The organism is Pseudomonas sp. 3MA1 (genome assembly GCF_029237275.1).
In the GTDB taxonomy this organism is placed as follows: Bacteria; Pseudomonadota; Gammaproteobacteria; order Pseudomonadales; family Pseudomonadaceae; genus Aquipseudomonas; species Aquipseudomonas fluorescens_AP.
This window is the reverse complement of sequence record NZ_JAACFX010000016.1, coordinates 55862-111423: the sequence shown is the minus strand read 5'-3', so window position 1 is coordinate 111423 and position 55562 is coordinate 55862. Positions and strand designations below refer to the sequence as shown.

At 64.7% G+C, this 55562-nt stretch carries 51 protein-coding genes and 1 pseudogene (2 of these 52 running past the window's edge); 19 read left to right on the top strand and 33 right to left on the bottom strand.

Translation table 11 applies throughout. The annotated features are described in order from the left end of the window. A protein-coding gene (locus GWQ44_RS28855; protein ID WP_275928894.1) for an acetylornithine transaminase crosses the window boundary here: on the bottom strand, window positions 1-393 show its start. Its footprint begins 783 nt before the window's first position; the window shows 393 of its 1176 coding nt (coding positions 1-393); the start codon lies at window positions 391-393; its stop codon lies beyond the left edge, outside the window. 101 nt (window positions 394-494) lie between these two features. On the opposite strand from GWQ44_RS28855, the gene GWQ44_RS28850 reads away from it, so the two are divergent. Beyond that, window positions 495-1442 (top strand): LysR family transcriptional regulator, encoded by a 948-nt coding sequence (locus tag GWQ44_RS28850; RefSeq protein ID WP_199012292.1) that lies wholly within the window; start codon window positions 495-497, stop codon window positions 1440-1442. Here the strand turns inward: GWQ44_RS28850 and GWQ44_RS28845 are convergent. Genes GWQ44_RS28845 through GWQ44_RS28835 form a run of 3 tightly spaced genes read right to left on the bottom strand, consistent with a single transcriptional unit; the run spans window position 1394 to window position 3163 of the window. Then, window positions 1394-1900 (bottom strand): NUDIX hydrolase, encoded by a 507-nt coding sequence (locus GWQ44_RS28845; protein WP_275928893.1) that lies wholly within the window; start codon window positions 1898-1900, stop codon window positions 1394-1396. The two genes, GWQ44_RS28850 and GWQ44_RS28845, sit on opposite strands and share 49 nt — an antisense overlap. 8 nt (window positions 1901-1908) lie before the next feature. After that, complete coding sequence (locus tag GWQ44_RS28840; protein ID WP_016962670.1) at window positions 1909-2616, bottom strand: NUDIX hydrolase; 708 nt, start codon at window positions 2614-2616, stop codon at window positions 1909-1911. Between the two features lies 1 nt (window position 2617). Further along, the gene (locus tag GWQ44_RS28835; protein ID WP_179596795.1) at window positions 2618-3163 is read right to left on the bottom strand and encodes an adenylyltransferase/cytidyltransferase family protein; all 546 of its coding nucleotides are present in this window, start codon (window positions 3161-3163) and stop codon (window positions 2618-2620) included. Between the two features lie 181 nt (window positions 3164-3344). Here GWQ44_RS28835 and GWQ44_RS28830 point away from each other — a divergent pair, with 181 nt between their 5' ends. Genes GWQ44_RS28830 through nadE form a run of 3 tightly spaced genes read left to right on the top strand, consistent with a single transcriptional unit; the run spans window position 3345 to window position 6111 of the window. After that, window positions 3345-3992: a nicotinamidase gene (locus tag GWQ44_RS28830; protein ID WP_103740028.1), complete on the top strand. Its 648-nt coding sequence runs from the start codon at window positions 3345-3347 to the stop codon at window positions 3990-3992. 9 nt (window positions 3993-4001) lie between these two features. After that, complete coding sequence (gene pncB, locus GWQ44_RS28825; RefSeq protein WP_275928892.1) at window positions 4002-5231, top strand: nicotinate phosphoribosyltransferase; 1230 nt, start codon at window positions 4002-4004, stop codon at window positions 5229-5231. A gap of 1 nt (window position 5232) precedes the next feature. Then, window positions 5233-6111 (top strand): ammonia-dependent NAD(+) synthetase, encoded by an 879-nt coding sequence (gene nadE, locus GWQ44_RS28820; protein WP_275928891.1) that lies wholly within the window; start codon window positions 5233-5235, stop codon window positions 6109-6111. A 113-nt stretch (window positions 6112-6224) separates the two neighbouring features. On the opposite strand, the gene GWQ44_RS28815 is transcribed toward nadE, so the two are convergent. From GWQ44_RS28815 to GWQ44_RS28770, 10 genes are all read right to left on the bottom strand, one after another. Continuing rightward, window positions 6225-6671, bottom strand: coding sequence for a hypothetical protein (locus GWQ44_RS28815; RefSeq protein ID WP_275928890.1), 447 nt, complete (start codon window positions 6669-6671; stop codon window positions 6225-6227). Beyond that, window positions 6668-7054, bottom strand: coding sequence for a GFA family protein (locus GWQ44_RS28810; RefSeq protein WP_275928889.1), 387 nt, complete (start codon window positions 7052-7054; stop codon window positions 6668-6670). Before GWQ44_RS28810 ends, GWQ44_RS28815 begins: the two co-directional genes overlap by 4 nt. Further along, window positions 7054-7575, bottom strand: coding sequence for a lipoprotein (locus tag GWQ44_RS28805; RefSeq protein ID WP_047303749.1), 522 nt, complete (start codon window positions 7573-7575; stop codon window positions 7054-7056). The genes GWQ44_RS28810 and GWQ44_RS28805 overlap by 1 nt, the downstream gene beginning before the upstream one ends. After that, window positions 7572-8093 carry a hypothetical protein gene (locus GWQ44_RS28800; protein ID WP_275928888.1) on the bottom strand — a complete coding sequence of 174 codons (522 nt, stop codon included), beginning with the start codon at window positions 8091-8093 and terminating at the stop codon, window positions 7572-7574. Before GWQ44_RS28800 ends, GWQ44_RS28805 begins: the two co-directional genes overlap by 4 nt. Then, window positions 8090-8755, bottom strand: a complete 666-nt coding sequence (locus tag GWQ44_RS28795) for a hypothetical protein (protein ID WP_016962679.1) — start codon at window positions 8753-8755, stop codon at window positions 8090-8092. The genes GWQ44_RS28800 and GWQ44_RS28795 overlap by 4 nt, the downstream gene beginning before the upstream one ends. A 168-nt stretch (window positions 8756-8923) precedes the next feature. Further along, window positions 8924-10237, bottom strand: coding sequence for an FAD-binding oxidoreductase (locus GWQ44_RS28790; protein WP_275928887.1), 1314 nt, complete (start codon window positions 10235-10237; stop codon window positions 8924-8926). Between the two features lie 123 nt (window positions 10238-10360). Further along, a complete protein-coding gene (locus GWQ44_RS28785) occupies window positions 10361-11725 on the bottom strand; it encodes a glutamine synthetase family protein (protein ID WP_047303756.1) in 1365 nt (454 codons plus the stop codon). Between the two features lie 633 nt (window positions 11726-12358). Then, on the bottom strand, window positions 12359-13018 hold the full coding sequence (locus GWQ44_RS28780; protein ID WP_047303757.1) for an isoprenylcysteine carboxylmethyltransferase family protein: 660 nt from the start codon (window positions 13016-13018) through the stop codon (window positions 12359-12361). 173 nt (window positions 13019-13191) lie between these two features. Next, window positions 13192-16920 carry a calcium-binding protein gene (locus GWQ44_RS28775; RefSeq protein WP_275928886.1) on the bottom strand — a complete coding sequence of 1243 codons (3729 nt, stop codon included), beginning with the start codon at window positions 16918-16920 and terminating at the stop codon, window positions 13192-13194. A 145-nt stretch (window positions 16921-17065) separates the two neighbouring features. Continuing rightward, complete coding sequence (locus GWQ44_RS28770; RefSeq protein WP_253166775.1) at window positions 17066-17962, bottom strand: LysR family transcriptional regulator; 897 nt, start codon at window positions 17960-17962, stop codon at window positions 17066-17068. 161 nt (window positions 17963-18123) lie between these two features. On the opposite strand from GWQ44_RS28770, the gene GWQ44_RS28765 reads away from it, so the two are divergent. From GWQ44_RS28765 to GWQ44_RS28750, 4 genes are all read left to right on the top strand, one after another. After that, the gene (locus GWQ44_RS28765; protein ID WP_016968700.1) at window positions 18124-18765 is read left to right on the top strand and encodes a hydrolase; all 642 of its coding nucleotides are present in this window, start codon (window positions 18124-18126) and stop codon (window positions 18763-18765) included. A 108-nt stretch (window positions 18766-18873) separates the two neighbouring features. Further along, the gene (locus GWQ44_RS28760) at window positions 18874-19701 is read left to right on the top strand and encodes an alpha/beta hydrolase (protein ID WP_047303767.1); all 828 of its coding nucleotides are present in this window, start codon (window positions 18874-18876) and stop codon (window positions 19699-19701) included. Window positions 19702-19773: 72 nt separating this feature from the next. Further along, window positions 19774-20352, top strand: a complete 579-nt coding sequence (locus GWQ44_RS28755; RefSeq protein ID WP_016968702.1) for an antibiotic biosynthesis monooxygenase — start codon at window positions 19774-19776, stop codon at window positions 20350-20352. Window positions 20353-20382: 30 nt separating this feature from the next. After that, window positions 20383-22233, top strand: a complete 1851-nt coding sequence (locus tag GWQ44_RS28750) for an amidohydrolase (RefSeq protein WP_275928885.1) — start codon at window positions 20383-20385, stop codon at window positions 22231-22233. 157 nt (window positions 22234-22390) lie between these two features. On the opposite strand, the gene GWQ44_RS28745 is transcribed toward GWQ44_RS28750, so the two are convergent. Next, window positions 22391-22720 (bottom strand): hypothetical protein, encoded by a 330-nt coding sequence (locus GWQ44_RS28745; protein ID WP_041117563.1) that lies wholly within the window; start codon window positions 22718-22720, stop codon window positions 22391-22393. Between the two features lie 569 nt (window positions 22721-23289). Between GWQ44_RS28745 and GWQ44_RS28740 the strand changes: the two genes are divergently transcribed. Beyond that, the gene (locus GWQ44_RS28740; protein WP_275928884.1) at window positions 23290-25650 is read left to right on the top strand and encodes a DNA polymerase II; all 2361 of its coding nucleotides are present in this window, start codon (window positions 23290-23292) and stop codon (window positions 25648-25650) included. A 6-nt stretch (window positions 25651-25656) separates the two neighbouring features. On the opposite strand, the gene GWQ44_RS28735 is transcribed toward GWQ44_RS28740, so the two are convergent. Both GWQ44_RS28735 and GWQ44_RS28730 read right to left on the bottom strand, forming a co-directional pair. After that, complete coding sequence (locus GWQ44_RS28735) at window positions 25657-25986, bottom strand: DHCW motif cupin fold protein (RefSeq protein ID WP_103742040.1); 330 nt, start codon at window positions 25984-25986, stop codon at window positions 25657-25659. Window positions 25987-26027: 41 nt separating this feature from the next. Then, window positions 26028-26324 (bottom strand): hypothetical protein, encoded by a 297-nt coding sequence (locus tag GWQ44_RS28730; RefSeq protein WP_016968706.1) that lies wholly within the window; start codon window positions 26322-26324, stop codon window positions 26028-26030. Window positions 26325-26604: 280 nt separating this feature from the next. Here GWQ44_RS28730 and GWQ44_RS28725 point away from each other — a divergent pair, with 280 nt between their 5' ends. Next, window positions 26605-28044, top strand: a complete 1440-nt coding sequence (locus GWQ44_RS28725) for a serralysin family metalloprotease (RefSeq protein WP_275928883.1) — start codon at window positions 26605-26607, stop codon at window positions 28042-28044. Window positions 28045-28160: 116 nt separating this feature from the next. After that, window positions 28161-28796 carry an SUKH-3 domain-containing protein gene (locus tag GWQ44_RS28720; RefSeq protein WP_103742042.1) on the top strand — a complete coding sequence of 212 codons (636 nt, stop codon included), beginning with the start codon at window positions 28161-28163 and terminating at the stop codon, window positions 28794-28796. 154 nt (window positions 28797-28950) lie between these two features. Here the strand turns inward: GWQ44_RS28720 and GWQ44_RS28715 are convergent, their stop codons facing one another. The 3 genes from GWQ44_RS28715 to GWQ44_RS28705 form a co-directional block, all read right to left on the bottom strand. Next, the gene (locus tag GWQ44_RS28715) at window positions 28951-29700 is read right to left on the bottom strand and encodes a hypothetical protein (protein WP_275928882.1); all 750 of its coding nucleotides are present in this window, start codon (window positions 29698-29700) and stop codon (window positions 28951-28953) included. 130 nt (window positions 29701-29830) lie between these two features. Then, window positions 29831-31453, bottom strand: a complete 1623-nt coding sequence (locus GWQ44_RS28710; protein ID WP_275928881.1) for an MFS transporter — start codon at window positions 31451-31453, stop codon at window positions 29831-29833. 216 nt (window positions 31454-31669) lie between these two features. Next, window positions 31670-33316: a GMC family oxidoreductase N-terminal domain-containing protein gene (locus GWQ44_RS28705; RefSeq protein ID WP_275928880.1), complete on the bottom strand. Its 1647-nt coding sequence runs from the start codon at window positions 33314-33316 to the stop codon at window positions 31670-31672. A gap of 133 nt (window positions 33317-33449) precedes the next feature. Between GWQ44_RS28705 and GWQ44_RS28700 the strand changes: the two genes are divergently transcribed. Continuing rightward, window positions 33450-34355, top strand: coding sequence for a LysR family transcriptional regulator (locus GWQ44_RS28700; RefSeq protein WP_275928879.1), 906 nt, complete (start codon window positions 33450-33452; stop codon window positions 34353-34355). A gap of 6 nt (window positions 34356-34361) precedes the next feature. Here GWQ44_RS28700 and GWQ44_RS28695 read toward each other — a convergent pair whose 3' ends face one another. Continuing rightward, window positions 34362-35297 carry a phytanoyl-CoA dioxygenase family protein gene (locus GWQ44_RS28695; RefSeq protein ID WP_275928878.1) on the bottom strand — a complete coding sequence of 312 codons (936 nt, stop codon included), beginning with the start codon at window positions 35295-35297 and terminating at the stop codon, window positions 34362-34364. Window positions 35298-35489: 192 nt separating this feature from the next. Next, complete coding sequence (locus GWQ44_RS28690; protein ID WP_275928877.1) at window positions 35490-36992, bottom strand: MFS transporter; 1503 nt, start codon at window positions 36990-36992, stop codon at window positions 35490-35492. A 155-nt stretch (window positions 36993-37147) separates the two neighbouring features. On the opposite strand from GWQ44_RS28690, the gene GWQ44_RS28685 reads away from it, so the two are divergent. Further along, the gene (locus GWQ44_RS28685) at window positions 37148-37780 is read left to right on the top strand and encodes a TetR/AcrR family transcriptional regulator (protein ID WP_275928876.1); all 633 of its coding nucleotides are present in this window, start codon (window positions 37148-37150) and stop codon (window positions 37778-37780) included. A 31-nt stretch (window positions 37781-37811) separates the two neighbouring features. Continuing rightward, the gene (locus GWQ44_RS28680) at window positions 37812-38186 is read left to right on the top strand and encodes a hypothetical protein (RefSeq protein ID WP_275928875.1); all 375 of its coding nucleotides are present in this window, start codon (window positions 37812-37814) and stop codon (window positions 38184-38186) included. 28 nt (window positions 38187-38214) lie between these two features. On the opposite strand, the gene GWQ44_RS28675 is transcribed toward GWQ44_RS28680, so the two are convergent. From GWQ44_RS28675 to GWQ44_RS28645, 7 genes and pseudogenes are all read right to left on the bottom strand, one after another. Continuing rightward, the gene (locus GWQ44_RS28675) at window positions 38215-39627 is read right to left on the bottom strand and encodes an ATP-binding protein (protein ID WP_275928874.1); all 1413 of its coding nucleotides are present in this window, start codon (window positions 39625-39627) and stop codon (window positions 38215-38217) included. Further along, window positions 39624-40286 carry a response regulator gene (locus tag GWQ44_RS28670; protein WP_179596739.1) on the bottom strand — a complete coding sequence of 221 codons (663 nt, stop codon included), beginning with the start codon at window positions 40284-40286 and terminating at the stop codon, window positions 39624-39626. The genes GWQ44_RS28675 and GWQ44_RS28670 overlap by 4 nt, the downstream gene beginning before the upstream one ends. Window positions 40287-40308: 22 nt before the next feature. Next, window positions 40309-40626, bottom strand: a pseudogene (locus GWQ44_RS28665) (tetratricopeptide repeat protein); the annotation flags it as partial. 51 nt (window positions 40627-40677) lie between these two features. Beyond that, window positions 40678-41487 carry an SDR family oxidoreductase gene (locus GWQ44_RS28660; protein ID WP_103742051.1) on the bottom strand — a complete coding sequence of 270 codons (810 nt, stop codon included), beginning with the start codon at window positions 41485-41487 and terminating at the stop codon, window positions 40678-40680. Beyond that, window positions 41474-42148 carry an iron-containing redox enzyme family protein gene (locus GWQ44_RS28655; protein ID WP_275928873.1) on the bottom strand — a complete coding sequence of 225 codons (675 nt, stop codon included), beginning with the start codon at window positions 42146-42148 and terminating at the stop codon, window positions 41474-41476. Before GWQ44_RS28655 ends, GWQ44_RS28660 begins: the two co-directional genes overlap by 14 nt. After that, a complete protein-coding gene (locus GWQ44_RS28650) occupies window positions 42145-43626 on the bottom strand; it encodes an AMP-binding protein (protein ID WP_275928872.1) in 1482 nt (493 codons plus the stop codon). Before GWQ44_RS28650 ends, GWQ44_RS28655 begins: the two co-directional genes overlap by 4 nt. Next, window positions 43616-44293, bottom strand: a complete 678-nt coding sequence (locus GWQ44_RS28645) for a thermostable hemolysin (RefSeq protein WP_275928871.1) — start codon at window positions 44291-44293, stop codon at window positions 43616-43618. The genes GWQ44_RS28650 and GWQ44_RS28645 overlap by 11 nt, the downstream gene beginning before the upstream one ends. A 209-nt stretch (window positions 44294-44502) precedes the next feature. Between GWQ44_RS28645 and GWQ44_RS28640 the strand changes: the two genes are divergently transcribed. Continuing rightward, a complete protein-coding gene (locus tag GWQ44_RS28640; RefSeq protein ID WP_275928870.1) occupies window positions 44503-45048 on the top strand; it encodes a cytochrome b in 546 nt (181 codons plus the stop codon). Window positions 45049-45159: 111 nt separating this feature from the next. Here the strand turns inward: GWQ44_RS28640 and GWQ44_RS28635 are convergent, their stop codons facing one another. From GWQ44_RS28635 to GWQ44_RS28625, 3 genes are all read right to left on the bottom strand, one after another. After that, window positions 45160-46266, bottom strand: a complete 1107-nt coding sequence (locus tag GWQ44_RS28635) for a DNA alkylation repair protein (protein WP_275928869.1) — start codon at window positions 46264-46266, stop codon at window positions 45160-45162. A gap of 208 nt (window positions 46267-46474) precedes the next feature. Next, entirely contained in the window at window positions 46475-48298 is a 1824-nt protein-coding gene (locus GWQ44_RS28630; protein WP_275928868.1) for a monovalent cation:proton antiporter-2 (CPA2) family protein, read from the bottom strand. A gap of 191 nt (window positions 48299-48489) precedes the next feature. Next, entirely contained in the window at window positions 48490-49380 is an 891-nt protein-coding gene (locus tag GWQ44_RS28625) for a LysR family transcriptional regulator (RefSeq protein WP_016966118.1), read from the bottom strand. 170 nt (window positions 49381-49550) lie between these two features. On the opposite strand from GWQ44_RS28625, the gene GWQ44_RS28620 reads away from it, so the two are divergent. The 4 genes from GWQ44_RS28620 to GWQ44_RS28605 all read left to right on the top strand — a co-directional run bounded on the left by GWQ44_RS28620 (window position 49551) and on the right by GWQ44_RS28605 (window position 54789). Continuing rightward, window positions 49551-50633 (top strand): 4-oxalomesaconate tautomerase, encoded by a 1083-nt coding sequence (locus GWQ44_RS28620; RefSeq protein WP_275928867.1) that lies wholly within the window; start codon window positions 49551-49553, stop codon window positions 50631-50633. A 42-nt stretch (window positions 50634-50675) separates the two neighbouring features. Continuing rightward, complete coding sequence (gene dctA, locus GWQ44_RS28615; RefSeq protein WP_275928866.1) at window positions 50676-52001, top strand: C4-dicarboxylate transporter DctA; 1326 nt, start codon at window positions 50676-50678, stop codon at window positions 51999-52001. A 137-nt stretch (window positions 52002-52138) separates the two neighbouring features. Continuing rightward, a complete protein-coding gene (locus GWQ44_RS28610) occupies window positions 52139-53443 on the top strand; it encodes a citrate:proton symporter (protein ID WP_016966121.1) in 1305 nt (434 codons plus the stop codon). A 92-nt stretch (window positions 53444-53535) separates the two neighbouring features. Continuing rightward, entirely contained in the window at window positions 53536-54789 is a 1254-nt protein-coding gene (locus GWQ44_RS28605; RefSeq protein ID WP_047303809.1) for an OprD family porin, read from the top strand. Between the two features lie 5 nt (window positions 54790-54794). On the opposite strand, the gene GWQ44_RS28600 is transcribed toward GWQ44_RS28605, so the two are convergent. Next, a protein-coding gene (locus GWQ44_RS28600) for a M48 family metallopeptidase (RefSeq protein ID WP_275928865.1) crosses the window boundary here: on the bottom strand, window positions 54795-55562 show its 3' portion. The gene runs 243 nt beyond the window's last position; the window shows 768 of its 1011 coding nt (coding positions 244-1011); its start codon lies beyond the right edge, outside the window; it ends in the stop codon at window positions 54795-54797.

The window sequence follows — 55562 nt, the reverse complement described above, 5'->3', positions numbered from 1 at the left end:
GCCATGGAAGGCGTCCTCCATGACCACAATCAGGGGCTGCTCGATGCCCCGGTGCCAGCCGTGCAGCCGCGCCAGCTTGAGGGCGGTTTCGTTGGCCTCGGCGCCCGAGTTGTTGAAAAAGGCCCGGTCCATCCCGGCCAGCGCGGTCAGTCTGGCGGCCAGCTGCTGCTGCCAGTGGATGTCGTACAGGTTGGAGCTGTGCAGCAACAGGCCGGCCTGTTCGCTGATGGCCTTGACCAGTTTGGGGTGGGCGTGGCCGATCGCCGTTACCGCGACCCCGGCGATGGCGTCCAGGTACTCGCGCCCGGCCTGGTCCCAAAGTCGGCTGCCCAAACCCTTGCAGAAGCTCAGGGCCAGGGGCTGGTAGGTGCTCATCAGGCAGGCGGCGGTCATGGCGGGCGACTCCATCTTGTTGGGGGTGCGGCCAGTATCGTTAGTCACCCAGGCTAGATAAACTCGGCAATTCTTTAATCATCTTGAAGTCAGGGTTGATAATGGATCTGTTCCAGGCGATGTCGGTGTACGTCAAGGTGGTGGAGGCGGGGAACATGACCGCTGCGGCCCGTGAGTGCGGCTTGTCCACCACCATGGTCGGCAATCATCTGCGGGCGTTGGAGCAGCGCCTTGGGGTGCGCCTGCTCAACCGCACCACGCGACGCCAGCGCCTCACTGAGTTCGGCACCGATTACTACCAGCGCTGCCTGGCGGTGCTGGGGCTGGTGGCGGACTCCGAGCGCCTGGCGGAGCAGGCCCAGGGCGAGCCTTCCGGGACCTTGCGCATCACCGCGCCGCTGACCTTTGGCACCGAGCGCCTGGCGCCGGCCTTGAGCGAGTTCCAGCAGCGCTGTCCGCAGGTCAAGGTGGAGCTGACCCTGGCCAACCAGCGTTTCGATCTGAGCGATGGCGCTTTCGACGTGGCCGTGCGCCTGGGCAACCTGGACACCTCGGCGCTGATCGCCCGGCGCCTGCAGGACTACACCCTGACCATCTGCGCCGCGCCGGAGTACCTGGAGCGTTGCGGCACGCCGCAGGTGCCGGAAGACTTGAAGCAGCACAACTGCCTGGCGTTCGCCTATCCGGCCGGTGACGAGTGGAGTTCCACCGCCACCCAATGGCCCTTGCGCGGGCCCGAGGGCGATGTGCTGATTCCGGTGTCCGGCTCGTTGCTGACCAACACCTCGTCCGGTCTGCACCGTGCGGCCCGGGGTGGGCTGGGGCTGGTGATGATGCCCGATGCGCTGGTGGAGGAGGACCTGCAGCAGGGCCGGCTGGTGCCGGTGCTGCAGGACTATCAGTTGCCGTTTCGGACCATGCACCTGCTGTATGCCCAGGACCGCTACCGCCTGCCCAAGCTGCGCCACTTTGTCGACTTCGCCCTGGAGAAGTGGGGGCGTCAGGCCGACTCGGAAGCCAGCAGCATCATCGCTGCCGACAAGGTGTGAGCGTCGGTGATCCGCCCGGCGGCGATCATCGCCAGCAGCTCCTGGCGGCTGACCCACAGCACGCTGTCCACCTCGCCGTCGGTGGCGGCGCTCTGCTGCTCGCTGATCTGTACCTGACACACCGCCACCGCGCTGGCGATCAGTGAGGTGTTGCTGTGCAGCAGGCCCAGTTGGCGCACGGACGAAGCCTGGCGGCCGGTTTCTTCCAGCAGCTCCCGGGCCGCGGCGTCACAGGCGCTTTCCCCGGCATCGATGGCACCCCGGGGAAACTCGATGGACTGGCCGCCAATGGCCCGTCGCTTGAGCTCCACCAGCATCAGCCGGCCATCGGCCAGGGTCGGCACGGCCACCACGCCGTTCACCGCCTGGGCTTCCTTGATGATGAAGTAGCCGTTTTCGCGGACCACCTTGAAGTACGGGGTTTGCAGCAGGCACTGGCTTTCGGTGACGGAACTCATGGGCGGCATTACTCCAGAAAACAACGATCGAACAGGTACAGCTCGGTGGGCTTGAGCGTTTCCACCGTGGCTTGCGGGCGGCCACCATCGCCGCTTTTCTTGCGCCCGGTTTCCTGCAGGTAACCGGCCTCGCTCATCTTCAGCAGGCGCTGGCGGATGCTGGTCTTGAGCACCGGGCGTTGCAGCACCAGGGAGAAGATGCTCACCGCCTCGGGGGCGCTGAACTCGTTGCCGAGGAACATCAGCGGCAGGCTGCTGTACAGGGATTTGGAAAACAGCCTTTCCCGTGTCTGGGCCACCAGGCTGTTGTGGTCGAACGGCAACTTGAAGGCGCCGCTGGCCACCTCGCCAAGGGCAAAGAAACCCTGCTGCGGGCCCGGCTGCACCGGGTCGCTGACAATCCCCAGGTAGAAGGTCGAGGACGACCAGCAGCGCGGGTCGCGGAAGGCGTCGCCGACGGTGCCGACCTGTTCCAGCCAGGCCAGGGGCATGTCGACCTTGCTTGAGCGGCGCAGGCGTTCCACCGCGTCATTCAGGCTGCGGTCCTCGACATCGCCGTTGACCACGATGCCCGGCAGCGCCCAGTGTCCGGCGAATGGTTCGCTGTCCCGTTGGTGAAGGAGAATTTCCAGCTCGCAACGCTCGCGGTTGTAGCGCAGCAGGCACAGGTCGATGGTGTGCAGGTAGGCGCTGGGGAGGGTGGGGCGGTCGTGCATATCAACTTCCGTGGGCGGCGTAGAGGCCGTAGTTTAGCGGATTCAGGCCCGGTGCCAGCCATTGGCTGGGCGGTGTTTCGCCCCGGGCCAGGCACTGGCGCAACACGCTGCTGCGCACTCCGGGCTGCTCCTCGATGCAGAGGATGGAAAAACGCTGCAGCAACTCTTCGCCGCGATGGAACCTGGGCAACTGCCGCGCCACGTCTTCGCCCACCACCAGGGCGATGCGCTTGCCGTCCAGGGCCAGGTCGTCGGCCAGGCGTTGCAGCAGGGTGAAGCTGTAGACCGGTCCCGGGTCGGCCAGGGCCAGCTGGCGCTCCAGGCGGCTGACCGCCAGCTCGGCGCGGCACTCGGGTTGCAGGTGCGCGGTGATCGCCTGCAACCAGTGGGCCCGTTGCTCGAAATCGGCCATGCGCTTGCCATCCGGGTGGCGAAAGCTGGGCACCACAAGAACCCGGCGAGCGTGGCGCGCGGCTTCGAGCATCACTTGGGCGTGTCCGGCATGGGGCGGGTTGAAGGCGCCGCCATAGAGGGCCAGTTCAAACATCTGCTTTTCCTCATTGGGTACATGACGTGTACCTTATCACCGCTTTTGCCTACGGAACATCTTCTTTTTGGCTTCCTTAATCTTTAAGGATTGAGACGAAGGTTGAAAATAAATTGCGCGAGGGCTTGCCATGAAAGTACATGATATGTACTTTTTGCTCCATGCAGAGGAGAGACCCAGCATGAACAGCCAAACGATGAAGACCGCTTCCTTCGATGTCGACGCGCAAAAGAGCTTCACCCCGCTGTGCCCGGACGAGCTGCCCGTGGCCGAAGGCGAGCGCATCGGCGGCGAACTGAATTTCATGGCGACCCTGGCCAGCCTGCGCATCGGCAGCAAGGACGCCCACAGCCCCCAGGCGCCCTGGGTGGTGGCCGGGCACGACCAGATGCTCCAGCCCACCGGCCTGGAACACGCCGACCTGACCTGGGTCAGCCACTGCGTACCGGGTACCACTGGCTTCACCCTTTTGGACGAACTGCCTGCGCCCTATGACTACGACTACTTCGTGTGGAAGGGCGTAGAGCCGGACCTGCACCCCTACGGCGCCTGCTACCACGACCTGCACGGCAAGCTGTCCACCGGGGTCATCGAGTACCTCAACAGCCAGGGCGTGCAACAGGTCATCGTCGGCGGCCTGGCCCTGGATTTCTGCGTCAAGACCACCGCCCTGCAACTGGCCGCTGCCGGTTTCAAGGTGATCATCCACCTGCCGGCATGCCGGGCCATCAGCGCCGAGGGCGCCACCCAGGCCATTGCCGACATGCAACAAGCGGGCATCACGGTTGCCGCGACCCGCGAAGAAACCGCCAGACTGGCCAAGGCTTGAGGAGTCATCATGGAAAGTGCATTCGACCGTAACAACGGCGTGATCCAGAGCCTGCTGGACACCGACTACTACACCTTCACCATGATGCAGGCGGTGCTGCACCAGCACCCCAATGTCGATGTGGAATACCAGTTCATCGTCCGTTCCAAAGAGTCCCTGGTGCACCTGATCCCCGAGATCCGCCAGGAACTGGAAAAGCTCGCCGGCCTGCAGATGCGCGAGGGCGAGCAGCGCTTTCTGTTCAACAAGCGCTTTCGCGAATACCTGACCCCGGACTTCGAGCAGTTTCTCGGCCTGTTCCGCTTCAACCTGCGCTACATCCACGTGGCGGCGGTTGATGGTCAACTGAGCATTCGCGTGCGTGGCCCGATGCTGCACTGCATCATGTTCGAACAGCCGGTACTGGCCATGGTCAGCGAGCTGCGCAACCGCGATAAATACCCCGAGGTGGAGCTGGAGGACGTCACCCGCCGGCTCTATCAGAAGTTCGAATGGCTGGAGAAAAACGCCAGCCGCGACGAACTCGCCGAGTTCCGCGTCTCGGATTTCTCCACCCGCCGGCGCCTGTCGTTCAAGGCCCAGCGCGAAGTGGTGAAGATCATGCGCAGCGATTTCCCTGGGGTCTTCGTCGGCACCAGCAACGCGCACCTGGCCTACGAGTTCGACCTGCCGCTGATCGGCACCATGGCCCACCAGTGGTTGATGGTGCACCAGCAACTGGGGCGGTTGCGGGAGAGCCAGAACGCCGCCCTGGAGAACTGGGTGCACGAGTATCGCGGACGTCTCGGCATCGCCCTGACCGACTGCATCAGCACCGACTTCTTCCTCAAGGACTTCGACCTGTACTTCGCCAAGCTCTACGACGGCCTGCGCCAGGATTCCGGGGACCCGATCCTCTGGGCCGACAAGGTCCTGGCCCGCTACCGCGAACTGGGCATCGATCCACGGACCAAGGACCTGATGTTCTCCGACGGGCTGAACTTCGAAAAATGCCTGCCGATCCTGCGTCACATGCGCGGTCAGGCCAGGTTCGGTTTCGGCATGGGCACCAGCCTGGCCTGCGACGTCGAAGGCGTCGAGCCACTGAGCATCGTGATGAAACTGGTGCGGGTGCACGGTGAACCGGTGGTGAAGTTCTCCGACGACCCGATCAAGAACGTCTGTGAAGATCCGTCGTTCCTGCGCTACGCGGCCCAGGTGTTCAACGTCGATCTTGCCCGCTCGCCCCTGGAGGCCTGACATGAGCAGTCAAACCCAAGAACGTATCGCCCGGGAACTGGGCATCGATCGGCAACTGCTGCGCGGTGGCGAGGCCGCCGAGATCGCCCGCCGCGTGGACTTTATCCAGCAAGTGCTGCGCGAGTCCGGTTGCAGCACCCTGGTGCTGGGCATCAGCGGCGGGGTCGACTCCCTGACCGCCGGCCGCCTGTGCCAGCTGGCGGTGGAGCAACTGCGCGGGGCAGGGCATGAGGCGCGGTTTATCGCTATGCGCCTGCCCTATAAAAGCCAGGCGGACGAAAGCGATGCCCAGGCGTGCCTGGACTTCATTGGCCCGGACAGCATCAGCACCTGCAACATTGCCGACAGCGTCGACGGCCTGATGAAGCAGGTGCGGATCGACGGCCTGCAGCCTTCGCCGGCCCTCACGGATTTTACCAAGGGCAACGTCAAGGCCCGGGCGCGAATGATCGCCCAGTACGCGGTGGCCAATTTCAGCAACGGCCTGGTGGTGGGCACCGACCACGGCGCCGAGGCGCTGATGGGGTTCTTCACCAAATACGGCGACGGCGCTTGCGACCTGGCCCCGCTGTCAGGCCTGACCAAGACCCAGGTACGCCTGCTGGCCGACGCCCTTGGCGCCCCGAAGCATCTGGTGCACAAGGCCCCCACCGCGGATCTGGAGGAGCTGGCTCCGGGCAAGCTGGACGAAACGGCCTACGGTTGCAGCTACGCAGAAATCGATGCCTACCTGATGGGCGAGCCCGTTACCGACGCAGTGCGCCAGTTGATCGAGCGTGCCTACCTGCGCACTGCCCACAAACGCGCCTTGCCCCGCACCCCGTCTTATCGGCATGCGTCGAATGACCTCTCCCAGCCGGTCCTGCCTAGCGCCCTGTAGCCGCTGCCGCAGGCTGCGATCGGCTCCGCAGGAGACGCGGCGAGCTGAAGGCCGCCAGAGGTCCGTCGGGAAATCGTCAAGCAAGGTCCTGTGGCCTTTGTCGACAGGGCCGGTCAATCCGGCCATTTCTTCAAGGCCACACGGCATTCTTCGGTCAGCTCCGGCATATGCTCTCGTACCTGTGGCCAACCCAATATCTCCAGCGCCTCGCGGGCGCCTTCTCGCAGCGGTTGCCATTGCGGGTGCTCGAAGCCATTGTCTTCCAGGGTCATTCCATAGGCCTCCCGGTGCAGGGCCTCGCAACCACTCAACAAGACCTGCAGGCGTTGGTGCAAATGGGGGGCCAGGTGCGCTGGAAAGCGCTGCACAAAGCCGTCGAGATAATCCAGATGGTCGGACCACAGATTGCACTCCGCGCAGCAGCCGATCTCCAGGCGCTGGCGGTCCGCTTCCAGGGCCAGGAACTCCAGGGCCGGGCCGAGCTCGCCCACCAGGATGATCTTTCGGTAGTCGTCCTGGCCGTACCAGTTCCAGATGTTCGAGGCGAGAGGCGGTGTCACAGCGTTTCCCCTGCATGCCACCAGTCAGGTCGCTCGCTCTTGAAGGAGTGATGGGTCGGCATCAGCGCCTTGCGGTTGTTGCTGTCGAACGTACCCAGTAGCAAGGCAATGCACGGTTCGTCATCGATGGCGCCCAATGAGCTGCCGCACTGGGAGCAGAACGCCCGACTTGAATAGTCCGACGACCTGAAGGTGGCTGGTGCGCCGCCGGGGCCGGTCCAGGTCACCCGCTCGCGGGGGAACTCGACCCACGCCACAGTCAGCGCACCGCTGTGCCGCTGGCACAGTTTGCACGAGCAGGTGTGAGGATTGGCGGCCGGTCCCCGAGCCTCGAAGCGGATCTGCCCGCACAGGCAGCCACCCTGGTAAATGCTGGCAGTCATCAGCGTTGGTTCTCCTGAGGAATCAGGCGGTCTCTTTCCAGGTCTCGCAGCAGTTCATCGAGCATTTCTCGACGGCTTTCGATTTGCACCGGCGGCACATACCAGGCCGCGACGCTATAGCCTTCACGACGGTAGTCATAGGTCTTGAGCACCTGGCCGTCCTTGAGCAGGCTGCCGCGCAAATTGCACTGGTAGGAATAGGGCAGGGGGAACGTCAACAGGGTGATGGCATTCAATGCGCCGAGCAGTCCTGCACTCTTGCCTCCAGGCTCGCTGATCAGCAGGCTGTAGCCGCTGCGACTGTAACCGCCATCGAGAAAGGAGAATGCCCCGGTTTCACGCAGGGCGGCGATGGTTTGCCGTTGCTCTTGTTCATCGAAACGGCTTTTTGCCGGGCCCAGGTCCAGGGTCAGCGGTACATAGGGGTGTTGACTGCGGTAGTCCAGCGGTTGCATCCGGGTGCCACAGCCACCGAGGATCAGGGTGGCGCAGAGCAGGGCCGTCAAACCAATCGGTTTCATTGTGCCGGTCCCGATCTGGGCAACAGTTGATCCTGTTGCAGATCGCTGGCAAAGGCGCGAGCGATGCGCTGGATATTCTGCTCCTGCATTTCCCCGCCCTGATCCAGCAGCCAAGTGTATTTGTGGGTCAGGTTGCGATAGCTGTAGCGCTTGAGGAGCTTGCCCTCGTGCAGCAGGCTGATGTCGGTGTGGGTGTCGATGCCATTGGAGAGCGGCATCAGGAACAGAGTGGCGGCACTGAGGAAGATCAACGGCATTGGCGGCATGTCCCGCTCGGACTTGAATTGAATGCGGGCGCTGTAGTCGCCAGCTTGTCCGGCGCCGGTCTGGACATCTGCGAACACTCCGGTGGCACGCAGGGCGTTACGTAACTCAGCGGCGCGCAATGGGTCGTCGACCAGCACATGCAGGGGCATCAAATAGGCTTGGCCATCAGGCAGTGGACGGTCCGGGAGGGTGTCGGTCGCGGCACAACCACCAAGCATCAGGAGGGCACAGAGGATAAGGCTGGATTTCATGGGCGAGTCTCTATAGCCGCATTGGCCGAGCCTGGGCTCTTGTTGACGGGGAGAATGAAGGGTTTGGCCTTGTCCAGATCCAGCGGTAGTAACTGCAGATCCGGCAGCCCCGGCACCTGACGCTGGGCGATGGCGGCGTCACGGGGCATCTGGTTGCTCCAGGCAAAGAAGCACTGGGTCACTTGGCTGCAGACCGAACGGAACTCGCCGATGTAATACGCCTTGCCGGCCTCCAGGCGCAGCGGCAGGACGAACTCTTCGCGCGCTTCCTGGGATTGCAGGCGTGAGCCGAGCCCCGGGGTATGGACCATGGACCAGAACTGGAAGTTGTAGAACTCGTAATCACCCGGTTTGAGCGGCATGACGAATACGCTGCCGGCGGCACGGGGTTCATGTATGTCCTCAGGCGTTGGCCGTGGGTCGCCCTCCCAGAGTGCCGCGGCGCCATTGATTGAGCCGCGCTTGCGAATCAGCAGGCGCAGGTTGGTGGCAGCGCCGCCGTTGGCCAGGTATTGCGGACCGATAGCACCCACCAGGTAGGTCGTGGGTTCGTTGGCAGCGGGTTGCAGAGGGGCGCTGACGAAAGCCGCGGGTTGACTGATACAGCCGGAAACTACACTGCTGGCCAGCAGCAAGGCCGAAGCTTTGATTACGCGAAACATAGTGGGCCCTGAAGGTGGCTTTGGATAAAGCGCGGGCAGGGGGCATGTATGTCTGTGCGTAGCCCTCCCTGGCGCTGCTCATGAGCGGCGCCGATGGTACGGAATCGGTTGGGCTTTGGGTAGTTGCGGCCAGTGACAATTGCTAGAGGGGGGCTATTGACCGAACCCTCAGCGCAACTTTTCCAGCATCTGGTAGTACCACATGCCCGCCGCCAGCATCGGGTTGCCCAGCTGGTCGCCGAAGGGCACACGGATGTGCTGGCAGGCGGCGAAGGTGTCGTAGTGGCCGAGGTGGCCGGTCAGGGCCTCGGCCATGATCTCGCCCATGATGTGGCTGGTGGCCACGCCGTGCCCGGAGTAGCCCTGGCAGTACCAGACGTTGTCCGAGAGCTTGCCCAGTTGCGGGATGCGGTTGATCACGATGCCCATGGCGCAGCTCCACTGGAAGTCGATGCCCACGCCCTTGAGCGCCGGGAAGGTGCGTTCGATGCACGGGCGCAGTTCGCCGGCGATGTCTCGCGAGTCCTTGCCGCTGTAGTTGGCGCCGCCACCGAACAGCAGGCGGCCGTCGGCGGTCATGCGGTAGTAGTCGAGGACGAAGCGGCAGTCGTAGACCGCCAGGTCCTCGGGGTTGAGGCGCTTGGCCAGGTCGCCCAAGGGCTCAGTGGTGACGATGCCGCCCATGGCCGGGAAGATCTTGCCCTTGAGCTTTTTCGGCTCCAGCTTGTGGTACACGTCACCGGCCAGCAGCACCTGTTTGGCGTCGATGCGGCCCTGGGCGCTGATCACCGCCGGGCGTTCGCCGTGGACGATCTGCAGTACCTCGCTGTGCTCGAAGATCAGCGCGCCGAGGCTTTCGGCGGCGCGGGCTTCGCCGAGGCACAGATTCAGCGGGTGCAGGTGCAGATTGCGGGTGTTCTTGATGGCACCGTGGTACAGCTCGCTTTCCAGCAGCCCGCGAACCTGGGCCCGGTCAAGCAGGCTGACTTCGTCGCCCATGCCGCGGCGCACGGCTTCTTCATAGTCGGCGCGCAGGCCCGGCAGGTGGCTGGGTTTGTAGGCGGCGTGCAGGTGACCGTGCTTGAGGTCGCAGGCGATGGCGTATTTTTCGACTCGCTGCTGGATGATCCGGTGCCCGCGCCAGCGCAGGTTCCAGATGAAGTCGTCAACCTCGTCGCCCAGTTCGCGGCGCATCTGCTTGCGCATGGCCGCGTCGCCGGAAAGGCTGCCGGTGACCTGTCCGCCGTTGCGCCCGCTGGCGCCCCAGCCGATCTTGTGGCTTTCGACGATGGCGACTTTCAGGCCGCGCTCGGCCAGTTCCACCGCGCTGGCGACGCCGGTGAAGCCGCCACCGATGATTACCACGTCCACTTGATGGCTGCCTTGCAGGGTCGGGTAGTGGGTTTCCTGGTTCAGGGTGGCGCTGTAGTAGCTGGGGCAGCGCTCGGCTGCCGGGGTCCGCGGATCAAGAGCGGTTGTCATGAACAATATCCTTAAAAAATTCAAGCGGGCGGCTGCCTGTGGGTAGCCGCCAGCGCTGGATAACGTGTCGGCGATCTGCCACTGGCGCCTGGATGCAGCAGGCGTCGCAGATCGTGCTTGGGCTCAGGCCTGGGTCAGGTACCAGCGCCAGTCCTGCTCGCCGACTTCGGCCATGAACTGGCGGTATTCGGCGCGCTTGACCGCCAGGTACACCCCGAGGAATTCGCTGCCCAGGGCATCCCGGGCCCAGGCCGATTGCTCCAGGGCGGTCAGCGAGGTCAGCCAGTCGGTGGGCAGCAGCTCGGTGGCCTGGGCGTAGCCATTGCCTTGCACCGGATCACCCGGGTCGAGGTGTTCGCGCAAGCCGCGATGCACCCCGGCGAGGATCGCCGCCGCCGCCAGATAAGGGTTGGCGTCGGCGCCGCAGATACGGTGTTCGATGTGTCGACTGTTGGCCGGGCCGCCGGGCACCCGCAGGCTCACGGTGCGGTTGTCGACGCCCCAGGTCGGCGCCAGCGGCGCGTAGCTGTTGGCCTGGAAGCGCCGGTAGGAGTTGGCGTTGGGGCAGAACAGCAGCAGCGAGTCGAGCAAGGAGGCGAGCATGCCGCCCACCGCCTGGCGCAGCAGCGGGGTGCCGGCTGGATCCTCGGAGGCGAACAGGTTATGGCCCGCCGCGTCGGCGATGCTCACGTGCATGTGCATGCCGGTGCCCGCCAGGTGATCGAAGGGCTTGGCCATGAAGGTCGCCTGCATCCCGTGCTTGTGGGCCACGGCCTTGACCAGGCGCTTGTAGCGCACCGCCTGGTCCATGGCCTCCAGGGCATCGCCGTGCTCCAGGGTGATTTCCACCTGGCCCGGGGCGTATTCGGAGATCGCCGTGCGCGCTGGAATGCCCTGCAGCTTGCAGGCGGCGTAGAGGTCGGCGAGGAACGGCTCGATCTGTTCCAGCTCGCGCAGGCCATAGACCTGGGTGCTGCGCGGGCGACCGCCGTCGGCATCCAGCGCCGGTTGCGGCCGGCCGTTGCCGTCGCGCTTGGCGTCCAGCAGGTAGAACTCCAGCTCGCAGGCCATCACCGGGTGGTAGCCGTCGGCCTTGAGCCCGTCGATAACCTTGATCAGCAGGTGACGTGGGTCGGCGATGCTGGCGGGCATGCCCTCCTGCGGGTGCATGCTGACCTGCACCGCGGCGGTGGGAATCTGCCGCCAGGGCAGGCGCACCAGGCTGCCGGCCAGCGGGTAGGCGCGGCAGTCGATATCGCCGACGTCCCACACCAGCCCGGAGTTTTCCACGTCGTCGCCGTTGAGGGTCAGGCCGAGGATGGTGCTGGGCAGGGGGCGGCCGCTTGCATACACCGCCAGCAGTTCTTCGCGGTGCAGCAGCTTGCCTCGGGGCACGCCGTTGGCGTCGAGGATGAACAGCTCGATCATGTCGATATCGGGGTGGGCGGCCAGGAAGTCACGGGCTTCATCGAGGGCGGCAAATTTCATCGGGATTCTCGCTTGCGCCATTGGGGGCGCGCAGGTTTTCAGGTCCTGCAACGACGCCGCGCACGGCTCGGTTGCAAGGGCAGAAATCAGGTCTGGGGCGTTACGCGCAGGGGCGCGCGATCAGGCCGAAAGCGAGTGATCCGGAGGACGTGAGGAGTGGCGCAGACGGGAGCGGCACAGGGCCATGGGCAGGTTGACCATCAGCTTCATGGGCGGGGCCTGTCCAGCAAGTACAAGCCGATAACGGCGGCGCGGTCCTCATGAACCTCACGAGGCGTGGCGGGGAGCGAGCGGGGCAGCGAGAACCCAGCGTCGACGTCAGCACCGCGGCCACTGTGCAGGGGCGCGGGAGTTGATCTGTCGAATCCGTGAAACGGGCTCAGGGGGTACATCGCCGGGTGATCTCGCTGTCGAGTTCGTGGTGATTATTCTTGATAGGAACCGGGCACTGGCGGGGCGGAAAAAACGGCGCCGTACGCTCAGGGCGGAACAATACTGCAAGAAACTGCCAGCCAATGTAAGGGGGGTAAAGGGGCATAGGCCCCTGGCGAGGGCCCTTCAACCAGGGGCAGAGACGCGTGCTAGAGCGGTTCATCCTGATCGGAAGAAGTGTCTGATTTTTTTTACAGCGCTTCAGTAGACACCGGGCAACAGGCGCCAGCTGCGGGCGCAATAGTCTTCATATGCCTGGCCGAAATGCTCCAGCAGCAAGGCTTCCTCGGCATGAATCCGCGCGATCAGCGGGATCAGGGTCAGCGCCGCCAACAGCAGCCCCAGCCCCGAGCGAAAGGCCAGGGCCCAGCCCAGGGCGTTCACCAGCAAACCCAGGTAGCTGGGGTTGCGCAGGTGGCGATAGAGACCGTCCACCACCAACTGGTGGCCGGGCTGGATTGCCACCAGGCCGCTGAAGCGTTGGCCGAGGATGAACACCGGCCACAGGCGCAGCACCCCGCCGAGGATGAACAGCAAGGCCCCGAGCCAGCGCAGGCCTTCGCCGCCGAAGGTGCAGAAATCCATGCGGTCGCTGTAGGCCGGGACAAAGCCGCTCAACAGGCCGATCACCCCGAACACCGGTAGCACCCAGCGGTTGCCCTGGTCTTCCCGCACGCCGCTGCTCAGGTTGACCTCGCTGGACAGCGAGGCGACCACCATCAGCAGGGTGGCGAGGGCGATCAGGGTCAACTGGGGATGACCGAAGAAGGCCGCGAAACCGCCCAGGCCCCAGATCGCCAGGCCCAGGTAGGCGAGGGCGCCGAGGAGGCTGGAGGCGGCCAGTTGGGGAGAGATTTTCATGGGGGAGCCACGCGGCTATCAAAGGTATCTACAGAGTGTAGGTGTCACCCGCAGGGCCGATTTATATAACGACCCTGAGTCGGACTTTTCGTCAGGCATGAAAAAGGGATGAGTCCATGACTGAACTCATCCCTTTTCGCTGACTAGCTCAACGGGTTGAAGAGGTCAGGTGCTCAGCCGAACAAGGCAAATGCATCACTGTTGGCCGGAAGATTGATGAGTTGTCCATCAGCTGTCTGGATTTGCTCGATGGTGTCGTAACCGGCGAACCAGCCCTTCAGGCACACGCCTTCCTGTGGAGTCTGGCCACTCGCAACGCGCGACTGGTGCAGGTAGAGATCATCGCCGACCCGGTCCGCCAGCAAGTCGTTGCTGTAAAGGGTTGACAGCACCAACTTGTCGCCACGGCTGACACCGTCGTCCTGAATGGTGACTAATGCCCGCGTATCGATCGTGTAGGTATCGTCACCCTCGCCGCCATTGGCCCAGCCACTGGCGCGCAAGATCAGCTTGTCATCACCCGCGCCGCCAAACAGTGAAAAGCCCAGGCCGGTGCCCGTCAGCAGGTCATTGCCTTCACCACCGTCGGCCATGCCGTGTACAACGGTGATGACATCGCCCCCCGCTTCACCGTAGGCCCGACTGCCCTGATCGTTGCTTGCAGTGACAATGGTGTCGTTCCCATTACCGCCATACAACGTATCGGCCTGCGGCCCGTTGGTCAGGCCGTCGAGACTGAAAGGACCGATCTGCGAAATCAGTCCGCCGTACAGATAATCGTTGCCGTCACCACCGTACAGGACGTCATCGCCCAGCCCGCCTTCCAGATAGTTAACGCTGGCATCACCTGTCAGGCTGTCGTTGTAGTGACTGCCTACCACACGCTCGATGTTGCGCAGCACATCACCCTCGGCATCGCCACCCTGGTTCACGTTGGTCTGCAGATTGATCGTGACGCCTGTGGTGCTGGTGACATACCAGACACTGTCCTGGCCTTCACGACCATCAATCAGATCCGCACCCTTGCCGCCAATCAAAATGTCACTCAAGCGCGAGCCCGACAGCGTGTCGTTGAAGTTGCTGCCCTGGAAGATTTCGATGTTGGTGTAGGTGTCACCCTGCGCGTCTCCGGTGTTGACTCCTGTATACAGGTCGATGGTCACGGCACTGTCCGACAGCTCGTAGCTGACCAGATCCTGCCCGGCAGCACCATCCAGCCCCATGGCGGAAGTTCCCCCATAGAAGATGTCATTCAGGTTGGAGCCCCTGATTGCTTCGATGTCGGTGTAGGTGTCACCTGCCGCTATGCCGGAGTGCACGCCAGTCTTGAGGTTGAGGGTCATGCTCACTTTGCTATCGAGGTACCCCACCGTGTCGTAACCTGCGCCACCGAAGAACTGGTCGGCTCCCGCGCCGCCGTAGAGCGTGTCGTTGCCTGAGCCACCGGTGATGATGTTGTCGAGATCGTTGCCCCAGCCGGTGAAGGCGCTATTGCCGATAAAGGTCAGGCGTTCAATATTGGCTGCCATGTAGGTATGACTTGGGTTGACCACTGTCACGCGCATCTCATCATTGCCGCCCCCGACCTGTTCGACAATGGTCGGTGTGATTCCGTTGCTGATGTAATAGATATCGTCGCCCGCGCCGCCTTCCAGACGGATGGCGGTGGCGGTGTGATCCGGGCCGGAGGTGAGGATGTCATTGAATGCCGAGCCGATGACGTTTTCGATGCTGGTCAATGTGGAGCCTTCAGCATCTCCGCCCTTGCCAGCCGCTCCGGTGCCGAAACGCACTTCCACGTTCACTCCGGCAGACGAGGTCGAGTAGTCGACGGTGTCCACGCCAGCGCCGCCATCGAAGTTCATGCCCCGGCCGTTGCCGACAAACGTGTCGTTATAGTTCGAACCCTTGATCGTCTCGATGTCGGTGTAGGTGTCGCCAGCGGCGATGCCGGTGTTCACGCCGGTTTTCAGATTGACCGTCACGCCGGCCTTGCTGTCGGTGTAACCGGCAATATCCAGGCCCGCACCGCCGAAGAACTGATCAGCACCTGCGCCGCCGTAGAGCGTGTCGTTGCCAGAGCCGCCGGTGATGATGTTGTCGCTGTCGTTGCCGTAACCGATAAAGTCCTGGCTGCCGATATAAGTCATGCGCTCGACGTTGGCCGCCAGAGTGGTGCCGCCCGGATAGGCCACTGTCACCCGCACTTCATCATTGCCGCCGCCGGCCTGTTCGACAATGGTCGGTCGGGCACCGCTGTTGATGTAGTAGATATCGTCACCCGCGCCGCCTTCCAGGCGGATGGCGGTGGCGCTAGCATCCGGACCCGAGATGAGGATGTCATTGAAGGCCGAACCGATGACGTTCTCGATGCCGGTCAGGGTCGTGCCTTCGGCATCTCCGCCCTTGCCGGCCGGGCCGGTGCCGAGGCGTACTTCCACGTTGACCCCGGCAGACGAGGTCGAGTAGTCGACGGTGTCGAAACCGGCGCCACCGTCGAAATGCATGCCCAAGCCGTTGCCGACAAAGGTGTCGTTGTAGCTTGAACCCTTGATCGTCTCGATGTCGGTGTAGGTGTCGCCTGCGGCGATGCCGGTGTTCATACCGGTCTTGAGGTTGATCGTCACGCTGGTCTTGCTGTCGGTGTAACCGGCAATGTCCAGGCCCGCGCCGCCGAAGAACTGATCAGCACCTGCTCCGCCGTACAGCGTGTCGTTGCCAGAGCCGCCGGTGATGATGTTGTCGCTGTCGTTGCCGTAACCGATAAAGTCCTGGCTGCCGATATAAGTCATGCGCTCGACGTTTGCCGCCAGAGTGGTGCCGCCCGGATAGGCCACTGTCACCCGCACTTCATCATTGCCGCCGCCGGCCTGTTCGACAATGGTCGGTCGGGCACCGCTGTTGATGTAGTAGATATCGTCACCCGCGCCGCCTTCCAGGCGGATGGCGGTGGCGCTAGCATCCGGACCCGAGATGAGGATGTCATTGAAGGCCGTGCCGATGACGTTCTCGATGCCGGTCAGGGTCGTGCCTTCGGCATCTCCGCCCTTGCCGGCCGGGCCGGTGCCGAGGCGTACTTCCACGTTGACCCCGGCAGACGAGGTCGAGTAGTCGACGGTGTCGAAACCGGCGCCACCGTCGAAATGCATGCCCAAGCCGTTGCCGACAAAGATGTCGTTGTAGTTCGAGCCCCTGATCGTCTCGATATCGGTGTAGGTGTCGCCTGCAGCGATGCCGGTGTTCACACCGGTCTTGAGGTTGATCGTCACGCTGGTCTTGCTGTCGGTGTAACCGGCAATGTCCAGGCCCGCACCGCCGAAGAACTGATCGGCACCCGCACCACCGTACAGCGTGTCGTTACCCGAACCGCCGGTGATGACGTTGTCGCTGTCGTTGCCGTAGCCGATGAAGTTCTTGTTGCCGATGAAGGTCAGGCGCTCAACGTTGGCTGCGAGGATGGTGCCGGTCGGGTAGACCACCGACACCCGCACTTCGTCATTGCCGCCACCGGCTTGCTCGACGATGGTCGGCTGAGCACCGGTATTGATGTAGTAGATATCATCACCCGCACCACCTTCCAGGCGGATGGCGGTGGCGCTAGCATCCGGACCCGAGGTGAGGATGTCGTTGAATGCCGAACCGATGACGTTCTCGATGCCGGTCAGGGTGCTGCCTTCGGCATCTCCGCCCTTGCCGGCCGGGCCAGTACCGAGGCGTACTTCCACGTTCACCCCGGCAGGCGAGGCCGAGTAGTCGATCGTGTCGAAACCGGCGCCGCCATCGATCTTGTCTGCTCCCGGACTACTTTTGATTACATCATTGCCGCCCAGGGCGTTGATCTCGTCATACCCCGCGGTACCTGTCAGCGTGTCAGCACCGTTTGTTCCGTTGATAATTGCCATTGCATCTTCCTTGCTTTGATGTTGAACCAGATACCCTGAGAAAACGTGCTCGCAGTCAATAGTCGAGACGGAAATTGCTTCCATCGATTTCGGCCGCGACGCGCCAAACGTGAAGATAAAAATCAATAACTTATTACGCAGATGATCAAGCTGAGATGATCTTCGTCAGATGCCCCACCAGAAAATCGATAAACACCCGAGTCTTCTGCGGCACCCGCCGCGCCGAGGGGTAGACCACGTTGACGCTGATGGGCGGCGCCTGCCATTCACACAGCACCGGCACCAGGCGTCCGGCCGCCAGGGCATCCTCGACGATGAAGTCCGGCAACAAGGCGATGCCCATGCCGGCTTCGGCGGCCTGGGCCAGCAGGTCGCCGTTGTTGGCGTGCAACGGTCCGGTGACGTGCACCCGCTGGGTGTCGCTGCCGTTGCTCAGTTGCAGGCTGACGCCGCTTTGCAGGTAGCCGTAGTTCAGGCACTGGTGGCTGCTGAGGTCCTTGGGCTGTAGGGGAGTGCCGGCTCGGGCCAGGTAGGCGGGGGAGGCCACCATGATCCGCGGCGCCGGCGCCAGCTGCCGGGCCACCATCGACGAATCCGGCAGGCTGGCGATGCGCAGGGTGACGTCGAAACCGCCGCGCACCGGATCCACCTGCTGGTCGCTGAGCACCAGTTGCAACTCGATCAGCGGGTGCTGCTCATGGAACAGCGGCACCAGCGGCCCGAGCCGACGCAGGCCGAAGGACATCGGCGCGTTGACCCGCAACACGCCGCGCAATTCGGCGATGCCGTCCCGGGCCCTTTGTTCGGCCTCGTCCAGGGCCGCCAGCACCTCCCGGGCGTTTTCGTAGTACTCGGCGCCGGCTTCGGTCAGGTGCAGGCTGCGGGTGGTGCGCTGCAGCAGTTGCACGCCAATGGCCTCTTCCAGGGCCTGGATCTGTTTGCTGACCTTGGAGCGGGGCACGTCCATGGCCCGGGCGGCGGCGGCAAAGCCATTCTCATCAACGGTGACGACGAAAGCGCGCATGCATTGGATGCGGTCCATGATTGTCCCTTATTTGGAATCAATGATTCCCGATTTTAGGGAATTGTTCCGATTTCGACCAGGACCTAAATTAGCCACCAAGCCGGACGCAACGGGGCGCAAGCAGCGCCATCAGCCGGTCATGTTCGACCCCCACTCTCTGACTGCAAAAGGAACGCGCCATGTCCATTCGTGAACTGCTCAACCCAGCCAACTCCGCCCTGATCCTCATCGACCACCAGCCGCAGATGGCCTTTGGCGTGCAGTCGATCGATCGCCAGACCCTGAAGAACAACACCGTGGCCCTGGCCAAGGCGGCCAAGATCTTCAACGTGCCGAGCATCCTCACCTCGGTGGAAACCCAAAGCTTCAGCGGCTACATCTGGCCGGAACTGCTGGCGGTGTTCCCCGGCCAGCAACCCATTGAACGCACCTCGATGAACTCCTGGGAAGACCGCAAGCTGGTGGAGGCGGTGAAGGCTACCGGGCGCAAGAAACTGGTGATGGCGGCGCTGTGGACCGAGGTCTGCCTGACCTTCCCGGCCCTGGAAGCCCTGGCCGAGGGTTATGAGGTGTACATCGTTACTGATGCTTCCGGTGGCACCAGCCAGGAGGCCCATGACATGGCCGTGCAGCGCATGATTCAGGCCGGCGCGGTGCCGGTGACCTGGCAGCAGGTGTTGCTGGAATACCAGCGCGACTGGGCGCACAAGGACACCTACGACGCGGTGATGGGCCTGGTGCTGGAGCACAGCGGCGCCTACGGCATGGGCGTGGACTATGCCTACAGCATGGTGCACAAGGCGCCGCAACGTCAGCTCTAGGAAGCGGCTTGCCGGCGAGGGCGACTTCGCCGGCGCCTGGAGCAGGACCTGATGTACCGGATGCCGTCGGTGTCCGGTGTTGATCTTTCGAACATAAGGACATCTGACATGAGCACCTTCATCACTCGCGACGGCACTGAACTCTATTACAAGGACTGGGGTAGCGGTCAGCCCGTGGTCTTCAGCCATGGCTGGCCCCTGAGCGCTGACAGCTGGGAATCGCAGATGCTGTTCCTGGCCGATCACGGCTACCGCGTCATCGCCCATGACCGGCGAGGTCACGGTCGCTCCAGCCAACCCTGGCACGGCAATGACATGGACACCTACGCCGATGACCTGGCGCAACTGATCGAGCACCTGGACCTGCAGGACGCGGTGCTCCTGGGGTTCTCCACCGGCGGTGGCGAAGTGGCGCGCTACATCGGCCGCCACGGCACCGGGCGCCTGGCCAAGGCCGGGCTGATCTCGGCGGTGCCGCCGCTGATGCTCAAGACCGAGGCCAACCCCGGAGGCCTGCCGCTGGAGGTGTTCGACGGCATCCGCGCCGGCGCCGTGGCCGACCGTTCGCAGCTGTACAAGGACATTGCCAGCGGCCCGTTCTTCGGCTTCAACCGTCCGGGGGCCAAGGTGTCCCAGGGCATGATCGACAGCTTCTGGCTGCAGGGCATGCAGGCCGGGCACAAGAATGCCTACGACTGCATCAAGGCCTTCTCCGAAACCGACTTTACCGAAGACCTGAAGCGCTTCGACATTCCGACCCTGGTGGTGCATGGCGACGATGATCAGATCGTGCCCATCGACGCCGCGGGCCGGGCTTCGGCCAAGCTGATCGCCAACGCCCGACTGCTGGTCTACCCCGGTGCGCCCCACGGCTTGACCGACACCCACAAGGAACGGCTCAACCAGGATCTGCTGAGGTTCATCCAGCAACCTTGAGCTTAACTGTGAAGCGCGGGTGCAGCCGGGCTGCGCCCGATGCCATCTCCTCCCGGACCCTGGAGCCTTCTGATGAACATCGAACTCACTGACGGTGTGGTGACCCTGCTGGTGCGCCACCGGATCAAGCAGGGCCAGGAACAGGCCTATGAAACCTGGTTGCGGCAGATCATCGCCAAGGCCCGCAGCTACCCGGGGCACCTGGGCATTGATGTGGTCCGCGGCCACAGCGGCGGTCTGGGGCTGTTCACCAGCGTGCTGCGCTTTGCCAGCACCGAACAGTTGCAGCACTGGCTGGATTCCGCCGACCGCCGCGAGCTGGTGCAACAGGCCCAGCACCTGCTGGCCGACGGCGACCAGACCGAAATCAACGCCGAGCGCGAATTCTGGTTCACCCCCCAGGACAGCGCCGCACCGACTCCGCCACCGCGCTGGAAGCAGGCCTGCGTGACCTTCCTGGTGATCCTGCCGCTGAGCTTCCTGGTGCCGCAGTTATGGAAACCGGTGTTTGCCCAACTGCCCTGGCTCGGCGGCTATGTGCCGGCCACGGTGCTGATCACCCTGAGCATCGTGCTGCTGGTGGTCTACGTCTTTATGCCCCGGGTCACGCGTCTGTTTCGCCGCTGGCTGCAACCGCGCAGCGCGACCTGATTCCCCACGACTTTCATCTGGAGCAATGCCATGCAACCCCAAGCAATTGCCGACCTGATTCTGTTCAACGGCCGCCTGCACACCGTGGACCGGGCCAAGCCCCGGGCCAGCGCGGTGGCGATCAAGGACGGGCGCTTCATCGCCGTGGGCAACGACGCCCAGGCCATGGCCCTGCGCGGCGCCGGCACCCAGGTCATCGACCTGATGGGACGCACGGTGATCCCCGGGCTCAACGACTCGCACCTGCACCTGATCCGCGGCGGCCTGAACTACAATCTGGAACTGCGCTGGGAAGGCGTGCCGTCCCTGGCCGATGCCCTGCGCCTGCTCAAGGAACAGGCCCTGCGCACCCCGGCGCCGCAGTGGGTGCGGGTGGTGGGCGGCTGGAACGAATTCCAGTTCGCCGAGAAACGCATGCCGACCCTGGAAGAACTGAACCAGGCGGCGCCGGACACCCCGGTGTTCGTCCTGCACCTGTATGACCGCGCCTTGCTCAACCGCGCCGCGCTGCGGGTGGTGGGCTACGACCGCAACACCCCGAACCCGCCGGGGGGCGAGATTGTCCGCGACGGCAATGGCAACCCCACGGGCATGCTGATCGCCCGGCCCAACGCCATGATCCTCTACGCGACCCTGGCCAAGGGGCCCAAGCTGCCATTGGAATACCAGGTCAACTCGACCCGTCAGTTCATGCGCGAGCTCAATCGCCTGGGGGTCACCAGCGCCATCGATGCCGGTGGCGGCTTCCAGAACTACCCGGACGACTATCAGGTGATCAACCAGCTGGCGGCCAAGCAGCAATTGACCGTGCGCATCGCCTACAACCTGTTCACCCAGAAGCCCAAGGAAGAACTGGCGGACTTCAAGCACTGGACCTCCAGCGTCACCTACGGCCAGGGCGACGACTTCCTGCGGCACAACGGGGCAGGGGAGATGCTGGTGTTTTCCGCCGCCGACTTCGAGGACTTCCTCGAACCGCGCCCCGACCTGCCGCAGACCATGGAACAGGAACTGGAACCGGTGGTGCGCCACCTGGTGGAGCAGCGCTGGCCGTTCCGCCTCCATGCCACCTACGACGAATCCATCTCGCGGATGCTCGACGTGTTCGAGAAGGTCGACCGCGACATTCCCTTCAACGGCCTGCCGTGGTTCTTCGATCACGCGGAAACCATCAGCCCGAAAAACATCGAGCGGGTGCGGGCCCTGGGCGGCGGCATCGCGATCCAGGACCGCATGGCCTTCCAGGGTGAATACTTCGTCGAGCGCTACGGCGCCAAGGCCGCCGAAATGACCCCGCCGATCCAGCGCATGCTCGCCGAAGGCATTCCGGTGGGTGCCGGCACCGACGCCACCCGGGTGTCCAGCTACAACCCCTGGACCTCGCTGTACTGGATGGTCAGCGGCAAGACCGTCGGCGGAATGGAGCTGTACCCCCAGGGCTTGAGCCGCGACACCGCGCTGGAGCTCTACACCCACGGCAGCGCCTGGTTCTCCTCGGAGCAGGGCAAGAAGGGCCAGATCAAGGTCGGGCAACTGGCGGACCTGGTGGCCCTGTCGGCGGACTACTTCAGCGTCGAGGAAGAGGCGATCAAGTGGATCGAATCCCTGCTGACCGTGGTGGACGGCAAGGTGGTCCACGCCGCTGGCGACTTCGTCAAACTGGCTCCACCGAGCCTGCCGGTGACCCCGGACTGGTCGCCGGTGGCCAAGGTGCCAGGGCATTGGAAACCCAACGCACCCTTGCAGAACCAGGTGCACCAATGCAGCGGCCCCTGCGCGGTGCATGCCCACGGGCACCAGAAGGCGCGGCTGTCGAATGTGCCGGTGAGTGACTTCCAGGGGTTCTGGGGGGCGTTTGGGTGTTCGTGTTTTGCGTTTTGACTTGTAGGAGCCGGCTTGCCGGCGATAGGGATCTTCAGGATGCCTTCGCCGGCAAGCCGGCTCCTACACATTGAGTTCAATAAAAAAGGCGCTCTTTAAGAGCGCCCATTTTATTGTTGAAACAACTAATTAGTGATCAGCAAATTAACCGCACTGCTCAACAAAACCGATCAATAACCCGAACTTCCGATTTGTCCCGCAGCGATTGCCATTCGGCTTTCAGGGTCTCCAGGACCCGGCCGATGAAGTCCTTGTCGGCGGCGGCTTTCTTGCCGACGTAGCCCTGGCCGCGGCGGTACATCTTCAGGCGGGCCGCCAGCTCCCGGTTGTTCTGGTCGAACTCTGCTTCATGGCTATGGGGCGACAGGCAGTCGATGTGCACTTGGCCCGACTTGGCAATCCACAGGATGTGGCTGTCGTGGCTGTCTTTCTGTGCGGCGAACATGCGTGCCAATTCATCAATAGTGGGTTGATTATTAAGATTCATTTGTAGCCCCCTTGACCATTTATCGATCTATCTAAGTTGATTCGCTAATTCATCTTGCTACGTCGGTAAGTTGAACCCTGATACCGGAAACAGGGCGACAGAGGGTGTCTGTCGGATACAGATAAGGCCCAGAGCCTGATGCGTGTAGTTGCCTTGATTAACTGCTACGCAATAGCGTCACAACGAAGAGAAGCAGCGCAAACCTGGATGAAGCTGCCGATATTTCCAGCATCGGCCACAAGCATCTTGAAGAGTTTTCGCTAGCTTGCTGTCCTTGTTCTGGACGATCAATGCCAGGTCAGTTTCATCAATCTGCCTTGTGGGCAGTACACATCCGGGTCACAGCTCGGCGGTCAGACGAGCTTGCTCATAACACCTTTGCCTCGTCCCCCGATCGGGGAGACGTCTGCATCATGCAAGGGCGAAATCTTCGCGTCAACGGTTTTGTAGTGAAAATTTTCAAGCACTACATATTGTCTGACAAAAGCCGCAAAGCCATCATCCAGACACCCCATCGACGGTCAGGGCAGGTAGAATCGGCGCCTTGAAATGTTCCTGAGGTTGCAGCGGTGGATGTACAACAAGGCTTCGTCCTGACCCGGCACTGGCGCGATACGCCGGCGGGCACGGAAGTCGAATTCTGGCTGGCCACCGATCAGGGGCCGCGCCGTATCCGCTTGCCGTTGCAGACCTCCGTGGCCTTTGTCCCGGCGGTGCAGCGTGCTCATGCCGAGCGCCTGCTGGCCGACGACCCGGATGTCGAGCTGCGCCCGCTGCAACTGCGGGACTTCCACCAGCGTCCGGTGCTGGGGATGTACTGCCCGCAGCACAATCAGCTGATGCGCCTGGACAAGACCCTGCGCCGCGCCGGCGTCGAGGTGTTCGAGGCCGATGTGCGACCGCCCGAGCGCTACCTGATGGAGCGTTTCATCACCGCGCCGGTGTCTTTCGGCGGCCAGCCAGGGCCCGACGGCCTGTTGCTGGAAGCGCAGATGAAGCCGGCGCCGGACTATCGGCCAACCCTCAAGCTGGTGTCCCTGGACATCGAAACCAGCGAGCGCGGCGAGCTCTATTCCATCGCCTTGGAAGGCTGTGGCCAGCGCCAGGTGTACATGCTCGGCAAGGCCCGGGACGACGACAGCGCGGTGGATTTCGACCTGGAGTTCTGCGCCAGCCGCGAGCAGTTGCTGGAGAAACTCAACCAGTGGCTGGCCCGTCACGACCCCGACGCGATCATCGGCTGGAACCTGGTGCAGTTCGACCTGCGGGTGCTCCACGAGCACGCCCGGCGCCTGGCGGTGCCCTTGCGCCTGGGGCGGGGCGGCGAGGAAATGCAGTGGCGCGAGCACGGCAGCCGCACTCACTACTTCGCCTCGGCCGCCGGCCGCTTGATCATCGATGGCATCGAGGCGTTGCGTTCGGCGACCTGGAGTTTCCCCTCCTTCAGCCTGGAAAACGTCGCCCAGACGCTGTTGGGGGAGGGCAAGTCCATCGACAATCCCTACCAGCGCATGGACGAAATCAACCGCATGTTCGCCGAGGACAAGCCGGCCCTGGCCCGCTACAACCTCAAGGACTGCGAGCTGGTAACGCGGATCTTCGCCAAGACCGAGTTGCTGACCTTCCTCCTGGAACGGGCCACGGTCACCGGCCTGCCCGCCGACCGCAGCGGCGGTTCGGTGGCGGCCTTCACCCACCTGTACATGCCGCTGATGCACCGCCAGGGTTTTGTCGCGCCCAACCTCGGCGAGCTGCCGCCCCAGGCCAGCCCCGGCGGCTTTGTCATGGATTCGCGGCCCGGACTCTACGAGTCGGTGCTGGTGCTGGACTACAAGAGCCTGTACCCCTCGATCATCCGCAGTTTCCTGATCGATCCGGTGGGCCTGGTGGAAGGGCTGCGCCAGCCCGATGAACAGCATTCGGTGGCGGGCTTTCGCGGCGCGCGCTTCTCCCGCACCCGGCATTGCCTGCCCTCGATCGTGACCCGGGTCGCCGAGGGCCGCGAGGTAGCCAAGCGCGAGCACAACGCGCCGCTGTCCCAGGCGTTGAAGATCATCATGAACGCCTTCTACGGCGTGCTGGGTTCCAGCGGCTGCCGCTTCTTCGATCCGCGCCTGGCCTCATCCATCACCCTGCGCGGCCACGAGATCATGGCCCGCACCCGGCAGTTGATCGAAGCCCAGGGCCATCAAGTGATCTATGGCGATACCGACTCGACCTTCGTCTGGCTCGGCAGCCTGCATGACGAGGAACAGGCGGCGCTGATTGGCCGCGCCCTGGTGGCCCATGTCAACCAGTGGTGGCGCGAGCATCTGCAGCAAGAGTACGGCCTGGAAAGCGCCCTGGAGTTGCAGTTCGAAACCCACTACAAACGCTTTCTGATGCCCACCATCCGCGGCGCCGAAGAGGGCAGCAAGAAGCGTTATGCCGGGCTGGTGCAGCGCGCCGATGGCCGCCAGGAGATGGTCTACAAGGGCCTGGAAACCGTGCGCACCGACTGGTCGCCCCTGGCCCGGGAATTCCAGCAGGAGCTGTACCGGCGGATCTTCCACCGCCAACCCTATCAGGGCTATGTGCGCGACTACGTGCAACGCACCCTGGCCGGGCAACTGGACGACCTGCTGATCTACCGCAAGCGCCTGCGCCGGCCGCTGGATGACTACGAGCGCAACGTGCCGCCCCATGTCCGCGCCGCACGCCTGGCCGATGACTACAACCGTGAACAAGGCCGGCCCCTGCAGTACCAGAACGGTGGCTGGATCAGCTACGTGATCACCCTGGCCGGCCCCGAGCCCCTGGAAAACCGCCGCGCCGCCATCGACTACGAGCACTACCTGACCCGGCAATTGCAACCAGTGGCGGACGCCATCCTGCCCTTCGTGCAGGACGATTTCAGCACCCTGGTGGGTGGCCAGATGGGCCTGTTCTGAAGCGCCTCAATCGACCACGAACAATTTGGCCCCCAGCGCAGTAGACGAGCGATGCGGCTCGGCGTTGTCCGCCACCTGATAGCTCATGCCCGGGGTCAGCACGAAGCGCCGGCCGTCCTCCAGTTCGGTGTGCAGCTCGCCCTCCAGGCACAGCAGGATATGCCCCTTGGAACACCAGTGGTCGGCCAGGTAGCCCGGGGTGTATTCGACCATGCGCACGCGGATCGCGCCGAACTGCCGGGTGCGCCAGAACGCGCTGCCGGTTTCACCGCGATGTTCGGTGGGTTCGATGGTCGACCAGTCGGTGGTGGCGAAGGGGAGTGCGCTGATGTGCATGCTTGGCTCTTGCAATTGAGGGAGAAAAGACTGGGGGCGGCTCAGTCGTCCACGGCTTCGCACAGGCCACTGGCACCGTGCTTGTCGGTGTACTTCACGGTCACCGAATCGTCGTCTTCGACGCTGATGGCCAGGGTGATTTCCGCCGTCTTGACCTGGAAATGCCGGTCATCCACAGCGCTGTTCTTGACCGCTTTGCCGTTGATGTAAATCGGCCCGCCCTGGTCGGCGCTGACCGCCAGATTGCCCGGGCAGGACACGTTGAATAGCGGAATGCCTTCGGCGTGGGCAGCGCCGGCGAAGATCATCAAAGTGCCCAGCAGCAGGATTTTGCGCATCGCGGACTCCTCATGGAACAGCGGTGGGGCAGTGCCAGGTGTGAGCGTTTTCTGCCCCGATCGCTGCTTAGCCTATCCGCTGTCGGAGCGCCGCGCGAGTGGAATATTGACCCCGGGCCAGAGCGCTTTCGGACTATTGTCGGACAAAAAAAACCGTGGACTGGGAATTGACGACTGTGTCAGGTTTTCTGCGCCTCAACGGGCGAGTGACAGGACGATCTCGCAGGCGGGGTCGTATCTGTTCCATCGGAAATCTTTTGTCTTGAACAAGGACGTAGCAATGTCGAAGACACTCTCGCAAACCAACGAAAACGCGATCATTCCCGACGCAGCGGCCAGCAGTGCCTACCTGCAGGTCCAGACCTTCAGCCACCTGTATGACCGCGGTGGCAGCACGCTGGTGAACGGCAAGCCTTCCTTCACCGCCGACCAGGCGGCGGATTCGATCCTGCGCAAGGGGCTGTCCTGGCACGACCAGAATGGCGACGGCAAGATCGACCTGACCTACAGCTTCCTCACTGAAAAACCGGCCAACTACAACCCGGCCCTGGGCAGCTTCAGCGAGTTCAGCGCGCTGCAGAAAGCCCAGGCGCTGTTGTCCCTGCAGTCCTGGTCGGACGTGGCCAACGTCACCTTCAGCGAGGCCGCCAAGGGCGGCGATGGTCACATGACCTTCGGCAACTACAACGTCAGCACCGGCGGCGCGGCCTTTGCCTACCTGCCATCCAGCGGCAGCTATGACGGCCAGTCCTGGTACCTGATCAACGACCAGTACCGGGTCAACGAAACCCCGGGCAACGGCAACTACGGCCGCCAGACCCTGACCCACGAGATCGGCCACACCCTGGGCCTGTCCCATCCGGGCGTGTACAACGCCGGCAACGGCAACCCCACCTACAAGGATGTCACCTACGCCCAGGACACCCGCGGCTACAGCCTGATGAGCTACTGGAGCGAGGGCAACACCGGGCAGAACTTCAGCAAGGACGGCAGTGGCGCCTACGCTTCGGCACCCCTGCTCGACGATATCGTCGCGGTGCAGAAGCTCTATGGCGCCAACCTTGAAACCCGCGCCGACGACACGGTGTACGGCTTCAACTCCAACACCGGGCGGGATTTCTACAGTGCCCACTCCAATGCCGACAAACTGGTGTTCGCGGTGTGGGACGGTGGCGGCAACGACACCCTGGACTTCTCCGGTTTCACCCAGAACCAGAAGATCAACCTCAACCAGGGTGGTTTCTCCGATGTGGGCGGCCTGGTGGGCAACGTCTCCATCGCCCACGGCGTGACCGTGGAAAACGCCATCGGCGGCTCGGGCAATGACCTGCTGATCGGCAACGCCGTGGCCAACATCCTGGAAGGCGGTGCCGGCAACGACATCCTCTACGGCGGTGGCGGCGGCGATACGCTGTGGGGCGGGACAGGGGCCGATACCTTCGTGTTCGGCGCGGCCTCGGATTCGACCTTCGACGCGCCGGACTGGATCATGGATTTCGTCAGTGGCGAGGACAAGATCGACCTCAGCGGCCTGTTTGCCTCCACCGGCGCCACTCTGAACTTCGTCAGCGGCTTCACTGGCCACGCCGGCGACGCGATCCTCACCTACTTCGCCGAAACCAATCAGACCAGCCTGATGATCGACCTCACCGGCCATGGCGCGGTGGACTTCGCCGTGGGCACCGTGGGCCAGGCGGCCGTTACCGACATCATCGCCTGATCGATCGGAAACAGTGGAGCGGCGCGCGATGCGCCGCTTCCACATCACTCTTCCCCTATCCCCCCTTGTTCTCCCCGGTCCCGGGCAGGTTTGACCGAGGCAGGGATGGGCTGGCCATGGCGTTGCCGTCGATAGCCGTGGATGTCGAGCTGTTGCGCAGAGCAACGGATAGCGTTCCGGCAGGGGCCGTATCCAGGGCTTTTGCGTTTTTCCTGCCCTTTGATTATCTTCGCCGCATGAATCTCCTGACTCCGAACATAGAACCGTTTTTCAGAGCTGCCGGATGGGTCCCTGGCAGGGCCGTTGTGGTTGATCGTCACGTACCCCGCGCACATCCGGCATTTCGCATCCTGCAAGCATTTGGCGAATTGACCGTAGGGCATATCGGCACGGGGGAGGAGTGTGCCTCTAGTGACATCGAGTTTGGCTGTCCGGCGTGCCCCGATGAACAAGTAGATGGCTGGCAAGAAGCGCTGCGCACCGACTTTGTTTGCTTGGGTGATGTACATCATGGTCATGGACAGCTCTGGCTGGACAGCCAAGGCCGTTTGTTCTTGAACGGATTGGTCGCGTCCATGATGCTTTTTGTTGGGCATGATTTTGCCCAAGGCATCGAGGCCCTGCTCAAAGGGTATCGATCACACCCCATGCTGTTGCCATCGCAGGAGGACGTCATGGTGTGGGGAGAGCGTTTTCGAGCTGGCGATCCGCGTGTTCTAACGCCCGATTTTTTCCGCGCCCGCGCGCTCTGATGTGGGGGTTGGGCATCGCGCCCAGCCCATGTGCCTGTGCCGGTTTCGTTCAACGCTCAGGCAAGCCTCCTGGTCTGCGCCCGCGCCTGGCAAATCACAGCGCCAGGACATTGCCTCGGCCACCTGGCTATCGGTGGCGCTGGCCCACGGGTGATCAGTCGCCGCCTCCGCCGCCACAACCGCCGCCCCCGCAACCGCTGCTGTCGCCCCCGCCGCCATCGCTGCCGCCACTGTCACCGTCGCCGCCGAAACGCGAGCCGTCACTGTCGCTGCCACTGCTGGAGGAGTCGCTGTCGAAGGAACTGCTGTACAGCTCGCTGCCGCAGTGCACCACGGTTGTCGTGCTGGCGTTGTCCGTCAGGCGCCGCAGGGACTGGCAATCGGCGACGTAGTGAAAGCCCCGGGCGATCTTCAGCTTGGCATCCAGGGCGAACAGCAGCGGCAGGCGACTGGGCTGGGCGGGGTTGATGTTCTCTTCCAGGCAGGCCTGGCGCCAGACCCGACGCAGCCCGTTGTCGCTTTTCTGCTCGGCGTTCTGGCCCAGCACCGCGGCGGGTGTGTGATGGAGGAACTGGCCGAAGGCCTTGTCGCAGAAGGCCTGGTAATCCCGGGTATGCAGGATGAATTCATGCCACAGGTCGTCCACCACCTGGGACGGCATCGACACGTAGCGCTGGCCGCTCTTGAGGTAGGCCAGGAAGAACTGGCGCAAGCCCTGGGCCACCAGTTGGCAGTCCTTGAGGCTCAGGTGCGGATGCTGGGTGCGCAGCGGTTCGAACAGCCGCGGTGGCAGGCTGAAGCTGCGGATATAGGCTTCCCGACGCAATGCCGTGAGGGCTTTCTGGCGGCGCCAGAACACCAGGATCAAGACCAGGGCCAGCACTGCGGGAAGGATCAACAGCATGTTCGGTCTCCGCCGGAAAAAGTGCCGAGACAGTGGCGCAAAGCAGCGTTTTATTCAAGCCGCCCCCTTGTAGGAGCCGGCTTGCCGGCGAAGGCGTCCGCAAGTCGGCTCCTACAAGCAAGAGGCCTCGTCACCTGTGGTTGATGTCGATGTCGCGAGTCTCACGCAAACACAGCAACCCCACCACCAGGCTGACCCCGGTAATCAGCACCGGGTACCACAGGCCATAGAAGATATCGCCGGTGTACACCACCAGGGCAAAGGACACCGTCGGCAGGAAGCCGCCGAACCAGCCGTTGCCGATGTGGTACGGCAGAGACATCGAGGTGTAGCGGATGCGCGTCGGAAACAGCTCCACCATCAGCGCCGCCAGCGGGCCGTAGCACATGGCGGCAATCAGGATCAGCGCCACGATCAGCAGCACCACCATGGGTTTGTTGACGTTCTGGGTGTCGGCCTGCTGCGGATAGCCGGCCAGGGTCACCGCGCCGCGCAGGGCGGCTTCGTCGAAGCCGTCGATCTTCACCTCGCCGACGCTGACCTGCACCGGGCTGCCGGCCGGGGCGGCGACGCTGTTGTAGGGCAGGCCCTGCTTGACCAGGAAGGTCTTGACCTTGTCGCAGGGGCTGTCGAAGCGCGCCTTGCCCACCGGGTCGAACTGGAAGGTGCAGGTGGCCGGGTCGGCGCTGACGCTGATCGGCGCCTGGCGGCTGGCCTGGTCGATGGCCGGGTTGGCGTAGTGGGCCAGGGCCTTGAAGATCGGGAAGTACAGCAGCGTGGCCAGCAGCAGGCCGAGCATCAGCACCGGCTTGCGGCCGACCTTGTCCGAGAGCCAGCCAAAGAAGATGAACATTGGCGCGCCGATCACCACGCTGATGATCAGCAGGCTGTTGGCCAGGGCCGGGTCCATCTTGAGGAACTGGGTGAGGAAGAACAGAACGTAGAACTGCGCGGCATAGAAGGTCACCGCCTGCCCGGCATTGATGCTGAACAGGGCGATCAGCACCACCTTGAGGTTCTCCCATTTGCCGAAGGACTCGCGGATCGGCGCCTTGCTGGCGCGGCCTTCCTCTTTCATTTTCAGGAAGGCCGGCGACTCGTGCAGGCTCATGCGGATCCAGGTGGAGATCCCCAGCAGGACGATGGACAGCAGGAACGGCAGGCGCCAGCCCCAGACCTCGAACTGATCGCCGGTGAAGTAGCGGCAAGCCAGCACCACCAGCAACGACAGCAACAGGCCCAGGGTCGCGGTGGACTGGATCCAGCTGGTGTGCAAGCCGCGCTTGCCCTGGGGCGCGTGCTCGGCGACATAGGTCGCGGCGCCGCCGTATTCACCGCCCAGGGCCAGGCCCTGGAGCATGCGCAGCGCCACCAGGATGATCGGCGCGGCGATGCCGATGCTGGCGTAGTTGGGCAGCAGGCCCACGGCGAAGGTGGCCAGGCCCATGAGGATGATGGTGGCAAGGAAGGTGTACTTGCGCCCGATCATGTCCCCCAGGCGGCCGAACACCAGGGCGCCGAAGGGGCGCACCACGAAGCCGGCGGCGAAGGCCATCAAGGCGAAGATGAACGCCGTGGTGTCGTTGACCCCGGCGAAGAACTGCTTGCTGATCACCGCCGCCAGGGCGCCATAGAGAAAGAAGTCATACCACTCGAACACCGTGCCGAGGGACGAGGCGAAGATGACCTTCTGCCCGCCCTTGGCGGTGGCGTCCTGCAGGGTCGGGTTCAGGGGCTGTACGTGTTCTGACATGGGGGGCTTCCTTACAGTGATTATTGTTGTTGTTCCACTGCCGACGCCGTGACCGGCGCCGTTGCTGCAGGCTTATCGCGCGCGCGTTAAGCCTTCGTTTCCCTGCCGACCGTAGGAGCTGGCTTGCCAGCGAAGCGGCCCTTGAGGCAGGTGCCGGCCTTGGCGGCGCCTTCGCCGGCAAGCCGGCTCCTACATCGGGTGCATCTGTTCCTAAGGTCATGCCGGGGTGGCGGGTTGCTTGTGCTGGACGGTACTCCTGGGGACGCTGGCGAGGATCAGTTCGGCAGCCTTCTCGGCGATCATCAGGGTCGGCGAGCAGGTGTTGCCGGAGGTGATGCGCGGCATGATCGAGGCATCGGCAATCCGCAGCCCGGGAATGCCGTGCACCCGCAGTTGCGCGTCGACCACGGCGTGGGCGTCGCTGCCCATGCGGCAGGTGCCCACCGGATGGAAGATGGTGGTGCCGATGCGCGCCGCCGCTTCATGCAGTTGTTCCTCACTCTGCAGCTGCGGCCCGGGCAGGTATTCGCTGGGCTTGAATGGCTGCAGGGCCGGGGCGCCGACGATGCGTCGGGTCAGGCGGATGGCGTCGGCGGCGACTCGCAGGTCCTCCGGGTGGCTCAGGTAATTGGGCTGGATCAACGGCGCGGCGCCGGCGTCCACTGAGCGGATCTCGACCCGGCCCCGGCTTTGCGGACGCAGGTCGCAGACCGATGCGGTAAAGGCCGGGAAGCTGTGCAGCGGCTCACCGAAGCGCTCAAGCGACAATGGCTGCACGTGGTACTCCAGGTTGGCCCGGGTCTGCTCCGGGCCCGAGCGGGCAAAGGCGCCCAACTGGCTGGGGGCCATGGACAGCGGGCCGCTGCGGTCATACAGGTAGCGCAGGCCCATGCCCATCTTGCCCCACAGGCTGCCGGCGATCTGGTTCAGGGTGCGGGCGTTTTCCAGCTGGTAGATCAGGCGCAGTTGCAGGTGGTCCTGCAGGTTGCCGCCGACCCCGGGCAGGGCGTGGCTGACCCCGATCCCCAAGCGTTGCAGAAGCTCGCTGGGGCCAATTCCGGAGCGCTGCAGAATGCTCGGCGAGCCAATGGAGCCGGCGCACAGGATGATCTCTCGGCGCGCCTTGAAATCCACCGGGCGACCCTGGCTGACGGCCCGTACCGCGCTGGCGCGGCCGTCTTCGAGGATCAGTCGCTGCACTTCGATATCGGTCAGCACCTGCAGATTGGCGCGCTGGGCGATCGGCTTGAGAAAGGCCTTGGCAGCGTTCCAGCGCACCCCGGCCTTCTGGTTGACCTGGAAGTAGCCGCAGCCTTCGTTGTCGCCGCCGTTGAAGTCATCGATGTTGCCGATGCCGCTCTGCTGTGCAGCCGTGCGGAAGGCATCGAGGATCGGCCACGACAGGCGCTGGCGCTCGACCCGCCATTCACCGGCGCCGCCGTGCAGCTGGCTGTCGCCGGCAAAGTGGTTCTCGCTTTTCTTGAACAGCGGCAGCACATCCTGCCAGCGCCAGCCCGGGTTGCCTTCGGCGGCCCAGCCGTCGTAGTCGGCGGCCTGGCCGCGCATGTAGATCATGCCGTTGATCGACGAGCAGCCGCCCAGCACCTTGCCCCGCGGGTAGCTCAGGCTGCGGCCCTGCAGGCCCGGTTCGGCTTCGGTCTTGAAGCACCAGTCGGTGCGTGGGTTGCCGATGCAGAACAGGTAGCCCACGGGGATGTGGATCCAGGGGTAGTTGTCGCGACCGCCGGCTTCCAGCAGCAGCACCCGGTGCTGGGGATTGGCCGACAAGCGATTGGCCAGCAGACAGCCGGCGGGACCGGCGCCGACCACGATGTAGTCGTAGGCGTCAAAGGCAGGAAGCATCCGTGACCTCTTTTCTTGGTTCTTGTTTTGCCTTCATCCTAGTTGTTAGCTTTCGTCAAAAGAATGTTAGTTTTTGCCCACCTGCTGTGCGTTTTCTAACAGCGTTGGCCTTCGACTCCGGCAAGGAAACCCCATGTTCGACTGGAATGACCTGCGCTTTTTTCTTGAGCTGCAACGCAGCGGGCGCCTGCTTACCGCGGCGCGGCGGCTGAACACCACCCACGCCACGGTGGCCCGGCACATCGAGGCGGTGGAGAAGGCCCTGGGCACCGCGCTGTTCGTCCAGCACGCCCAGGGTTACGAGTTGACCCCGGCCGGCGAGGCGTTGCTCAAGCACGCCGAGGCCATGGAAAACGTCGCCTTGCTGGTGCAGGAAGAAATCACCCAGTCCAGTGCGCCACTGGGCAAGATCCGCGTCGGCGTCACCGAGGGCCTGGGGGTGAAGTTCCTCGCCAGCCGCATGTATGGCCTGTTCGAGCGGTATCCGGGGTTGGAAGTGGAGCTGGTGGCGGTGCCGCGCTTTGTCAGCATCCTCAATCGCGAGGCGGAGATCAGCATCCACCTGGAGCGGCCCAACGCCGACATGCTGGTAACCCGCAAACTCACCGACTACTGCCTGGCGCTGTACGCCAGCCAGGCCTATCTGGACCGCGCGCCGCCGTTGCGTAGCCGCGAGGACCTGGGGCGGCATGCCTGGATCGGTTATGTCGATGACCTGCTGTTCAGCCAGGAACTGATGTTCCTCAACAGCTTCTGCCGCAACCCCCAGGTGGTGTTCCACAGCACCAGCGTCATTGCCCAGCAGGAAGCGGCCCGTTCCGGCCTGGGAATCGCCGTGCTGCCGTGTTACATGGCCGCCGCTGATCCGCAACTGGTGCCATTGCTACCCGCGGAAAGCATCCAGCGCGCCTACTGGATCAGCACCCGCCGCGAGCTGCACAAGTCGGTGCGGCTGCGAGTGGTCTGGGATTACCTGGTGCAGCTGTGTGCCCGGGAACAGGGCTTGCTGCTCGGGCCGCAGCCGGGCGCGCGTGCGTAGCCGGAGTCAGAGAATCGGCCCGCAATGGGCCGAACTGCGGATCGGCGCGCCGGGCTGGATGTCGACAAAGCGCGAGCCATAGGACTGCGGGTGCAGCGGCCCGCCTTCACGACCCATGCCGAGACCGCCGGCGCTACGGGTTTCGCCGTCCTGCAGCAGTGGGTCGAGGCGCGCGCGCCAGTCCAGCAGGCGCAGGGTCACCGCCTGGCGCCGTTGCAGGTCGCCGGCCAGCAGCGGGCTGGAGCGATGCCAGAGGTATTTGCTGAACAGCAGGGCGTCGCCGGGGTCGAAACTGTCTTCAATGCGCTGCTGCTCGAAACTCTCGCTGAGCACGCCGGGAGGGCAATAGAGGTGGCGCAGGTGATTGGACAGCTCGTTGACCGGCAGGCCCTGGGCCAGCCGCTCGGCCAGCAGGCGCGAGAACTGGAAGTTGGCCTGGGCCGAGCACCGCGACAGCGGCACCCAGGCCATGCCGCCGCCCTGGCCTTGCGGGCGCACCGGCTGCAATGGCAGCCACAGGCTGAAGGCCGGGTCCTGGGGGCGGATGTAGCGAAAGTTCAGCGAGTCGTAGTGCCAGGCAAAGCCCGAGCGTCCGGTCTGCAGTTCGAAACTCTGGGCCTCGCTCATGATCAGGCGGCAGCCGGTGAGGCGGGTCAGCACCTGGGCGAAGGCCGCTTGCCGGTACAAGCGTTCGAGGATGCCGATCTGCCCCAGTTGGTGGGTCAGGCGACTGAAACCGTTGCCATGGGCGGGTGTGCTGGTGCGGCTGGGGCGCAGCTGGCTGTCGGCCAGTTCACGCAGGTGCTCGATGGCTGTCGGGGTCAGCAACTGGCGCAGCTTGATGAAGCCGCGCTCTTGAAAGTGCCGCAGATCGTCCTGTTCCAGACGCAGCGGGTTGACCAGGAGCGGGGTGTTGCCGGGCAGGACCGATGGCAGGTTCACGGGGTATTCCATTACCGGGGAATGGGCCTTGAGTATGGACAGCCCGCGTCTGGGCGGCGGGCTGGATTCGACCTCGAACAACGTCTTTGCGACATTCGCCGAGCACGCTCGATGCCTTGGCCGTCAGACCGGATGTAGCGGTCCTGGGCCTGGTCGATATAGCCACCGGCCGGTGCGGGCCCGCCGCAGAAGCTACTGGCAGGCCTCGACGACCGGGGCGTGGGCCGCTTGTTCGCGGGTCAGCAGCAATAGCCCCATGGCCAGCAGGCTGGCGCAGCCGGCCAGGGCCATGGCCAGGCGGAAACCGCTGGTCATGGCGGCGCCATAAAGTTCGCCGAACAACGGGAGGTGCAGCGGCAGGCGGTGCTCGGTCACCGCTTGCCGGGCCAGTTCGGTGGCGCCGTGGAACCCGGCCGCCGCGCCGGATTTGCTGAGCACCTGCACGGCGCGGGCGCTCATCAGGCTGCCGAGCAGGGCGATGCCGACGCTCATGCCGGTCTGGCGCAGGGCGTTCATGCTGGCCGAGGCGATCCCGGCGCGCTCCGCCGGTGCGCAGGCCATGACCACCAGCCCGGTGGCCGGCACCGCCAGGCCCATGCCCAGCCCCAGCAGTGCGAACAGCGAACCCACCAGCCAATAGGGCGTATGAGCGTCGAAACCGGCCATGGCGCACATCGCCAGGCCCACCAGGCCATAGCCGCCGATCATCAGCCAAGGCAGGGGGATGCGCCGGTGCAAGCGGCCGAAAAGCATCGATACCACGCCAGTGACGACGAACTGCGGGAGCATGCGCAGGCCGCTGTCGGCGGCAGACCAGCCCTGGATCTGCTGCAGGAAGATCGAGAAGAAGAACAGGCTGCTGTAGCAGGAAAACCCGAGGATGAACGAAGCCAGGTTGGCCACTGCGAAGGGCCGCTGGCGCAACAGCGTGAGCGGCACCAGCGGTCGTTGCACTCGACGCTCCACCAGGATCAGGCCCAGCAGGGCCAGGCTTGCCAGCAGCCAGGAAGTGAGGGCTGCGCGGCTGTCGAAACCGCTCTCGCCAGCGACGATCAGCCCGTAGGTCAGGGCCCCGAGGCAGAGCATGCTGAGGGCCTGGCCCAGCGGATCGAGCGCGGCGTGCTGAGGGTGCTTGCGCTCGCTGATGCCGAAGCCACCGAGCAGCAGGGCCAGCAGGCCGATGGGCAGGTTGATCAGGAAAATGCTCTGCCAGCCCAGGTGCTCCAGCAGCAGGCCACCGAGCAAGGGGCCGAGAATCAGCGCCAGGGCGCTGAACGCCGACCAGCCGCCGATCACATGGGCCCGTTGCCGTGGTTCGGGGAAGGCGTGGCTGAGGATCGGCATCGCCCCGGGAATCAGCAGGGCCCCGGCCAATCCCTGCACCGCGCGCCCGGCCAGCAGCAGCGCAAGTTCCTGGGCCAGGGCACACAGCAGCGAGCCGAGGCAGAACAGCAGCACGCCGATCAGCCAGCAGCGCTTGTGGCCGAAGCGGTCGCCCAGCGGCCCGGCCGACAGCATGCACGCCGAAAGGCAGATGGCGTAGGCATTGACCACCCATTGCAGGCCGCCCAGGCCGGTAGCCAGGGCGTGCTGCAAGGTCGGCAGGGCGACGTTGACGATGCTGATGTCAAGGGACGCGAGGAAGGTCCCGAGGTAGGCGGCGGCTACCAGGGCAGGGCGGCGATAGCGGTTCATGAGGAGTCTCCCGCAGGTGCTGGAATGGGCTTTCGCGGCGAGCATAGTATTTCGACTGACCGTCGGTCAATGGAAAATGATATCGATTCTCAACTCTCTTTTCCGGCGCCGTTGCCCTAGAATGTCGACCTTTGTCGAGCAGCCCGGATGCATCAATGAGTGTGAAATCCTCCCCGGTTCCCCAGCCTGCCACCGCCCAGCCGCGGCCGCGCACCAAGCCGGCCGAGGTGCGCCTGGAAGAGCTGATGGCCGCCGCCGAGAGCCTGTTTCTCAGCCAGGGCGTGGAAGCCACCACCATCAGCGAGATCGTCCAGCGCGCCGATGTGGCCAAGGGCACCTTCTACCACTACTTCCCCTCCAAGAACGAACTGCTGGTGGCCCTGGGGCAGCGCTATACCCAGCACTACCTGCAGCGCCTGGAGCAGGCGGTGGCGGCCTGCCCGGAAGACGACTGGGTGGCGAAGGTCTGCAGCTGGATCCGCACCAGCGTGCAGGCCTACCTCGACACATACCGCCTGCACGACATCGTCTACCCCAACCACCATCACCACGACCGTGGCAACCCGGAAAAGAACGCGATCCTCGAACAGTTGCTGGGCCTTCTTCACGGCGGCCAGCGCGCCGGCTGCTGGTCCCTGGCCCAGCCGGGGGTGATTGCCTCGCTGATCTACGCCGGGGTGCATGGCGCCACCGACGACGTGATCGCCGCCGGCGAGGACGACGGCCGGGTCCTGGCCGAGGCCATTGTCCAGGCCTGCCTGCGCATGCTGGGCCAGCACACTTCTTGATGTGTCCACGGGTAAAAGGAACGACCCTGCAATGAAAAAGATCAAGCTCATTCTCGGCGCCGCCCTGGCGCTGTTCCTGGCCTACCAGGCCTATGGCCCGTTCTACTACGGCACGCCGTATCAGGACCGCAACTACAGCCCCGACCAGGCCTTCTACTACCAGAAGTACCGCTTGTTCAGCTGGCGCACCTGGATTCCCAGCATGACCATGCCCGGCGATGGCGACAGTTCGCGCTACAGCGTTGGCGGCTACCTGCGGGTGTTCAAGGCCGACGGCACGCTGGTGGGGCAGTCCTATGACGACTGCATCGCGGTGGTGGAGGTGTCCTGGTACGACAATGCGGTGGGCGGCTTCGGCTGTGGCGAGCACTTGATCGCGCTGTCCGCGAAGGCCACGCCGGACTGAGCGTTCGGTCCCGGCGCCTGCCCATGGGCTATGGCTCGCGCCGCGCCGTCCAGGCACTGCCCAGCCGCAGCGGTTGATCGCAGGGGAGCGACAGGGTGGCGCGCAGCCCGCCCTGGGGCAGGTTGTCGAGGCTGATCGCGCCGCCCAGGTGCCCGGCGATGACGCTGACGATGGTCAGCCCAAGGCCGGCGCCGTGGGCGTTGCCGCGACTGTAGAAACGCTCGAACAAGCGCTCGCGCTGGCTTTCGTCGATGCCCGGGCCCTGGTCCTCGACGCTGAGCTCGAAGTGTTCGCCGGCCTGGGTCAGGCGCACGTTGATCACGCCATTGGCCGGTGAAAAGTTCACCGCGTTGCTGATCAGGTTGTTCAGGGCGATGTCGATGGAGGCTGCCTCCGCGCGGATCGGGTAGGCGCGTTCGTCGACGTCGAACGACAGTTCCAGGCCCTTGTTCAACAGCCATGGGGTCAGCTGCACCAGGCTGTCGCGCACGGTATGGGCCAGGTCGATGGTCTGCTCGATGGGCACCTGTGCCTTGGGCTCCAGGCGGGCCATGGTCAGCAGTTGGTTGACCAGGCGTCCGGCGCGGTCGACGCCGAGGATCAGCGACTCCAGGGACGCCCGGCGCTCCTGCTCGGTGCCGGCTTGCAGCAGGTTCTGCGCGTGCACCCGCAATACCGCCAGGGGCGTGCGCAGTTCGTGGGCGGCATCGGCAATGAAGCGTCGCTCGCGACCGAGCAATTCCTGGATCTGCGTCAACATGCGGTTGAGGGCCGCCTGCATGGGCTCCAGCTCCCTGGGCAGGGGCTCCAGGTGCAAGGGCTCCAGGGAACCGCTGGGTCGCGCCCGCAGGGTGGCGGCCATATTGGCCAGCGGCCGCAGGCCCCAGCCGATGGCCAGCCAGATGATGACCGCCAGCAACAGGCTGCCCAGGACGTTGGGCCACAGGGTGTGGCGCATGATGCGGCTGACCAGGTCGCTGCGCACATCGACCCGCTCGCCGACCCAGATCCGCAGGCCCGAGTCCTGGTCTTCGAGGGTGAAGGTGCGCCACTGATGGTTGTTGGGGTCCAGAGCGGTGCCAAAACCCGGGGCCAGGGGCTGCAGGGCATAGGTGGGGGCGCTGGTGGTGCGCACCAGCAGGCTGCCTTTGCGGTTCCATACCTGGAAGGCGATCTTGCTCTCGTAAGGGTGCCCGTCGACCTGGGGCATGGCCTGGCTCAGCGCCAGGTTGAAGGCGTGATACAGCTGGGCCTGGTCGATGCTGCTGTTGGGCATGCGCATGATGCCCAGCAGCAGGCGGGCATGTTGCGCCAGTTGGGCGTCGTAGACTTCGTCGATCTCGTGGTTGCTGTCGTGCAGGTTGAAGCTGGTCAGAATCAGCAGGCCGGCGAACAGCAGACCGATGATCAGGGTCAGGGTGCGCCGGCGGATCGAATTCATCGACGCTCCTCCACCAGGTAACCCACCCCGCGAATGGTGCGGATCAGGTCGGCGGAAAACTTCTTGCGCAAATGGTGGATGTGCACTTCCAGGGTGTTGCTCTCGGCCTCTTCATTCCAGCCGTAGAGCAGTTGCAGCAGGCGGTCGCGGGTCATCACCCGACCCGGCGGCGAGAGCAGTTCGTAGAGCAGCTGGTATTCCTTGGGCGTCAGGGCCACCGGCTCGCCGTGGTAATGCACCTGCTGGGTGCCCGGGTCGAGGCTGATGCCGGCATGCTCGATCAGCACCCGGGCGCGGCCGGCGCTGCGCCGCAGCAGGGCCCGCAGCCGGGCCTTGAGTTCGTCCAGGTCGAAGGGCTTGATCAGGTAGTCGTCGGCGCCGGCGTCGAGGCCGGCGATGCGGTCCTCGGTGGCGTCCCGGGCGGTGAGAATCAGCACCGGCAGGGTCGCGCCGCTGTCGCGCAGGCGCTTGAGCACTTGCAGGCCATCCAGGCGCGGCAGACCGAGATCGAGCAGGGCCAGGTCGAAGGTTTCGCTGAGCAGCGCATGCAGCGCGCTGTTGCCGTCCTTGAGCCAGTCCACGGTGTAGCCTTCGCGGCTCAAGGCTTGGTGGATACCTTCGCCCAGGGGCTGGTCGTCCTCGATCAGTAGTAAGCGCACATCGACTCCTGTCCTGTTCCGGTCATTTGATTTTCTTGCCCACCTCGGCCAACAAGGCCTGGATCTCTGCGCGCCGGCCCTGGTCGGCCACTTCCCGCCCGGGGCGCGGCGGCGCCTGCAAGGCCTTGAGCAAGGCGACCCGGGCTTCGTCGTAGCGGCCCTGGCGATACAGGTGGTCACCCCGGAAGTACAGACTATCCAGGCCGTCAGGGTTGTGCTGCAAGGCTTGCTTGAGCAGTTCTGCGGCCTTGTCGGCGTCGCCGAAACCTATGGGCCAGCCGGGAACGCGATCATACAGGGCGGCGAGGCTGGTGTAGGCGCAACCTTGCAGGGCCTCGGGGGCCGGGCGGCAGGTTCAGGCAGCCCGGTAACAGTGCGCTGATCAGGGTTTTCATGGTTCCTCGTGCTCCCGTTCGGATCGAATGCTCAGCCGCCGGATCAGCGGCAGGTGTTTGCGCAGGCCGCGGTCCACCAGATTCGGCAGCAGGCTGTTGAGGCGCACGAAAAACCGTTCCGGCCAGCCCAGGTACAGCTCGCGGTGGTCGCCGGCGATGGCGTGCAGCACCGCGTTGGCCACGGTCTGCGGATCGTCGACGTTGCTTTTCAAGGCATCGTTCAAGGCCTGGGCCGCGGGGCTGTTCATGCTGGTGCGGGTGGCGCGCGGCGCCACATAGAGCACGTTGACCCGGGTATCGGCCAGCTCCCGGCGCAAGGCTTCGGAGAAGCCGCGCAAGGCGAACTTGCTGGCGCAGTAGGCGGCGTAGCCGGGGTAGCCGATGGAGCCGTAGGTGGAGCCGACGTTGACCACCATGGCGCTGGGCGCCTGTTGCAGCATCGGCAGCAGCAGGCGGGTCAGGCACATCGGCGCGCCGATGTTGACCGCCAGCATGGCGTTGATCTCGGCATCATCGAGCTGTTCGAGCATGGCGAAGTGGTTGATTCCGGCGGCGTTGATCAACAGGTTGACGCCGCCGATGGCCTCGGCGGCCAGCAGCACCTTGCGCCGGTCGCTGAGGAAGGTCAGGTCCGCCGACACCCAGCACAGCTGCTTGGGATAGCGCGCCAGCAGCGGCGCCAGGGGCTCCTTGTGCCGGGCCACGGCCAGCACCTGGGCACCACTGGCGCACAGGGCGGCGGCGATGGCCAGACCGATGCCGCCACTGGCCCCGGTGAGCACCGCGCGGGTTTCAGGCAGACGCATGGGTGCGCTCCCCGACACGTGGCAGACCGCGGAACATCTCGCTGTAGAGGTGGTAGACCACCTTGGAGGCATGGATCACCGCGGCCTGATCGGCAGGGTCGTCGAGACGATCCATCAGGCGCCGGTAGGTCTGCATGTGCTCGATGTCCAGGGCGCCGTGGGAGGCCAGGTAGCTGAACGCGTTTTGCGGCAGTTGCAGGCTCTCCTGAATGCTCCCGGCGGCCATGGTGGCCAGGGCGATGCTGGTGCCTTCCAGCACGTTGACCATGCCGAACAGGCCCACCGGGTTGCCGCGGGCGATCAGGTCGTAGAGAAAGCTCACCATCAACTCGATGGCCAGGCAGGGCTGGCCGTCGCGCACCGCCAGGCGCTCGCCGCCGCAGGCGACGATGTCGTTGAGCACCCACTGTTCATGGCCGTATTCGTCCTCGATGTACTCGCACACCGCGCTGCGCAGCCATTCCAGGCGCTCCGGCAGGCGTGCGCCACAGGCCATCATCAGCGGCACGGTGTGGCGCACGTGGTAGTAGGCCTGGGTCAGGAAGGCCCGGTAGCCCTCAAGGCTGACCTGGCCGGCCACGGCTTCGCGAATGATCGGCAGGTTGAACAGGTGCTCCCGCTCCTGGGCGGTGGCGGCTTGCAGTTGGTCGAAAAAACTCATGACGATGATTCCTCGGAATGAAGGTGGGGGCAGAGCAGGTCGCGGTAGTGTTCGACGATGGCCTCGCGACGCGGCCGACCGTTGGCGGTCAGCAGGCCGTTGGCCGGGGTGAAGGGCTGTGGCAGGCGGGTCCACTGGTGAACCTGGGCGTAATCGGGCAAGGCCTCGTTGGCCTGGGCCACGGCGGCCGCCAGCTGGCTGTCGCTGCAGTCCGCGCGATGGGGCCAGAGCAGGGCGTGGTTGCGCGGCAGGGCCTCGCCGTAGACGAAGGCCTGGGCAATGTGGCTGCGCTGGGTCAGTTCGGCCTCGACCCATTCGGGGTTGACGTTGCGCCCGTAGCTGGTGACGAACTGATGCTTCTTGCGGCCCTTGAGGTACAGGTAGCCGTCGCTGTCGAACTCACCGATATCGCCGCTGTGCCACCAGCCCTCGTGCGTATCGGTTTGCCCCAGGTAGCCCAGCAGCAACGAACCCTCGATCAGCACCTCGCCATCGGCCGCCAGATGCACCCGCACATGGGGCAAGGGCTGGCCGACGCTGCCCGGGCGATGTGCCCCGGGACGGTTGAGGCACACCACCGAGGCGCACTCCGACAGCCCGTAGCCTTCGTAGACCGGCAGGCCCAGGCGCTGGGCCCGCTGCAGCAGTTCCAGGGACACCTTGGCCCCGCCGACCGCGGCAAAGCGCAGGCTGGCGGGATTGAACAGGCGCTGCTCGGCGGCCCCTACCAACAACAGCAGCAACTGTGGCACCAGGATCAGGCTCTCGGCCTGGCGCTGGGCCAGGCAGCCGAGCAGGGTCGGCGCATCGACGCCGCTGGCGCCCTGGATGCCCAGGGTCTTCTGGCTGGGCAGGCTGAGGGTGGCGCCGGCATAGAGCGCGGCGTAGCAGCCCAGGTTTTCCAGAAGGATCCCCAGCGGCAGCAGCGCCAGGTGATGGCGCGGGTTGCTGGAATGACTGGCCTGCTGCAGTTCGCGGGCCACCCGCAGCAGACTGTCGGCGCCCAGGCACACGCCCTTGGGGGTGCCGGTGGTGCCGGAGGTGAAGGTCAGTTTCGCGGTGCCTGCGGGCAGGCTCGACGGCCCGTCGAAGGACCGGCGCCAGAACTCGCCCTGGCGCCGGTAACCGGCGGCTTGCAGCGCCGCCTCCTGGCCGTCCTCGGCCACCAGCAGTTCGGCGCGGCTCTGTTCCAGGCAATGCAGGCGCTGGGCGTCGGTGAAGAAGGGGGGCAGGGTCAGGCAAGCCAGGCCCTCGAACAGCGCGGCCAGGTCCCACAGCAGCAGTTCCGGGCCGTTGTCCAGGGCCAGCGCCACCACCTGCACCTGTTCATCGCGCAGGCGTTGCTGGCGGTAGATCACCTCGGCGTAGAGGGTGGCGTAGTCCAGGCGCAGGCGGTCGCCCCAGAGCGCGATATGGATGGTCTTTTGTTCGGCGTGTTGGCGAAGCGCTTCCTTGAAGCGCTGCACTTCAAGCGACATGACTGCTCTCCTCGAACGACAGCGGCAGGCCCAGGCGGTTGAACATCCCCATGTTGCGCAAGTGGATGAACCCCGCACGGATGCTGCCCACATGCACGGCTGGCTGGCTCTGGTAGTAACTGCCCCAGTGATGACGCTCTTCACCCAGGCGCTCGGGGTCGGCCGCGCACAGGGTCAGGGGGCGCAGGCCCAGGCGATGGAAGCTGTTGACCAGGCCGACGTTGCCGGTGAACGCCACCCATTCCAGGCCCCCCATGGCCAGCAGCCAGGTGATGGCGATGATCGACAGCCGCGCGCTGCCGCTGTCGCTGGCCGCCAGGTTGCCCACTTCCACCACGCCCTGGCGTTCCACTGGGCGCCCGGCGGCCAGGTCGATCAGGGCCTCGATGGGCTGGTCCAGGTAGCGCTCCAGAAACAGCGGGCCCGCCTTGGCCAGGCGTACCCCGGCCACGGCGCACAGCGCCCCCCCAGGATCGCTGAAACCGAACAGCTCGGGCATGAATTGGCGGATATCGGCGCCGTGAACCTTACGAAAGCGCTGGCTGACGTAGGTTTCGAACACCGCTCGTTGTGCGTCCCCGGGCAGGCTGCGGGCCAGGGTCAGGGGGGGGGCGGACTCGCGTCCGAAATGCAGCGGCAGGTGGATGTTCCAATCAAGGCCAGGCATGGATATAGAGCCTCCCGGGGCGTGTTGGGGAGGAGTATCGGCAGCCTTTCTTAAGCCAGTCTGAAGATGGCAAAAAGACATTTCAGCGCTCTTCAGGTTGCCTTAAGGCTGGCCCGGCAAGGTGGCGCACCCGGGCAGCGAAAGGCGTTGCCCGGGCCCTGCGACGACCTGAACGATTCAGGCGTGCCGAACCACCGTGAGGACTGTGTATGACTGCTCAATCCGTCCCATCGCGCTATGCGCGACTGTCGATCCTGATGCACTGGCTGATGCTGGCGCTGTTCCTCGGCGTCTACGCCTGTATCGAACTCAAGGGCCTGATGCCCAAGGGCAGTACGGCCCGGGGCCTGTTTCTCGGGCTGCACAGCCTGTTCGGCATGAGCATCTTCGCCCTGGTGTGGGTTCGCCTGCTGGCGCGCCTCAAGCCGCGTCCGCCGATCTCTCCGGCGCCGGCCGCCTGGCAGACCGGGCTGTCGCACCTGATGCACCTGGTCCTGTATGGACTGATGATCGCCACGCCGCTGCTGGCCTGGCTGATGCTCTCGGCGGCGGGCAAGCCGGTGCCGTACTTCGAGTTCTTCCTGCCGGCCGCGCCGGTGACGGTGGACCCGGACCAGGCGCGTTTCTTCAAGCACTGGCACGAGCAGCTGGGCAACGCCGGCTACTGGCTGATCGGCCTGCACGCCGCGGCCGGGCTGTTCCACCACTACTGGGTCGGCGACAACACCCTCAAGCGCATGCTGCCGGGTCGCTAGTCGGCAGCGGCCCGCGTGCCGACGACTGGATCCGCCAGGATGCTGTACGGCGCAAGGGCCTGGTCGTCGGCCAGCCGGCTGCTGCACGCGAGTGGGGCGGGCGGCGCTTTCTCAGGCAATCAACAGCTCGAAATGCCCACTGGCCAAGGGCTCGCCATTGATTAGCAATTGCACGCCATGGCGCCCCGGGTAGTGGCGGCGGGTGGTCAGCTCGCGGATCGGCTGGCTGCGGCCCAGGTCCACCCGGGCCCAGCCTTGCAGGGTGAAGGTCTTGAGCTTGAACACCTTGCGCGCCGTGGCGCCGGAGGCCTTGACGTAGTCGATGGCGTAATCCACCACCAGGCGCTGGTCGCGGGGGCTGGTGGAGGCCAGGCTCAGGGACAGATCGAGGCGCTCGCCCAGGCGCAGTTGCCCTGGAGTGACCTGAAAGCGCCTGATCTCGACCTCGGCCCGGGCCCCGGCGCCGATGATCGCCAGGGCCCGGCGCTCGCCCTGCTTGATCAGGCTGCGCAGGGCATGGCGGGCGATCCAGGCGCTGTGGGGATGATCCAGGGGCCAGGCTTCCAGGCGCTGCATGACCCACTGCGGATGGTCCTTGCTGATGTCGTTGAGGTGGTTGGCCACCGACTTGCGCACGTACAGGCTGGGGTCGCGCTTCAGGCGTTCGAGAATCGACGCCGCCAGTTGCGGGTCGGCCTGCAGCTGTTCCAGGCGAAACGACCAGGGCAGCCGCGGGCGAGTGCCTTCGCTGGCCAGGCGGCGCACGTGTTCATCCGGGTCGTCGGCCCATTCCTGCATCCGGGCCAGGGTGCGTGGGCCATCCTGGCGCAGGAAATGCCGCACGGCGAACTCCGAGGAGCCGAAGCCGGTGAAATACTTCAATGCCGCCATCGACAGTTCGAAGTCATGCAGGCCATGGCTGGCCACGTAGTGCGGCAGGAAGATGCACACGAAGCGATTGTTCAGGCGCGGCGCCAGGGCTTGCAGCCGCTCCAGGCTGCTGGCGTAGTCCAGGTCCAGCACCTGGTGCAGGCTCTCGCTGACCCGGGCCAGGCGCTGCATCAGCGACAGCTCGGCGAGGTTGTGGCCGGCCAGTTGCAGGAAGCGTTGACGCTCGAAGGCCGGGTGCACCGCGTGCATGGCGTCGGCGATGTGCTCCAGGCGTTGCTGGTTGAAGATTTCCTTGAGGGCGGGGGCCTGCTCTTGGGTAGAACTCATGGCGCGTATCCATTCAAAGCCGAGGCGGCGTCCACTCTACACGCCCTCTGCTGACAGAACCTGACGGTAGTCGCCCAAGCGTGCCGTGCCTGTAGGAGCTGGCTTGCCAGCGAAGGGCACACCACGGCCCTCAGATTATTCCCCGGCGCCCTCAAGGCCGCCTTCGCCGGCAAGCCGGCGAAGGCGAGGTGGCGCAGGGCTGGCGGTCTCAGCGCATCGGCGGCAGCGGGCTCTCGATCTGTTCGTCCTGCTCGTCGGCTTCGAACAGCCGGGCCAGTTCGGCGCGGGCTTCCTGGGCGCTTTGCAGGACCTTGGCGGCGTCGTCGTAGACCGCGTGCTGGGCCGCCAGCAACTGTTCGTCGTGCTGGGTGAAGCGCTGGATCCGCGAATCGGCCTGGGCCTGGCTCAGCCCCAGGCCGACCAGGGTGCGACGGCTCATCTCCAGGCTCGAGTAGTAGGTTTCCCGCACGGCCTGGGCCTCCAGGTCCACCAGCCGGTGCACGTGCTGGCGGTTGCGCGCCCGGGCGATGATCTTCAGGTGCGGGTAGAGCTTGCGCACCTGCTCGGCGGTCTTGATGTTGGTTTCCGGGTCGTCGGTGGCGATCACGAAGTACTCCGCCGTGCCGACCTTGGCCGCGCTGAGGATCTCCGGACGCATGGGGTCGCCGTAGAACACCGGCATGCCGCCGAAGCTGCGGATCAGTTCGATGGTGTCCACCGAGGTGTCCAGGGCGACGAAGGGGATTTTCTGCGCCCGCAGGATCCGCGCCACGATCTGCCCCATGCGGCCCATGCCGGCAATCACCACCCGTGGGCTGTCGGCGTCGATCTGGCGGTACTCGGCGGGCATCTCCAGGGGCTTGGCCTTGGGCTTGAGCCAGCGCGAACAGGCCAGCAACAGCAGCGGCGTCAGGGCCATGGACAAGGTGATGGTGAGCACCAGCAGGTCATGCAGGCGGGCCTCGAACAGGCCCTGGTCGCGGCCGATCTTGAACACCACGAAGGCGAATTCACCACCGGCCGCCAGCACCACGCCCAGGCGCAGCGCGCTCTCGCGATTGAGGTCGCCGGCCAGGCGCCCGACCACGTACAGCAGCGGCAATTTCAGGCCGATCAGCAGCAGGGTCAGGCCCAGCACCGCGATGGGCGCGCTGAGCAGCAGGCTGATGTTGGCGCCCATGCCGACGCTGATAAAGAACAAGCCCAGCAGCAGGCCTTTGAAGGGTTCGATCTGCGCTTCCAGTTCGTGGCGGTATTCCGAGTCCGCCAGCAGCAGGCCGGCGAGGAAGGCGCCCAGGGCCATGGACACGCCTACCAGATCCATCAGCCACGCGGTGCCGATCACCACCAGCAGGGCGGTGGCGGTGGACACTTCCGGCAAGCGGGTGCGAGCCACGATGCGAAACACCGGGCGCAGCAGGTAGCGCCCACCGACCACCACCACGGCGATGCTGCCCAGCACCTGCAGGCCGTGGCGCAGGTCCTCGGCGCTGCTGGTGTGGTGATCGTTGCCGGCCAGCACCGGGACCATGGCGATCAGCGGAATGGCGGCGATGTCCTGGAACAGCAGGATGGCGAAGGCCATGCGCCCGTGAGGGCTGTTCAGCTCCTTGCGCTCGGCCAGGCTTTGCAGGCCCAGGGCCGTGGACGACAGGGCCAGCCCCAGGCCCAGGACGATGGCGCTGTTCGCCGATTGGCCGAACAGGAACAGCGCCACCACGCCGATCACGGTGCCGGTCAACAGCACTTGGGCCAGGCCGACGCCGAACACCGCCTTGCGCATCACCCACAGGCGCTTGGGCGACAGCTCCAGGCCGATGATGAACAACAGCAGCACCACACCCAGCTCGGAGATGTGACTGACGCTTTGCGGGTTGCCCACCAGCCCCAGCACCGAGGGGCCGATCAGCACCCCGGCCAGCAGGTAGCCGAGCACGGCCCCCAGTTGCAGGCGCTTGGCCAGGGGCACGATGAGCACCGCGGCGCAGAGAAACACGACGGCGGCTTGTAGCAGGTTGCCTTCATGGGGCATCGGGGGGACTCCAGGGAGAACGGGGCGCCGGTGATGATAAAGGCTCACCGGTGACAAACAGCCGATGGCCGTTGCCAGTTTGCGCCCGGATAAAAACGGCGTGGATGTTCTGAGACTGGCGGTGCGCCCTGCAAGGCACGTCGCAGTGGGGGGGCAGGCTGGAGAGGGGAGACGCTGGAGGGGCGCGCCGGTCAGTGCGGCCACTGCTCCAGCAGGATCGCGACGAATTTTTCCGCGGCCGGCGACAGCGAGGCACCGCGGCGATAGACCAGCCCCAGGGTGCGGTTGACCACCGGCTCGGTCAGCGGAACGCTGACCAGGGTCGGGTGGTCTGCGGCCGGCATGGCCAGGCTCGGCATCGCCGACACCCCAAGGCCCGCCTCCACCATGCCCAGCGACGTGGACAGGTGCTGCACTTCGTAGAACCACTGGGGCCGCCAGCTCAAGCCGGACAGGGCATGGTCCAGCAGCATGCGGTTGCCGCTCAGGCGGCCGACGCCGATCAAGCGGTAGTCGCTCAGTTCCGACCAGGTCACCGAGCTGCGCTCGGCCAGTTCGTGGTCGCGCCGGCAGGCCAGGACAAAGGGCTCGTTGACCAGTGGCACGAACTCGATGTCCGGGTGCTGGCCGCTCATCATGTTGATGCCGAAGTCCGCTTCGCCGCGCAACACCGCTTCAAGGCCTTCGTTGGCGCTGAGGTCGAGCAGGCGGATGCGGATTTTCGGATAGCGCTGGTTGTACAGGCGGATCACCGACGGCAGGAAGTAGAAGGCTGCCGTGGGGATGCAGGCCAGGGTCACCTGACCGATCTGGCGTTCCGCCAGCTCGCGGATGTTGAGGATCGAATCGTCGAAGTCGTCCAGCAGGCGCCGGGCCTTGGGCAGAAAGTCGCGGCCGACGCTGGTCAGGCTGACCTTGCGCGTGGTGCGGTCGAGGAGGGCGGTACCCAGGCCCTCTTCGAGCTTTTTCATGCGTCGGCTCAGGGCCGGTTGCGACAGGTGCAAGGCGTCGGCGGCTTCGTGGAAACTCCCCAGTTCGGCGATTTTCACGAAAGATCTGATGTCCTGGAGCTCATATTCCATGCGGGCTTCTCAAGGCGGGAGTCGGCTGGGGTGCTGCCGGACACGATATTTAATTCATGCGCGAAACGCAATAATTGCTCTGATCTTTGCATTGGAAACACTTTTTAATCCCTGACACTCTTGTGTGCAGAACATCAATTACCTCGATTGATCAACAAGAGTCAGTGTTCATGCAACGAATTCCTTGTGTGTTGATGCGCGGCGGCACCTCCAAAGGGCCGTTTTTTCTGGCCTGGGATCTGCCGGTGGCGGTGGCCGAGCGTGATGAGCTGTTGCTCAACCTGATGGGCTCCGGCCACGAGCTGGAAATCGACGGCATCGGCGGCGGCAGCCCGCAGACCAGCAAGGTGGCGATCGTCAGTCCGTCGCTGCACCCGGACGCGGATGTCGACTACCTGTTCGTCCAGGTCATGGTGTCGCAACGGCGGGTCGATACCGCGCCCAACTGCGGCAACATGCTCTGCGCCGTGGGGCCCTTCGCCATCGAGCAGGGGCTGGTCAAGGCCACGGGGGCACAGACCCAGGTGCGGATTCGCAACCTCAACACCGGCACCCTGGTCAATGCCCAGGTCCAGACCCCCGATGGCAAGGTCAGCTACGAAGGCGACACCACCATTGATGGCGTGCCGGGCAGCGCGGCGCCGGTGGCCCTGACCTTTCTCGATGCCGCCGGGAGCAAGACCGGCCAGTTGTTCCCCACCGGCCAGCCGCGGGACCTGATCGACGGCATAGCCGTGACCTGCATCGACATGGCCATGCCCATGGTGCTGGTGCAGGCGGCCTGCCTGGGCAAGCGCGGCGATGAAAGCCCGGCCGAACTGGACGCCGATAGCGACTTTCTCCAGCGCCTGGAGAGCCTGCGGCTCAAGGCCGGGCTGGCCATGGGCCTGGGGGATGTCAGCGATAAGGTGATCCCCAAGCCGGTGCTGGTGTCCCCGGCCCGGGCGGGGGGCACCCTGGCGGTGCGCTATTTCATGCCCCACAACTGCCATCGGGCCCTGGCCATTACCGGCTCCATCGGCCTGGCCACCGCCTGTGTCACCGACGGCAGCGTGGTGGCCGAGATGCTCGGCGGGATCAGCGAGCCGCGCCTGCAGCAGGTCCGTATCGAACACCCCAGCGGGGCGATAGATGTCGTATTGTCCTACAGCGGAACCCGCCCCGAGACCATTCGTGCCTCGGTGGTCCGCACCGCTCGCCGGTTGTTTTCCGGGTATGTCTACGCGCCTGCTTCACAACGCCTTGCCGGGTAGTCGACGCGCTGTCGATCCGCTTGCATCAGAACAATTCTAAAAATGGGTGATGCCATGAAAGTTGTTAAATCGCTCTACTTCCAGATCCTCTGCGCGGTGTGCCTCGGGGTATTGGTGGGGCACTTCTGGGCCCAGCAAGCCATTGCCTTGAAGCCGCTGGGCGACGCCTTCATCAAGCTGATCAAGATGATGATCGCCCCGGTGGTGTTCTGCACCATCGTCACCGGCATCGCCGGCATGAGCGACAAGCGTTCCCTGGGACGCTTGCTGAGCAAGACCATGCTGCTGTTCCTCGGCCTGACGCTGATCAGCCTGTTCATCGGCCTGGCGGCGGTCTACCTGTTCCAGCCCGGCGCGGGGATGAACATCGACCCCACCCGGCTGAACACCCAGGGCCTGTCCCAGTACACCGAGTCGGCGGCCAAGCTGGGGGTGGTGGAGTTCTTCATGCACATCATTCCCGAGACCTTCATTGGCGCCTTCAACAAAGGCGAGGTGCTGCCGGTGCTGTTTATCGCGGTGCTGTGCGGGTTTGCCCTGTCGTCCCTGGGCGAGCGCGGCAAACCAGTGCTGGTGGTGCTGGAGTCGGCCTCGCAGATGGTGTTCAAGATCTTCTCCTACCTGATGCGTTTTGCCCCCGTCGGCGCCTTCGGCGCCCTGGCCTTTACCGTGGGTCAGTACGGCATCACCTCCCTGGGCGCCCTGGCCAAGCTGATCATGACCCTGTATGTGGCCTGCGGCTTCTTTGTCTGCGTGGTCCTGGGGGGCATTTGCCGGGCCAACGGCTTCAGCCTGTGGAAGCTGCTGCGCTACCTGCGTGAAGAGTTCCTGGTGGTGCTCGGCACCTCGTCCACGGAGCCGGTGATGCCGCGCATGCTGGAAAAACTCCAGGCCCTGGGTTGCAGGAAAAGCGTGGTGGGGCTGGTGCTGCCCACCGGTTATTCGTTCAACCTCGACGGCACGGCGATCTACCTGTCCCTGGCGGCGATCTTCATTGCCCAGGCGTGCAACATCGACCTGAGTGCCGGGCAGGTGGTCACCATGCTGGCGATCATGCTGCTGTCGTCCAAGGGCGCCGCCGGGGTAACTGGCAGTGGCTTCGTGGCCCTGGCCTCGACCCTGACGGTGATCCATGACATTCCCCTGGCGGGCCTGGCGTTGCTGATCGGCATCGATCGCTTCATGTCCGAGGCCCGGGCCTTGACCAGCCTGGCCAGCAACGCCGTGGCAACCGTGGTGATCGCCCTTTCGGAGCAGGCCTGCGACCGCCAGGTGCTGTTGCGCACGCTTGATGGCCAGCCGATTCCGGCCCAGGCCGCTGCCGCCGATGACAGCCCCGCGGCCGCGCTGGCGAGCAAGCTCGGCTAGACCCGCCAGGCACCCGCGCTTTACCCCAAGTACCGACTCAACACCTGTGCCGGGCGCCCTTGAACGGGGCGTCCGGTGCCCGGGTGGCCGCGCCTGCGTGCCGGTCACGCTCACCATAAAAACAAGAGAATCGACTTATGCTCGCCTTACTCGGCCTCGCCATGGTGGTGGTCTTCACCGTCCTGATCATGACCAAACGCCTGTCGCCCATCGTCGCCTTGACCCTGGTGCCGATCGTTTTCGCGGTGCTCGGCGGGTTTGCCGGCAGCACCGGCAAGATGATGCTCGACGGCCTGAAAATGGTCGCGCCGTCGGCGGCGCTGTTGCTGTTCGCCATCCTGTTCTTCGGCTTGATGATCGATTCGGGGCTGTTCGACCCGCTGATCCGCAAGATTCTCAAACGGGTCAATGGTGATCCGACCAAGATCGCCATGGGCACCGCGCTGCTGTCGCTGGTGGTGGCCCTGGACGGTGACGGCACCACCACCTACATGATCACCTGCGCGGCCATGCTGCCGCTGTACAAGCGCATCGGCATGAATCCGATGATCCTCGCCACCATCTCCATGCTGTCGTTGAGCATCATGAGCGGCATGACCCCCTGGGGCGGGCCGGCCACCCGGGCCATCGCCGCCCTGGGCCTGGATGCCGGCGAGTACTTCGTGCCGCTGTTGCCGACCATGATCGGCGGCGCCGCCTGGGTGGTGTTCACCGCCTACCTGCTGGGCCGGGCCGAGCGCAAGCGTATCGGCAATACCCAGCTGCAAAGCGGCGGTGGCGACTGCTACATCAAGGCAATTCTCGAAGACACCCCGCACAAGCGGCCCAAGCTGGCCTACGTCAACCTGTTGCTGGTGATGGCGGTGATGACCGCGCTGGTGCTGGGTCTGATGCACTCGGCGGTGCTGTTCCTGATCGGTTTTGTCCTGGCCCTGATGATCAACTACCCGCAGCTGGACATTCAGAAGGAGCGCATTCTCGCCCATTCAGGCAACGCCATGACCGTGGTGCTGCTGGTGTTCGCCGCGGGGATCTTCGCCGGGATCTTCTCCGGCACCAAGATGGTCGACGCCCTGGCGCAGACCCTGGTGGACTGGATTCCGCCGTCCTGGGGCCATCTGTTCCCGCTGGTGGTGGCGCTGACCAGCATGCCGCTCACCTTCGTCCTGTCCAACGATGCCTATTACTTCGGCGTGGTGCCGATCCTGGCCAACGCGGCGGCGGCCTATGGCATTTCTCCCCTGGAAATCGCCCGCGCCTCGATCCTCGGCCAGCCGGTGCACCTGATGAGCCCGTTGGTGGCCTCGACCCTGCTGCTGGTGGGCATGGTCGATCGCGACATCGGCGACTTCCAGAAAGCCACGGTGAAGTGGGCGGTGCTGACCTCGCTGGTGATTACCGCCCTGGCCTTGCTGACCGGTGCCCTGACCCTGTTCGTCTGACCCGTTCGAAACCCTCTTTGATGGCCCGGCGCCTTGGTTAAAAGGGCGCCAGGGCCAACTGCGCCTTGAATAACAACAACGAGAACTACCCCATGAGCCATTGGCCAACCCGCACCCTGATGCTGTCCAGCTTGAGCCTGCTGCCCCTGGCGGCGGCCCAGGGCGCCGGCTTCATCGACGACAGCAGCCTCAAGCTGCAACTGCGCAACGTCTATTTCAACGAGAACTTCCGCGACGAACACGGCCTCAGCGCCAAGGCCGCGCGCACCGCCAAGAGCGAGCGCACTGAATGGGCCCAGGGCTTCCTGCTCGATTATCAGTCCGGATTCACCCCCGGCACCCTGGGCTTCGGGGTCGATGCCCTGGGGCTGCTGGGGGTTCGGCTCGATTCCGGCAAGGGCCGCAGTGGCACGGGGCTGCTGCCGGTGCACGACGACGGGCGCGCCGCGGACGAATTCGCCAGTGCCGGCGCCACGGCCAAGGTGCGGCTGGCCAAGACCACCCTCAAGTACGGCACCTTGCTGCCCAAGACCCCGGTGCTGGTCTACAACGATGCCCGTCTGTTGCCGCAGACCTATCAGGGCACCCAGCTCACCAGCACGGATATCGACGGCCTGAGCCTGACCGGCGGTTATCTGCAGCGCTTCAAACTGCGTGACTCCACCGACAGCGTGGGGCTGGTGCCCGACGGCTACAGCGGCGGCCAGTCCGGGGACTTCCGCTACGGCGGGGCCGAATACAAATGGAGCAAGAACCTGCGCCTGAGCTATTTCCATGGCGAGCTTGAGAACTTCTATCGGCAGGACTTTGTCGGCCTTCAGCATGACCTGGCACTGGGGCAGGGCACCTTGACCAGCGATCTGCGCTACTTCCGCAGCGCCGATTCAGGCGCGGCGTTTGACGGCAAGATCGACAACCGCATGCTCAGCGGCCAACTGACCTACGCGATCGCCGGGCACTCCCTTGGTGGTGGCTATCAGCGCCTCAGTGGCGATGCCGGCTTGCCCTATATCAGCGGCGCCACGGTCTACTCCTTCAGTAACGCCGGTATCGGCAAGTTCATCGAGGAGGGCGAGAAGACCTGGATGCTCGGCTATGGCTACAACTTCGCCAGCCTGGGTGTGCCCGGCCTGACCTTCAGCTCGCGCTACCTGAGCGGCAATGACGGCAAGTCCAAGACCCGGGTCGATGAGTGGGAGCGCGACAGCGAACTGGCCTATGTGCTTCAGCAAGGCTCGTTCAAGGGGCTGGGGGTGAAGCTGCGCAATTATGTGTATCGCTCCGACTACGCCCGTGGGCGGGACAGCAACCGCCTCTACATCACTTACGAGATTGCCCTCTGGTAGGGCCCTTACAGCGGTTTGAAACGCCCATCCCACTGCGGATCCAGGCGCTGGATGCGCGCAGCCAGCGGTGGGTGGGTGGCGAACAGCCGCTCCAGGCGCAGTTTCACCCCCTGGTGGAAATACAGGTGGCTGTACTGGGCGGCGGCGAAGGCGCGCAGGCGTGAACCGGCGCTGCTGCCGCCGATCTTTTTCAGGGCGCCGGCAATGCCCTGGGGGTTGCGGGTGAACTGCACCGCCGAGGCATCGGCGAGAAACTCGCGCTGACGGCAGATGGCGGCCTTGATCAGGTTGCCCAGCAGGCTGCCCAAAGAGCCGAAGACCAGCAGGGCCAGGCCCAGCACAGCGAAGATGATCTGCCAGAAGAAGCGGTGGCGGTCGCTGCCCAGGTGCTGCTTTTCCGCCTGGCGCAGCACCGCGATGCCCGCCAGGCTGAACACCAGCAGGCCGTGGATCACCGCCAGCAAGCGGGTGTTGAGGCGCATGTCACCGTTGTGAATGTGGCTGAACTCGTGGGCGACCATGCCCTGCAACTCGTCGCGGTCCAGGTGGATGAGGGCGCCGCGGGTGATGCCCAGCACCGCCTGCTGCGGGGTCAGTCCGGCGGCGAAGGCATTGATCGCGTCTTCCGGCAGTACATACACGGCCGGCATCGTGGCGCCCGAGGCCAGGGCCATTTCCTCGACGATATTGAGCAGGCGCTGTTCCTCGCTGCCCCGTGGCGAATCGTTGATCAGGCGCCCGCCCAGGTGCTCGGCGATCACCTTGCCCCCGGC

Bases quoted from the DNA above. Each gene is read 5' to 3' on its own strand.
- GWQ44_RS28850 (WP_199012292.1), top strand. From the start codon at position 495: ATGGATCTGTTCCAGGCGATGTCGGTGTACGTCAAGGTGGTGGAGGCG.
- GWQ44_RS28845 (WP_275928893.1), bottom strand. From the start codon at position 1,900: ATGAGTTCCGTCACCGAAAGCCAGTGCCTGCTGCAAACCCCGTACTTC.
- GWQ44_RS28840 (WP_016962670.1), bottom strand. From the start codon at position 2,616: ATGCACGACCGCCCCACCCTCCCCAGCGCCTACCTGCACACCATCGAC.
- GWQ44_RS28835 (WP_179596795.1), bottom strand. From the start codon at position 3,163: ATGTTTGAACTGGCCCTCTATGGCGGCGCCTTCAACCCGCCCCATGCC.
- GWQ44_RS28830 (WP_103740028.1), top strand. From the start codon at position 3,345: ATGAACAGCCAAACGATGAAGACCGCTTCCTTCGATGTCGACGCGCAA.
- pncB (WP_275928892.1), top strand. From the start codon at position 4,002: ATGGAAAGTGCATTCGACCGTAACAACGGCGTGATCCAGAGCCTGCTG.
- nadE (WP_275928891.1), top strand. From the start codon at position 5,233: ATGAGCAGTCAAACCCAAGAACGTATCGCCCGGGAACTGGGCATCGAT.
- GWQ44_RS28810 (WP_275928889.1), bottom strand. From the start codon at position 7,054: ATGACTGCCAGCATTTACCAGGGTGGCTGCCTGTGCGGGCAGATCCGC.
- GWQ44_RS28805 (WP_047303749.1), bottom strand. From the start codon at position 7,575: ATGAAACCGATTGGTTTGACGGCCCTGCTCTGCGCCACCCTGATCCTC.
- GWQ44_RS28800 (WP_275928888.1), bottom strand. From the start codon at position 8,093: ATGAAATCCAGCCTTATCCTCTGTGCCCTCCTGATGCTTGGTGGTTGT.
- GWQ44_RS28795 (WP_016962679.1), bottom strand. From the start codon at position 8,755: ATGTTTCGCGTAATCAAAGCTTCGGCCTTGCTGCTGGCCAGCAGTGTA.
- GWQ44_RS28790 (WP_275928887.1), bottom strand. From the start codon at position 10,237: ATGACAACCGCTCTTGATCCGCGGACCCCGGCAGCCGAGCGCTGCCCC.
- GWQ44_RS28785 (WP_047303756.1), bottom strand. From the start codon at position 11,725: ATGAAATTTGCCGCCCTCGATGAAGCCCGTGACTTCCTGGCCGCCCAC.
- GWQ44_RS28780 (WP_047303757.1), bottom strand. From the start codon at position 13,018: ATGAAAATCTCTCCCCAACTGGCCGCCTCCAGCCTCCTCGGCGCCCTC.
- GWQ44_RS28775 (WP_275928886.1), bottom strand. From the start codon at position 16,920: ATGGCAATTATCAACGGAACAAACGGTGCTGACACGCTGACAGGTACC.
- GWQ44_RS28770 (WP_253166775.1), bottom strand. From the start codon at position 17,962: ATGGACCGCATCCAATGCATGCGCGCTTTCGTCGTCACCGTTGATGAG.
- GWQ44_RS28765 (WP_016968700.1), top strand. From the start codon at position 18,124: ATGTCCATTCGTGAACTGCTCAACCCAGCCAACTCCGCCCTGATCCTC.
- GWQ44_RS28760 (WP_047303767.1), top strand. From the start codon at position 18,874: ATGAGCACCTTCATCACTCGCGACGGCACTGAACTCTATTACAAGGAC.
- GWQ44_RS28755 (WP_016968702.1), top strand. From the start codon at position 19,774: ATGAACATCGAACTCACTGACGGTGTGGTGACCCTGCTGGTGCGCCAC.
- GWQ44_RS28750 (WP_275928885.1), top strand. From the start codon at position 20,383: ATGCAACCCCAAGCAATTGCCGACCTGATTCTGTTCAACGGCCGCCTG.
- GWQ44_RS28745 (WP_041117563.1), bottom strand. From the start codon at position 22,720: ATGAATCTTAATAATCAACCCACTATTGATGAATTGGCACGCATGTTC.
- GWQ44_RS28735 (WP_103742040.1), bottom strand. From the start codon at position 25,986: ATGCACATCAGCGCACTCCCCTTCGCCACCACCGACTGGTCGACCATC.
- GWQ44_RS28730 (WP_016968706.1), bottom strand. From the start codon at position 26,324: ATGCGCAAAATCCTGCTGCTGGGCACTTTGATGATCTTCGCCGGCGCT.
- GWQ44_RS28725 (WP_275928883.1), top strand. From the start codon at position 26,605: ATGTCGAAGACACTCTCGCAAACCAACGAAAACGCGATCATTCCCGAC.
- GWQ44_RS28720 (WP_103742042.1), top strand. From the start codon at position 28,161: ATGGCGTTGCCGTCGATAGCCGTGGATGTCGAGCTGTTGCGCAGAGCA.
- GWQ44_RS28715 (WP_275928882.1), bottom strand. From the start codon at position 29,700: ATGCTGTTGATCCTTCCCGCAGTGCTGGCCCTGGTCTTGATCCTGGTG.
- GWQ44_RS28710 (WP_275928881.1), bottom strand. From the start codon at position 31,453: ATGTCAGAACACGTACAGCCCCTGAACCCGACCCTGCAGGACGCCACC.
- GWQ44_RS28705 (WP_275928880.1), bottom strand. From the start codon at position 33,316: ATGCTTCCTGCCTTTGACGCCTACGACTACATCGTGGTCGGCGCCGGT.
- GWQ44_RS28700 (WP_275928879.1), top strand. From the start codon at position 33,450: ATGTTCGACTGGAATGACCTGCGCTTTTTTCTTGAGCTGCAACGCAGC.
- GWQ44_RS28690 (WP_275928877.1), bottom strand. From the start codon at position 36,992: ATGAACCGCTATCGCCGCCCTGCCCTGGTAGCCGCCGCCTACCTCGGG.
- GWQ44_RS28685 (WP_275928876.1), top strand. From the start codon at position 37,148: ATGAGTGTGAAATCCTCCCCGGTTCCCCAGCCTGCCACCGCCCAGCCG.
- GWQ44_RS28680 (WP_275928875.1), top strand. From the start codon at position 37,812: ATGAAAAAGATCAAGCTCATTCTCGGCGCCGCCCTGGCGCTGTTCCTG.
- GWQ44_RS28675 (WP_275928874.1), bottom strand. From the start codon at position 39,627: ATGAATTCGATCCGCCGGCGCACCCTGACCCTGATCATCGGTCTGCTG.
- GWQ44_RS28660 (WP_103742051.1), bottom strand. From the start codon at position 41,487: ATGCGTCTGCCTGAAACCCGCGCGGTGCTCACCGGGGCCAGTGGCGGC.
- GWQ44_RS28655 (WP_275928873.1), bottom strand. From the start codon at position 42,148: ATGAGTTTTTTCGACCAACTGCAAGCCGCCACCGCCCAGGAGCGGGAG.
- GWQ44_RS28650 (WP_275928872.1), bottom strand. From the start codon at position 43,626: ATGTCGCTTGAAGTGCAGCGCTTCAAGGAAGCGCTTCGCCAACACGCC.
- GWQ44_RS28645 (WP_275928871.1), bottom strand. From the start codon at position 44,293: ATGCCTGGCCTTGATTGGAACATCCACCTGCCGCTGCATTTCGGACGC.
- GWQ44_RS28640 (WP_275928870.1), top strand. From the start codon at position 44,503: ATGACTGCTCAATCCGTCCCATCGCGCTATGCGCGACTGTCGATCCTG.
- GWQ44_RS28635 (WP_275928869.1), bottom strand. From the start codon at position 46,266: ATGAGTTCTACCCAAGAGCAGGCCCCCGCCCTCAAGGAAATCTTCAAC.
- GWQ44_RS28630 (WP_275928868.1), bottom strand. From the start codon at position 48,298: ATGCCCCATGAAGGCAACCTGCTACAAGCCGCCGTCGTGTTTCTCTGC.
- GWQ44_RS28625 (WP_016966118.1), bottom strand. From the start codon at position 49,380: ATGGAATATGAGCTCCAGGACATCAGATCTTTCGTGAAAATCGCCGAA.
- GWQ44_RS28620 (WP_275928867.1), top strand. From the start codon at position 49,551: ATGCAACGAATTCCTTGTGTGTTGATGCGCGGCGGCACCTCCAAAGGG.
- dctA (WP_275928866.1), top strand. From the start codon at position 50,676: ATGGGTGATGCCATGAAAGTTGTTAAATCGCTCTACTTCCAGATCCTC.
- GWQ44_RS28610 (WP_016966121.1), top strand. From the start codon at position 52,139: ATGCTCGCCTTACTCGGCCTCGCCATGGTGGTGGTCTTCACCGTCCTG.
- GWQ44_RS28605 (WP_047303809.1), top strand. From the start codon at position 53,536: ATGAGCCATTGGCCAACCCGCACCCTGATGCTGTCCAGCTTGAGCCTG.